The 57671-nt window shown below is 55.0% G+C and carries 51 protein-coding genes and 1 tRNA gene (2 of these 52 only partly in view); 29 read left to right on the top strand and 23 right to left on the bottom strand.

Annotation, left to right across the window (positions count from 1 at the left end):
- Nucleotides 1–8: the 5' end (the start) of a peptidylprolyl isomerase B gene (gene ppiB, locus FOY96_RS16470; RefSeq protein ID WP_023310635.1), read on the bottom strand. 487 nt of this gene lie to the left of the window's left edge; 8 of the gene's 495 nt are visible here — the first part of the coding sequence; the start codon lies at nucleotides 6–8; the stop codon falls past the left edge of the window.
- A gap of 174 nt (nucleotides 9–182) precedes the next feature.
- Here ppiB and cysS point away from each other — a divergent pair, with 174 nt between their 5' ends.
- Nucleotides 183–1568, top strand: a complete 1386-nt coding sequence (gene cysS, locus FOY96_RS16465; RefSeq protein ID WP_029741052.1) for a cysteine--tRNA ligase — start codon at nucleotides 183–185, stop codon at nucleotides 1566–1568.
- Nucleotides 1569–1657: 89 nt separating this feature from the next.
- Here the strand turns inward: cysS and FOY96_RS16460 are convergent, their stop codons facing one another.
- From FOY96_RS16460 to folD, 5 genes are all read right to left on the bottom strand, one after another.
- Nucleotides 1658–2185 carry a metal-dependent hydrolase gene (locus FOY96_RS16460; protein ID WP_039263988.1) on the bottom strand — a complete coding sequence of 176 codons (528 nt, stop codon included), beginning with the start codon at nucleotides 2183–2185 and terminating at the stop codon, nucleotides 1658–1660.
- Between the two features lie 74 nt (nucleotides 2186–2259).
- The gene (gene malI / locus FOY96_RS16455) at nucleotides 2260–3276 is read right to left on the bottom strand and encodes a Mal regulon transcriptional regulator MalI (protein WP_023310638.1); all 1017 of its coding nucleotides are present in this window, start codon (nucleotides 3274–3276) and stop codon (nucleotides 2260–2262) included.
- A gap of 86 nt (nucleotides 3277–3362) precedes the next feature.
- Nucleotides 3363–4862, bottom strand: a complete 1500-nt coding sequence (locus FOY96_RS16450; protein ID WP_029741054.1) for a PTS transporter subunit EIIC — start codon at nucleotides 4860–4862, stop codon at nucleotides 3363–3365.
- A 234-nt stretch (nucleotides 4863–5096) separates the two neighbouring features.
- On the bottom strand, nucleotides 5097–5309 hold the full coding sequence (gene ybcJ / locus FOY96_RS16445; protein WP_023334767.1) for a ribosome-associated protein YbcJ: 213 nt from the start codon (nucleotides 5307–5309) through the stop codon (nucleotides 5097–5099).
- Between the two features lies 1 nt (nucleotide 5310).
- Complete coding sequence (folD, locus tag FOY96_RS16440) at nucleotides 5311–6177, bottom strand: bifunctional methylenetetrahydrofolate dehydrogenase/methenyltetrahydrofolate cyclohydrolase FolD (protein ID WP_008499332.1); 867 nt, start codon at nucleotides 6175–6177, stop codon at nucleotides 5311–5313.
- A 310-nt stretch (nucleotides 6178–6487) separates the two neighbouring features.
- Here folD and fimA point away from each other — a divergent pair, with 310 nt between their 5' ends.
- From fimA to sfmF, 6 genes are all read left to right on the top strand, one after another.
- Entirely contained in the window at nucleotides 6488–7051 is a 564-nt protein-coding gene (fimA, locus tag FOY96_RS16435) for a type 1 fimbrial major subunit FimA (protein ID WP_023310641.1), read from the top strand.
- A gap of 68 nt (nucleotides 7052–7119) precedes the next feature.
- Nucleotides 7120–7665 (top strand): type 1 fimbrial protein subunit FimI, encoded by a 546-nt coding sequence (gene fimI / locus FOY96_RS16430; protein ID WP_023310642.1) that lies wholly within the window; start codon nucleotides 7120–7122, stop codon nucleotides 7663–7665.
- Nucleotides 7666–7699: 34 nt separating this feature from the next.
- Nucleotides 7700–8392, top strand: a complete 693-nt coding sequence (gene fimC, locus FOY96_RS16425; protein WP_032661434.1) for a type 1 fimbria chaperone FimC — start codon at nucleotides 7700–7702, stop codon at nucleotides 8390–8392.
- A 14-nt stretch (nucleotides 8393–8406) separates the two neighbouring features.
- Nucleotides 8407–10968, top strand: coding sequence for a fimbrial biogenesis usher protein (locus FOY96_RS16420; protein WP_143347446.1), 2562 nt, complete (start codon nucleotides 8407–8409; stop codon nucleotides 10966–10968).
- Nucleotides 10961–11968: a type 1 fimbria D-mannose specific adhesin FimH gene (gene fimH, locus FOY96_RS16415; protein WP_033144826.1), complete on the top strand. Its 1008-nt coding sequence runs from the start codon at nucleotides 10961–10963 to the stop codon at nucleotides 11966–11968. The genes FOY96_RS16420 and fimH overlap by 8 nt, the downstream gene beginning before the upstream one ends.
- A 9-nt stretch (nucleotides 11969–11977) precedes the next feature.
- Complete coding sequence (gene sfmF / locus FOY96_RS23150; protein ID WP_039263992.1) at nucleotides 11978–12499, top strand: fimbria assembly protein; 522 nt, start codon at nucleotides 11978–11980, stop codon at nucleotides 12497–12499.
- A 51-nt stretch (nucleotides 12500–12550) separates the two neighbouring features.
- Here the strand turns inward: sfmF and fimZ are convergent, their stop codons facing one another.
- The 3 genes from fimZ to FOY96_RS16390 all read right to left on the bottom strand — a co-directional run bounded on the left by fimZ (nucleotide 12551) and on the right by FOY96_RS16390 (nucleotide 15435).
- A complete protein-coding gene (gene fimZ, locus FOY96_RS16405) occupies nucleotides 12551–13183 on the bottom strand; it encodes a fimbria biosynthesis transcriptional regulator FimZ (protein WP_032661427.1) in 633 nt (210 codons plus the stop codon).
- Nucleotides 13184–13983: 800 nt separating this feature from the next.
- On the bottom strand, nucleotides 13984–14712 hold the full coding sequence (locus FOY96_RS16395) for a helix-turn-helix transcriptional regulator (RefSeq protein ID WP_048975481.1): 729 nt from the start codon (nucleotides 14710–14712) through the stop codon (nucleotides 13984–13986).
- Between the two features lie 24 nt (nucleotides 14713–14736).
- Nucleotides 14737–15435, bottom strand: coding sequence for an EAL domain-containing protein (locus FOY96_RS16390; RefSeq protein WP_069303766.1), 699 nt, complete (start codon nucleotides 15433–15435; stop codon nucleotides 14737–14739).
- 278 nt (nucleotides 15436–15713) lie between these two features.
- Between FOY96_RS16390 and FOY96_RS16385 the strand changes: the two genes are divergently transcribed.
- The 8 genes from FOY96_RS16385 to pheP all read left to right on the top strand — a co-directional run bounded on the left by FOY96_RS16385 (nucleotide 15714) and on the right by pheP (nucleotide 25013).
- A tRNA-Arg gene (locus FOY96_RS16385) sits at nucleotides 15714–15790 on the top strand.
- A 102-nt stretch (nucleotides 15791–15892) separates the two neighbouring features.
- The gene (locus FOY96_RS16380) at nucleotides 15893–16723 is read left to right on the top strand and encodes a CPBP family intramembrane glutamic endopeptidase (protein WP_143347445.1); all 831 of its coding nucleotides are present in this window, start codon (nucleotides 15893–15895) and stop codon (nucleotides 16721–16723) included.
- Nucleotides 16724–17078: 355 nt separating this feature from the next.
- The gene (locus FOY96_RS16375) at nucleotides 17079–18095 is read left to right on the top strand and encodes an iron ABC transporter substrate-binding protein (RefSeq protein ID WP_039263996.1); all 1017 of its coding nucleotides are present in this window, start codon (nucleotides 17079–17081) and stop codon (nucleotides 18093–18095) included.
- A 24-nt stretch (nucleotides 18096–18119) separates the two neighbouring features.
- Nucleotides 18120–19694, top strand: coding sequence for an ABC transporter permease (locus tag FOY96_RS16370; protein ID WP_048976680.1), 1575 nt, complete (start codon nucleotides 18120–18122; stop codon nucleotides 19692–19694).
- Nucleotide 19695: 1 nt separating this feature from the next.
- Nucleotides 19696–20727 (top strand): ABC transporter ATP-binding protein, encoded by a 1032-nt coding sequence (locus tag FOY96_RS16365; RefSeq protein ID WP_143347444.1) that lies wholly within the window; start codon nucleotides 19696–19698, stop codon nucleotides 20725–20727.
- Between the two features lie 149 nt (nucleotides 20728–20876).
- Nucleotides 20877–21152, top strand: coding sequence for a DUF1471 family periplasmic protein YahO (gene yahO, locus FOY96_RS16360; protein ID WP_033144835.1), 276 nt, complete (start codon nucleotides 20877–20879; stop codon nucleotides 21150–21152).
- A 185-nt stretch (nucleotides 21153–21337) separates the two neighbouring features.
- Complete coding sequence (locus FOY96_RS16355; protein WP_143347443.1) at nucleotides 21338–23521, top strand: TonB-dependent receptor; 2184 nt, start codon at nucleotides 21338–21340, stop codon at nucleotides 23519–23521.
- Nucleotides 23522–23624: 103 nt separating this feature from the next.
- Nucleotides 23625–25013: a phenylalanine transporter gene (gene pheP, locus FOY96_RS16350; protein ID WP_143347442.1), complete on the top strand. Its 1389-nt coding sequence runs from the start codon at nucleotides 23625–23627 to the stop codon at nucleotides 25011–25013.
- A 104-nt stretch (nucleotides 25014–25117) separates the two neighbouring features.
- On the opposite strand, the gene FOY96_RS16345 is transcribed toward pheP, so the two are convergent.
- Together FOY96_RS16345 and FOY96_RS16340 are read right to left on the bottom strand one after the other, a co-directional pair.
- On the bottom strand, nucleotides 25118–26362 hold the full coding sequence (locus tag FOY96_RS16345) for a mechanosensitive ion channel family protein (RefSeq protein WP_143347441.1): 1245 nt from the start codon (nucleotides 26360–26362) through the stop codon (nucleotides 25118–25120).
- A gap of 65 nt (nucleotides 26363–26427) precedes the next feature.
- Nucleotides 26428–27864: an MFS transporter gene (locus tag FOY96_RS16340; RefSeq protein ID WP_063440703.1), complete on the bottom strand. Its 1437-nt coding sequence runs from the start codon at nucleotides 27862–27864 to the stop codon at nucleotides 26428–26430.
- Nucleotides 27865–27971: 107 nt separating this feature from the next.
- Between FOY96_RS16340 and FOY96_RS16335 the strand changes: the two genes are divergently transcribed.
- Complete coding sequence (locus tag FOY96_RS16335; protein ID WP_143347440.1) at nucleotides 27972–28841, top strand: helix-turn-helix transcriptional regulator; 870 nt, start codon at nucleotides 27972–27974, stop codon at nucleotides 28839–28841.
- A gap of 15 nt (nucleotides 28842–28856) precedes the next feature.
- Here FOY96_RS16335 and FOY96_RS16330 read toward each other — a convergent pair whose 3' ends face one another.
- The 3 genes from FOY96_RS16330 to FOY96_RS16320 form a co-directional block, all read right to left on the bottom strand.
- Entirely contained in the window at nucleotides 28857–29465 is a 609-nt protein-coding gene (locus FOY96_RS16330) for a helix-turn-helix domain-containing protein (protein WP_165356692.1), read from the bottom strand.
- A 300-nt stretch (nucleotides 29466–29765) separates the two neighbouring features.
- On the bottom strand, nucleotides 29766–30323 hold the full coding sequence (locus FOY96_RS16325) for a fimbrial protein (protein ID WP_172620524.1): 558 nt from the start codon (nucleotides 30321–30323) through the stop codon (nucleotides 29766–29768).
- A 12-nt stretch (nucleotides 30324–30335) separates the two neighbouring features.
- Nucleotides 30336–31010 (bottom strand): fimbrial biogenesis chaperone, encoded by a 675-nt coding sequence (locus tag FOY96_RS16320; protein ID WP_370650850.1) that lies wholly within the window; start codon nucleotides 31008–31010, stop codon nucleotides 30336–30338.
- A 283-nt stretch (nucleotides 31011–31293) separates the two neighbouring features.
- Here FOY96_RS16320 and FOY96_RS16315 point away from each other — a divergent pair, with 283 nt between their 5' ends.
- The 7 genes from FOY96_RS16315 to FOY96_RS16285 all read left to right on the top strand — a co-directional run bounded on the left by FOY96_RS16315 (nucleotide 31294) and on the right by FOY96_RS16285 (nucleotide 38028).
- On the top strand, nucleotides 31294–31845 hold the full coding sequence (locus FOY96_RS16315; protein WP_143347438.1) for a fimbrial protein: 552 nt from the start codon (nucleotides 31294–31296) through the stop codon (nucleotides 31843–31845).
- 77 nt (nucleotides 31846–31922) lie between these two features.
- On the top strand, nucleotides 31923–32456 hold the full coding sequence (locus FOY96_RS16310) for a fimbrial protein (RefSeq protein WP_112778348.1): 534 nt from the start codon (nucleotides 31923–31925) through the stop codon (nucleotides 32454–32456).
- 6 nt (nucleotides 32457–32462) lie between these two features.
- Complete coding sequence (locus FOY96_RS16305; protein WP_269473754.1) at nucleotides 32463–33200, top strand: fimbria/pilus periplasmic chaperone; 738 nt, start codon at nucleotides 32463–32465, stop codon at nucleotides 33198–33200.
- A gap of 22 nt (nucleotides 33201–33222) precedes the next feature.
- On the top strand, nucleotides 33223–35853 hold the full coding sequence (locus FOY96_RS16300; RefSeq protein ID WP_143347437.1) for a fimbrial biogenesis usher protein: 2631 nt from the start codon (nucleotides 33223–33225) through the stop codon (nucleotides 35851–35853).
- A 14-nt stretch (nucleotides 35854–35867) separates the two neighbouring features.
- On the top strand, nucleotides 35868–36392 hold the full coding sequence (locus tag FOY96_RS16295; RefSeq protein ID WP_112778350.1) for a fimbrial protein: 525 nt from the start codon (nucleotides 35868–35870) through the stop codon (nucleotides 36390–36392).
- Complete coding sequence (locus FOY96_RS16290; protein WP_172620523.1) at nucleotides 36373–36930, top strand: fimbrial protein; 558 nt, start codon at nucleotides 36373–36375, stop codon at nucleotides 36928–36930. The genes FOY96_RS16295 and FOY96_RS16290 overlap by 20 nt, the downstream gene beginning before the upstream one ends.
- Nucleotides 36931–37050: 120 nt before the next feature.
- Nucleotides 37051–38028 carry a fimbrial protein gene (locus tag FOY96_RS16285; protein WP_143347435.1) on the top strand — a complete coding sequence of 326 codons (978 nt, stop codon included), beginning with the start codon at nucleotides 37051–37053 and terminating at the stop codon, nucleotides 38026–38028.
- Nucleotides 38029–38382: 354 nt separating this feature from the next.
- On the opposite strand, the gene FOY96_RS16280 is transcribed toward FOY96_RS16285, so the two are convergent.
- The 7 genes from FOY96_RS16280 to FOY96_RS16250 all read right to left on the bottom strand — a co-directional run bounded on the left by FOY96_RS16280 (nucleotide 38383) and on the right by FOY96_RS16250 (nucleotide 46672).
- Entirely contained in the window at nucleotides 38383–39393 is a 1011-nt protein-coding gene (locus FOY96_RS16280) for an O-antigen ligase family protein (RefSeq protein WP_143347434.1), read from the bottom strand.
- A 20-nt stretch (nucleotides 39394–39413) separates the two neighbouring features.
- A complete protein-coding gene (locus FOY96_RS16275) occupies nucleotides 39414–40097 on the bottom strand; it encodes a hypothetical protein (RefSeq protein WP_143347433.1) in 684 nt (227 codons plus the stop codon).
- An 86-nt stretch (nucleotides 40098–40183) separates the two neighbouring features.
- Nucleotides 40184–41842: a ShlB/FhaC/HecB family hemolysin secretion/activation protein gene (locus FOY96_RS16270; protein WP_143347432.1), complete on the bottom strand. Its 1659-nt coding sequence runs from the start codon at nucleotides 41840–41842 to the stop codon at nucleotides 40184–40186.
- 93 nt (nucleotides 41843–41935) lie between these two features.
- Nucleotides 41936–44545 (bottom strand): two-partner secretion domain-containing protein, encoded by a 2610-nt coding sequence (locus tag FOY96_RS22990; protein ID WP_172620522.1) that lies wholly within the window; start codon nucleotides 44543–44545, stop codon nucleotides 41936–41938.
- Nucleotides 44546–44949: 404 nt separating this feature from the next.
- On the bottom strand, nucleotides 44950–45603 hold the full coding sequence (nfsB, locus tag FOY96_RS16260) for an oxygen-insensitive NAD(P)H nitroreductase (RefSeq protein WP_033144849.1): 654 nt from the start codon (nucleotides 45601–45603) through the stop codon (nucleotides 44950–44952).
- Between the two features lie 120 nt (nucleotides 45604–45723).
- Nucleotides 45724–46092 carry an MmcQ/YjbR family DNA-binding protein gene (locus tag FOY96_RS16255; RefSeq protein ID WP_064673593.1) on the bottom strand — a complete coding sequence of 123 codons (369 nt, stop codon included), beginning with the start codon at nucleotides 46090–46092 and terminating at the stop codon, nucleotides 45724–45726.
- The gene (locus tag FOY96_RS16250; RefSeq protein ID WP_039264021.1) at nucleotides 46082–46672 is read right to left on the bottom strand and encodes a TetR/AcrR family transcriptional regulator; all 591 of its coding nucleotides are present in this window, start codon (nucleotides 46670–46672) and stop codon (nucleotides 46082–46084) included. Before FOY96_RS16250 ends, FOY96_RS16255 begins: the two co-directional genes overlap by 11 nt.
- 189 nt (nucleotides 46673–46861) lie before the next feature.
- On the opposite strand from FOY96_RS16250, the gene FOY96_RS16245 reads away from it, so the two are divergent.
- Complete coding sequence (locus tag FOY96_RS16245) at nucleotides 46862–47965, top strand: MBL fold metallo-hydrolase (RefSeq protein WP_143347431.1); 1104 nt, start codon at nucleotides 46862–46864, stop codon at nucleotides 47963–47965.
- A 32-nt stretch (nucleotides 47966–47997) separates the two neighbouring features.
- Complete coding sequence (locus FOY96_RS16240) at nucleotides 47998–48339, top strand: RamA family antibiotic efflux transcriptional regulator (RefSeq protein ID WP_029741711.1); 342 nt, start codon at nucleotides 47998–48000, stop codon at nucleotides 48337–48339.
- Nucleotides 48340–48421: 82 nt separating this feature from the next.
- Here FOY96_RS16240 and FOY96_RS16235 read toward each other — a convergent pair whose 3' ends face one another.
- Nucleotides 48422–48670 carry a DUF1158 domain-containing protein gene (locus tag FOY96_RS16235; protein ID WP_013097677.1) on the bottom strand — a complete coding sequence of 83 codons (249 nt, stop codon included), beginning with the start codon at nucleotides 48668–48670 and terminating at the stop codon, nucleotides 48422–48424.
- Between the two features lie 477 nt (nucleotides 48671–49147).
- Between FOY96_RS16235 and FOY96_RS16230 the strand changes: the two genes are divergently transcribed.
- From FOY96_RS16230 to FOY96_RS16220, 3 genes are all read left to right on the top strand, one after another.
- A complete protein-coding gene (locus tag FOY96_RS16230) occupies nucleotides 49148–51856 on the top strand; it encodes a cation-transporting P-type ATPase (RefSeq protein ID WP_143347430.1) in 2709 nt (902 codons plus the stop codon).
- Between the two features lie 158 nt (nucleotides 51857–52014).
- Entirely contained in the window at nucleotides 52015–53079 is a 1065-nt protein-coding gene (locus FOY96_RS16225) for an efflux RND transporter periplasmic adaptor subunit (RefSeq protein ID WP_069303775.1), read from the top strand.
- Nucleotides 53080–53088: 9 nt separating this feature from the next.
- Nucleotides 53089–56244: an efflux RND transporter permease subunit gene (locus FOY96_RS16220; RefSeq protein ID WP_143347429.1), complete on the top strand. Its 3156-nt coding sequence runs from the start codon at nucleotides 53089–53091 to the stop codon at nucleotides 56242–56244.
- On the opposite strand, the gene FOY96_RS16215 is transcribed toward FOY96_RS16220, so the two are convergent.
- Complete coding sequence (locus FOY96_RS16215) at nucleotides 56174–57295, bottom strand: YbdK family carboxylate-amine ligase (protein WP_029741715.1); 1122 nt, start codon at nucleotides 57293–57295, stop codon at nucleotides 56174–56176. The two genes, FOY96_RS16220 and FOY96_RS16215, sit on opposite strands and share 71 nt — an antisense overlap.
- Before the next feature lie 105 nt (nucleotides 57296–57400).
- Between FOY96_RS16215 and FOY96_RS16210 the strand changes: the two genes are divergently transcribed.
- A protein-coding gene (locus tag FOY96_RS16210; RefSeq protein ID WP_143347428.1) for an oxidoreductase crosses the window boundary here: on the top strand, nucleotides 57401–57671 show its 5' end (the start). The gene runs 620 nt beyond the window's last position; 271 of the gene's 891 nt are visible here — the first part of the coding sequence; it begins with the start codon at nucleotides 57401–57403; its stop codon lies beyond the right edge, outside the window.

The raw sequence follows: 57671 nt of genomic DNA, 5'->3' as shown, positions 1-57671 counted from the left end.
GTAACCATTTTTGCATCCTGTTCCGTTATTGTGGTACGTCGACCCGCGTTCGGGTCATCTATAGGGGCTTGTTATAGCATAACCACAGGATGCGATCACCTTGCATTGTGTGCTGCTTCGGGTTTGAATTACGGGTAGAATAGCCGGTTTTCAACCACACACGTGTTTACATGGAATCTTCGATGTTAAAAATCTTTAATACAATGACGCGCCAGAAAGAGGAATTTAAACCTATCCATGCCGGGGAAGTCGGCATGTACGTGTGTGGTATTACGGTTTACGATCTCTGTCACATTGGCCATGGCCGTACCTTTGTCGCTTTTGACGTGGTGTCACGCTACCTGCGTTTTCTGGGCTACACCCTGAAATACGTGCGTAATATCACCGACATCGACGACAAAATCATCAAGCGCGCTAATGAAAACGGCGAAAGCTTTGTTGCGCTGGTCGATCGCATGATCGTCGAAATGCACAAAGATTTCGACGCCCTGAATATTCAGCGCCCGGACAGCGAGCCGCGCGCGACCCACCATATTCACGAAATCATCGAGATCACCGAAAAGCTGATCGCTCGCGGTCATGCCTACGTTGCGGACAACGGTGACGTGATGTTCTCGGTGCCGACGGACCCAACCTACGGTTCGCTTTCCCGTCAGGATCTGGACCAGCTCCAGGCCGGCGCGCGCGTTGACGTGGTTGACGTGAAGCGTAACCCGATGGACTTCGTGCTGTGGAAAATGTCCAAAGAGGGCGAGCCAAGCTGGCCATCACCGTGGGGCGAAGGCCGTCCGGGCTGGCACATTGAATGTTCCGCGATGAACTGCAAGCAGCTGGGCAAGCACTTCGATATTCACGGCGGCGGTTCGGACCTGATGTTCCCGCACCATGAAAATGAAATCGCGCAGTCCACCTGCGCCCACGGCGGCGAGTACGTGAACTACTGGATGCACTCCGGGATGGTAATGGTTGACCGCGAGAAGATGTCTAAATCGCTGGGTAACTTCTTCACCGTGCGCGACGTGCTGAAGTATTACGATGCGGAAACCGTGCGCTACTTCCTGATGTCCGGCCACTATCGCAGCCAGCTGAACTACAGCGAAGAGAACCTGAAACAGGCGCGCTCGGCGCTGGAGCGTCTGTACACCGCGCTGCGCGGTACCGACAGGTCTGTTCCTGCTGCAGGCGGCGAAGCGTTTGAAGCCCGCTTTGTTGAGGTGATGAACGACGACTTCAACACCCCGGAAGCGTACTCCGTGCTGTTCGACATGGCGCGCGAAGTGAACCGCCTGAAGTCAGAAGATATGGCCGCGGCGAATGCGCTGGCATCCCATCTGCGTAAGCTCTCCTCCGTGCTCGGCCTGCTGGAGCAGGATCCGGACGCGTTCCTGCAGAGCGGTGCGCAGGCGGACGACGGTGAAGTGGCGGAAATTGAAGCGTTGATCAAAGCGCGTCTGGAAGCGCGTCAGGCAAAAGACTGGGCGGCGGCAGATGCGGCGCGCAACCGTCTGACCGAGATGGGCATCATTCTGGAAGATGGCCCGCAGGGCACCACCTGGCGCCGTAAGTAATTTTCCCCTCACCCTAACCCTCTCCCGCAGGGAGAGGGAATTGTTAGGTTTTCTCCCTCTCCCCGTGGGAGAGGGCCGGGGTGAGGGCATCAGCGCCCACGTTTCCTCCACCACAGCAACCCCATCAGCACGACTCCCGGCAGCCACACCCACAGCAGCTCCGACACGATCACCTGATGCCCGTACGGCGTGGTGTAGCGCGACAGCGCAAACGGCGCGACCTTAATCACCTGCCACGGCGCAAAGAAGCGTTCATCTGACCACGGCCACAGCCAGCCGACGCCTTTCCCGCCCGTGGTAATCGAATCCAGCAGGCTGTGCGACAGCAATGACACGGTTAAAAACAGCCAGCACCGCGTCAGGCTGGCCCGGAACCATCGTCGTCCAGTCAGCACGCAGAGTATCGGCACCACAAAGGCGAACAGCAGGGAGTGGGTAAAGCCGCGATGGCCGAAAACATTGCCGTACGCGACGCCGAACTTGAACGCCAGCACGTCGGCATCCGGCAGCATGGCGAGGACAATCCCGGCAAACAGCAGGCGGGGAGGAATCACTTTGGTTCCCAGGCCTAAGCCCAGACAAAGCGGAACAGCGGCGTGCGTAATAACGGTAGGCATTGCGATTATCCATGGCAAATCATGGAAATATAGCAGCAATCCCGCGCCGGCAGATCCGCGTCAAATTCTTATTTTTACGCCGACTCGCGCGCGATAAGCTGTCCGGAAAGCGTAATGCGCTGGGTTTGCAGCGTCGGCTCCTTCAGCGTGCGAATAATCAGCCCTGCAGCCTGACGCCCCGTCTCTTCGCTGGCTGACGAGACGTAGGTAAAGGACGGCGAGGTGAGGTTAACGTGGAGCATATCTTCGAAACCGACCAGCGCGACCTGCTGCGTCAAAAACACATCTTTACCCACCGTTCGTCCAACCTGATGAATACCGGAGATGGAGCCGATCATGGCATCCGGCGAGTGGCAGAGCAGGGCGGTGATGGTATTGTTTTTTTCCAGCAGCTGGCGGGTGGCGAAACCCGCTGCCAGGGTGTCATCGCTGCAGGCCGGAGAGTATTCATCGCGCCAGACCAGCCCGTTCTGCGTCATCGCGCTGCGAAAACCAAGAAGGCGCTGCTCGCGGATAAGGCAGCCTTCACGCCCGCCAATGTAGGCAATATTACGATGGCCGCGCTCGATAAGATAACGCACCGCCAGATTTGCCGCCTGGCGGTTATCGCGCATTACCAGATTGCATTTTTCATCCAGCAGCGACTGAGAGACCACCACCAGCGGCAGCGGGCAGCGGCGAATCTGCTCCGGCAGGGTGGAGGTGCGGGTATCCGAGGCCAGATAGATAACCCCGGCGACGCCCTGCTGCTTAAACGACAGCAGGCAGCGCTCAAGATGGTCATGGTCGTTCTGGGGCTGGCCGAGAAAAACCATATACCCCTGTTTTTCAAGATCCTGGACGATACTCGCCATCACCTTGATGGAGAAACTGTCGCTAAAGTCGCGGAGGATCAGGCCAATCAGATTGGACGTATTGGCGCGGAGGTTGGCAGCGGCGACGTTATGAACATAGCCCAGCGTATTGATGGCAGCGTTGACCTTCTCGATCGTTGCCTCTGAGATTTTCCCTTTCTGGCGCAAAACCAGCGAGACGGTTGAGACCGACACGCCCGCGTGCTTTGCGACATCAATAATGCTGACTTTCTTCAAAACCGCTCCCTGAAATTCACCGATTATCAGTCAGATACGACAATGCGTCTCCCAGACTACAGGAGACGCGTCGTTCAGGCATCTTATTATTTGCCGATCATGGTGGACATGGTCTGGGCGATAAACTGTGCTCTGGCACCGAATATCACCTGGATACCGTTGTCGCCGACGAAGACCACGCCGCGCGCGCCGAGTCCGTTCAGGCCGTCCTTATCGACCACCTCGCTTTTTGCCACTTCCAGGCGAAGGCGGGTGATACAGGCGCCGACGGAGTCGATGTTGTGCGCCCCGCCCAGCAGGGTGATGATCTCGGTCGCGAGTTCTGAATCAGACTTATCATCCGCGTTGGCGGTCACTTCAGTGCGGCCCGGCGTTTTCACGTCGAAACGACGGATCACAAAGCGGAACGTGAAGTAATAAATCAGACCCATTGGAATGCCGATGATAATCGCATTCAGGAAGTTGGTCTTGTAGCCGTTAAAGGACGGCAGGATCCCGAATGACAGATAGTCGATAAAGCCTGCGGAGAACGACTTGGCGATATGCGCATGCAGTAAATACATGGTCATGTAGGCCAGGCCCGCCATGATGGCGTTAAAGACGTACAGGATCGGCGCCACGAAGATAAAGGTAAACTCTACCGGTTCAGTGATCCCCGTCAGGAAGCAGGTCAGCGCCGCAGAGAACAGAATACCGGCCGCGATTTTCTTATTCTTCGTATGGGCTTCGTGATACATCGCCAGGCACGCGGCGGGCAGCGCGAACAGCATCAGCGGGAATTCGCCCTGCATGAATTTACCGGCATTCTGGTAGGTGTCGCTGCTGAAGGACTTCACTCCTTCTTCCAGCATCTTGAACCAGATCGTCTGGTCGCCGTGGATCACCTGTCCAGCCTGGGTGGTGTAATCCCCGAACGAATACCAGAAGGACGGATACCAGATGTGGTGCAGGCCGAGCGGGATCAGCGCGCGCTCTACCAGACCGAAGATAAAGGTCGACGCCGCCTGATTATCGCCGTTCACCACCACGGAGAGCGCGTCGATACCGGCCTGGATATGCTGCCACACGTACGGCAGCAGCAGCCCCATCAGGAACGACAGAAACGCCGTTGCAATGGCCACGAAGCGCTTGCCGGAGAAGAAGCCCAGAAACTCCGGCAGCTGCATGGTGTGGAAGCGGTTATAGCACCAGGCCGCGAGAATACCGCAGATCAGGCCGCCGAAGACGCCCATCTGCAGCGTCGGGATGCCGACCACCATGGCGTATTTCCCACCCTGGGAGGCCATTTCCGGCGTGATGCTCAGCACGGTGCTGATGGTGATATTCGTGACAAACACCGACACCGCCGCAGACAGCGCCGCGATGCCGGATTCTGACGCCAGACCCACGGCGGAGCCAATGGCAAACAGCATCGGCAGGTTATCAAAAATAACCCCGCCCGCGTTCATCATCAGCGGCAGATGGAACTTATCGCCGAAGGCCAGCAGCAGGCCCGCAGCGGGAAGCAGTGAAATTGGCAGCATTAAGGCGCGACCAATCATCGATAACTTAGACAGCGATTTAACAAACCCTGATATCAGACTCATGCTGATTTCCCCCGAGTAGCGCTTTCTTGGCGCTGTTATTGTAAGTAGAACGTTTTAGTAGAACGTTCTACTTATCGTGGGCAAAGAGTGAAAAACGCGCAACAGAATTTTCATGTTTCAACAGATGAAATAGTGATTATTTGAAGTTGATCGATAAATAACCGCGATGGGTGTGAGGGGATTTTATATCCCCTCTCCCTGTGGGAGAGGGTTAGGGTGAGGGCATAATACGGCTCAGGCCGTAACGGTTACGCTCTGTCCTTCAAAGCTCACGGTCTGACCCGCGACAATCTTGCAGCGCTTGCGCGTTTCTACCACGCCGTCAACTTTTACCAGCCCGTCGGCGATAACGATTTTCGCCTGCGCGCCGCTTTCGCTCCAGCCTTCCAGCTTCAGCAGGTCGCACAGCTCAACGTGCGGGTGTTTACCTAATGAAAAAGTCGCCATCTTACGCGTCCTCTACGTCGTGATATTCTTCGCACGCCTGCAGCGTATTCTGAATCAGCGTTGCTACGGTCATCGGGCCTACGCCGCCCGGTACGGGGGTAATGTAAGACGCGCGCGCGGCGGCATCTTCGTACACCACGTCGCCGACCACTTTGCCGTTTTCCAGACGGTTAATCCCGACGTCCACGACAATCGCGCCTTCTTTGATCCACTCGCCCGGAATAAAGCCCGGCTTGCCGACCGCGACGATCAGCAGATCGGCGTTCTCGACGTGGTGACGCAGGTTTTTGGTGAAGCGGTGGGTCACGGTGGTGGTGCAGCCCGCCAGCAGCAGCTCCATGCTCATCGGGCGGCCCACGATGTTGGACGCACCGATAACCACGGCGTTCAGACCGTAGGTGTCGATGTTATAGCGCTCCAGCAGCGTCACAATGCCGCGCGGCGTGCACGGGCGCAGACGCGGCGCGCGCTGGCACAGGCGGCCAACGTTGTACGGATGGAAACCGTCCACGTCTTTATCCGGCGCGATACGCTCCAGCACCTTCACGTTGTCGATACCCGCCGGCAGCGGCAGCTGAACCAGAATACCGTCGATCTCTTTGTCGGCATTCAGGGTGTCAATAAGTTCCAGCAGCTCTGCTTCGCTGGTGGTTTCCGGCAAATCGTAAGAGCGGGAGACGAAGCCCACCTCTTCACACGCTTTGCGCTTGCTGCCGACATAAATCTGCGATGCCGGGTTGCTGCCAACCAGCACAACGGCCAGCCCGGGGGCGCGTTTTCCGGCAGCTTTACGCGCCTTCACTTTTTCCGCGACCTCAGAGCGCACCTGCTGCGCAATCGTTTTACCGTCAATAATCTTTGCTGCCATCAGAGAGAAGATTCCGTCTGTAACGTTTGAAAGGGGGGATGGCGTGTATTTTGTCAGAAGCGAGCGTCGCTGTCAGTCACCCTTTACGCGTTTTTATCAGTGAGACGCAAAAACCCTTCTTAAGGGATGGTCAATTTCTTAGGCGGGATTAGGATGTGACCTGGCGAAATGGCAGCGTTTTGACATATTTAAAAAACGCGTCCTGAGCTACTTTGTCTCCTCCGAAATAAGCTTTCAATTAATCAATTGAACGTATTTCTTATTCCCGATTATTCGCGGGAAGGGTTATTTACATTTTAAAGGAATAGACATGAAACTCAGCAACATTGCTTCTACTGTTATTGCTACTTTGGCCCTGGTTGCAGGTGCCGCAAATGCAGCAGATCCTGCTGCGCCGGTTTCCGTAAATGGCGGTACCGTACATTTTAAAGGTGAGCTGGTTAATGCGGCTTGTTCAGTAAATACTGATTCTTCCGAGCAGACCGTTAATCTGGGTCAGTATCGCACCGCGAAATTTACCAAAGTGGGCGACACCACCTCTAATATTCCATTCAACATTGAACTGAATGATTGCGATCCGCTGGTTGCCAAAACTGCCGCTGTTGCGTTCACCGGTCAGATCGACCCAACCGACAAAACCCTGCTTGCCGTGACTTCCGGTAACAACGACAACACCGCAAAAGGCGTGGGTATCGAGATCCTCGACAGCAAATCCAGCGTTCTGACCCCAGACGGCGCGACCTTCTCTGCTGCGCAGACGCTGATCGAAGGGACCAACACCCTGAAGTTCACCGCACGTTACAAATCAACGGCTGCCACCACTGAGCCAGGCCAGGCAAACGCTGACGCCACCTTCGTAATGAAATACGAGTAATTCCTCCGCACAGGGATGTTCAGGCCTCACGGACGAGGCCCGTCATACGCTAATGCCAGGAACGAAGGATGACAAGGACTGGAACACTACTGCTGTTAACCCTTGCGATGGCTTGCCCGGCATCGGCGCATACCGTGGTGATCGAAGGTGGCAAGGTTCATCTCAGAGGTGAACTGGTGAACGGCGGCTGCGCCGTGGCGCCAGACAGCCAGAATATGCGCATCGACATGGGGCAGTACCGAACCAATTCATTTTCCGGTGTGGGCAGTTTTTCCACGGTTAACGTGCCTTTTACCGTGCGGCTGCTGGACTGCAGCGTTGATGTTTCGCGCACCGTGGGGATCCAGTTTCAGGGCGTGACGCCCGCAGAAGATCCGCAGGTCTTTCTGGCGACCTCGCGGCCGGGTGAAACGCCCGTCAGCAGCGGCGTGGGGCTGGCGCTTTTTGACGAACAGCAGCGTCAGATTATCCCAAACGCCACGGCCGTCAGCTGGCTGCCGATCGATACCCGCGAGCTCGCGTTCCATTTTAGCGCCCGCTATCGGGCTATTTCCGAACACCTCGAGCCAGGCAAAATTCAGTCGGATGTCTGGTTTACGTTGATTTATCCATAACACCTGCGAACACATTATTAAAGGTACGGTTGTGATGAATACCCTAATTAAACCAGGACTTTTTTTATCGTTTATTTTGATGATGGTTTCTGCCTGCGCAAATGCTTCCGGCGGTATTGCGCTGGGGGCCACGCGCGTTATTTATCCCGCAGAGGCGAAGCAAACGTCGCTGGCGATCACTAACAGCAACAAACAGGAACGCTATTTAATTAACGCGTGGATCGAAAATGCGAGCGGGCAAAAAGAAAAAACCTTTGCCGTCACTCCGCCCCTGTTTGTCAGCGAGCCGAACAGTGAAAACACGCTGCGTATTATTTACGCCGGGCCAGCGCTGCCTGCCGATCGCGAATCGCTCTTTTACATGAACGTGAAGGCGATCCCGTCGGTGAATAAAGCGAAAACGGAAAACAATAACGTGCTGCAGCTGGCGATCCTCTCACGCATCAAGCTGTTTGTGCGCCCGAACAACCTGGCGATGCAGCCGGAAGAGGCGCTTTCCCAGCTGCGGTTTGAGCGCGCGGGCAGCCATCTCAAAGTCAGCAACGCTTCCCCGTATTACATCACCCTCGTCAACCTGAAGCTGGGCGGGCAGCAGCTGGATAACCTGATGGTTGCGCCGAAAAGCTCGGCTCAGCAGGTGCTGCCAGCCGGTGCTGGCGGTACGCTTTCCTGGCAGAGCGTGAATGACTACGGTGCCATCACCCCGGCGCGTAGCGTCAACCTGTGAGCAGAGTCAGGTCGATGAAAAACCACCAGGGACGTTACTGCCCGGTTGCACTGGCGCTGATGGCTGCGCTCTGGCCGCAGGCTGGCTGGAGCGAAAGTTATTTCAACCCGGCCTTCTTGTCGGACGACACCGCCAGCGTGGCGGATTTGTCGCGTTTTGAACAAGGACACCAGCAGGCACCCGGCGTTTATCGCGTGGATATCTGGCGTAACGATGAGTTTATCGGTACCCAGGACGTGCGTTTCGAGCAGGCCGAGAACACGCCGCCGGTGGCGGGCGGTTTGTCGGCGTGCATTACGCGCGCGATGCTCGATCGCTTTGGCGTCAACGTCGCGGCGTTTCCCGAGCTGGCTAAGGTGCAGGGCGACACCTGCGTTCCGTTGACCACGGCCATACCCGGCAGCGAAACGGTATTCAATTTTGCCTCTCAGCGTCTGGACGTCAGCCTGCCGCAGGTGGCGTTGCAAAACAGCGCACGGGGCTACATTCCGCCTGAACAGTGGGATGAAGGCATTCCCGCTGCGCTGGTGAACTACAGCTTCACCGGTAACCGGGGAAGCGAAGACGACAGCTATTATCTGAACCTGCAGAGCGGGTTGAACTATGGCGCCTGGCGTTTACGTAACAACGGCGCATGGCGGTACACGCAGAATAACGGGCAGCGGCACAGCGAGTGGCAGAATATTGGCACCTGGGCGCAGCGCACCGTCATCCCGCTCAAAAGCGAACTGGTGCTGGGCGACAGCAATACCGGGAATGACGTCTTCGACAGCATGGGTTTTCGCGGCGGGCGGCTCTTCTCGTCTGACAGCATGTACCCGGACAGCCTGCAGGGCTACGCGCCGACCGTGCGCGGGATCGCCCGTACGCCAGCCAAAGTGGTGGTTCGCCAGAACGGCTACGTTATCTATCAAAGCTATGTCCAGCCGGGCGCATTTGCGATTACCGATCTTAACCCGACCTCCTCAAGCGGTGACCTGGAAGTCACGGTCGAAGAGAAAGACGGCACCCAGCAGCGCTATACCGTGCCGTACTCCACCGTGCCGCTCCTGCAGCGTGAAGGGCGCTGGAAGTATGACCTCGTTGCGGGGGATTACCGCAGCGGTAACAGCGATCAGGATACGCCGTTCTTCACTCAGGGCACCCTGATTACCGGTCTAGCCAACGGTTACACGCTCTACGGCGGGACGCAGCTGGCGTCACGCTATACCGCGGTGGCCGTCGGGGCCGGGAAAAACCTGGGCGACTGGGGCGCGGTCTCGCTCGATATCACCCACGCCCGCAGCCAGCTCGCGGACGACAGCAGGCACGAAGGGCAGTCTCTGCGCTTCCTCTACGCGAAATCCCTTAACGGCTTCGGCACTAACTTCCAGCTGCTGGGCTACCGCTACTCCACAAAAGGGTTTTACACCCTCGACGATGTCGCCTGGCGCTCAATGGAGGGCTATCAGTATGCCGATAGCCAGAACGATAACGATGTGCCGGACGTGCAGAGCTATCACAACCTGACGTGGAATAAAAAAGGCCGCTTCCAGCTCAACGTATCTCAGTCGCTGGGGGACTACGGCTCGGTCTATATCTCCGGTAGCGAGCAGACCTACTGGGGAACAGACGAGACGAACCTCTGGTACCAGCTGGGCTATGCGGGCGGCGTGAAGGGGATCAACTACTCCGTCTCGTGGTCGTGGAACAAATCCGTGGGGATAGACGGCACCGATCGGATCGCGTCGTTTAACGTCTCCGTGCCGTTCAGCCTCTTTACCCGTCAGGGCTATCGCCGGGACAGCGCGATTGACCGCGCCTACGCTACGGCATCCGCCAGTCGAAACAGCGACGGCGACACAAGCTGGCAAACCGGCGTCAGCGGAACGCTGCTGGAGGATCGCAACCTGAACTACAGCGTGACCCAGGGACACGCCAGCACCAACGGCGGAAGCGGAAGCGCCAGCGCCAACTGGCAGGCGACCTACGGCACGCTGGGCGTGGGCTACAACTATTCCCGCGACCAGCACGATCTCAACTGGCAGCTCTCCGGCGGGGTGGTCGGCCACGCCGACGGCGTGACCTTCAGCCAGCCGCTGGGCGACACCAACGTGCTGATCAAAGCGCCGGGAGCATCGGGCGTCAGTATTGAAAACCAGACCGGCGTGAAAACCGACTGGCGAGGCTACGCGGTGATGCCGTATGCCACCGTCTATCGCTACAACCGCGTGGCGCTGGATACCAACACCATGAGCAACAACACCGATATCGAAAACAACGTGAGCAGCGTGGTGCCGACCAAAGGCGCGCTGGTGCGCGCCAGCTTTGATACCCGCATTGGCGTGCGCGCCCTGCTGACGGTAACGCGCGGCAACCAGCCGGTGCCGTTCGGCGCGGTGGTGCGTGAGACCAAAAGCGGCGTCACCAGCATGGTGGGGGATGACGGACAAATTTACCTGAGTGGGCTGCCGCTGGAGGGCGAACTGCTGATCCAGTGGGGCGACGGGGCGCAGTCCCAGTGTCGCGCACCTTACAGCTTGTCTGAACAGAGCCTGCAACAGGCAATCACACTTAAGGGGATCGGCTGTGATTAAAACTCAACTCTTTGCCTTGTCGCTGCTGGCGTTACTGCCCGCGACAAACGCATTAGCGACCGTGTGCGTCAATGAAAAAGGCGTGCCGACGGAAGTGCATTACGACCTGACGGATAAATTCAACAGCTCGAATAACCAGATTGGGCAGGTCGTGACGCTCAGCGAGAAATCGCAGTGGGTAGGGGTGAATGCCGTCTGCCCGAAGGGCACGACCGGGAATACCACCAAGCGCAGCTATGTGACTGATTATCCGGTAACAGGAACGAGCGATGGCTATCAATATCTGAAGCTTAACGACTATCTGGACGGGGCGATGAAAATCACGGACAGCTATGCTGGCGTGTTTTACCCGCCAAAAAGCTATATCCAGATGGGGAGCCATCCTAACGTCTCCAAAAACAAACCGTTTGGCGTTCAGGACTCCAGCCTAGTCTTCCGTCTTAAGGTGACCCGGCGTTTTATCAACATGGTGGTGATCCCGCGTGCCACCATGTTCCGCGTTTACGTCACCACTACCTCTTCCGATCCGTTAACCACGCCGGTCTATACCATCAGCTACAGCGGAACCATTCAGGTGCCGCAAAGCTGCGCCATCAATGCCGGTAACGTGGTGGAGTTTGATTTCGGCGACATTGGCGCCTCCTTGTTCAGCAAGGCGGGCGTGGGTAACAAGCCGGAGGGGGTCTCATCGCAAAGCAAAACCATCGCCATCAAATGCACCAACGTGGAGGCGAACGCCATGCTGACGATGCGGGTCGAGGCGGAAAAAGTCTCTGATAATGTGCTGGTGTCGGATAACCCGGATGTGGGGTTCATCATCGCCAACGAGAGCGGGGCGCCGCTGACACCCAACAACCTGACGAGCAAAATTCCGTTCCGCCTCGACGACAGCGCGCAGGCGCAGGTCGGGATCCGGGTCTGGCCGGTGAGCGTGACGGGCAATAAGCCAGCGGAAGGGCGCTTCACCTCGCGCGGGTATTTGCGCGTGGATTACGACTAAGGAGCCGATATGCGAAACAGGATCCGTTTTCTCACCGTAGCGCTCTTTGCGCTTTGCACGCAGGCTCAGGCGGACACCGCGTTGGGCGAGATTAACATTCGGCTCTACGGCAATATCGTCGATTTTACCTGCGTTGCCGAGGGCAGCGACAGCGACAAGGCCGTCCCGCTGGGCACCTGGCCCACGAAACAGCTCAGCACCACCGGGAGCCGCACGCAGCCGATGCCGTTTACGCTGAAGCTGACCGGCTGCCCGCCGGGCGCGGCGTCCATTACGTTTTCGGGTAAAGCCGACGGAAGCAATAGCGGCCTGCTGGCGCTGAATGACGCCAGTACTGCAAGCCATGTCGCCGTTGAGATCAGGGATGCGGATAAAACGCGGCTGGCGCTTCAGCAGGCCAGCCAGCCGGTCTCGGTTGATGCGCAGGGAAATGCGATTCTGTCATTTTATGCCAATTATATTGCCACTGCCGATAACCCTCAGCCCGGACGGGCTGATGCGGATGCCACCTTCATGATTAATTATAATTAGCACTGACCGCACTCCCTGCAGCTCAGATAAGCTGCAGGGAGTGAATTCAGGTTATAGCAGCTCGTGGGCTTTAGCGTAATCAATTAATTCCACGATGCTTTGCACACCCAGCTTGGAATAAATATTGGATTTGTGCGCGCTAATGGTCTTGTTGCTTAATAGTAGCTGTTCAGCAATTTCCTTGTTGGATAATCCATTCGCCAGATACCGTAATACCGTGACCTCGCGATTCGATAATGGCATATCTACTGCCATCCCTTTCCCGGAACCCAAATGGTTTATAAAGTTCAACGTCTCTGACGGGAAAAAGGAATAGCCCATCAGAATCATTTCTACGGCGTTGTAGATCTCACCCAAATCTTTTCGTTTACTGACGAAGCCATTTGCCCCGGCGCGAATGGCGCGACCTGCGTAAAACAACTCTGATTTAGACGAGAGGAACAGAACCTTAATGTTTTTGTTTAAGTTCCTGATTCTCTTCAGTAAAGAGAAGGCATCCGTGCCCGTGAGTTCAATGTCAAGGATCACCAGATCGATAGGGTGATTGCGGATACAGTCAAGGACTTCATGGCTATCGCCAGACTTGAGCTTGACTGTGATATTCTTATTTTTCTGTAGCAGGACTTCTATCGACATTCTGACGATAGGATGTTCGTCCATAATGATAACGGATGCCGGTTTCATTTTTAATGCCTCAGATTGTTAAAAGCGTTATGCAGAGTTTGGTAAAACTCTCGAAATGCCGGAAGGATATAATGTGCAGATCCCTATACCGTAGTATTTCCCTGGAAAGAGCGAAAGCATCCTTGTTTACGTAATGAAAAGAACTATGCCTCAGCGCGGTCATCTCATTAGGCTGGTGTTGGCAAAAAGGTTTTTCTTATTCATATTTGATACGCATCTTATTATACAGGGTAAGTTTTTTCCGAAAACCCTGTAAATTAATGTGAGGGTATTGGTTTGTATTATCTTCTGGATCTTAATCGCTATTTTTTTAAATTTAGCGGAAATATCCTGTTATCTCATTTACCGCATATTTTCATCTTTATGTAATAACAAAAAATAACAGATATCTCTGTATGTTGATTAATTGTTAACAAAAATACGCCTCTTTGAAAGGGACGAACCCGCAAAAGTGAGGTTAAAAATTGCCCTCGCAGGCCGTCTGACCTTCATCTGAAAGTGCTTGCGCCGATCCGGATAACGGCGTCTGGTGCACAGGAGAACGTGCTGCCCGCTTTGCTTTTTACTCCTGGCAGTTGTCGCTAAGCTGCTTGTTTTTACATCATTATCATCTTGTTAACGCCTTCTGCATTCGCTTAACGGATGGAGGAAAGTGCTGCCGTTCCGCTAATCTGTGGCATTTCACAAGGTTCACGCCCATGAATTAGGAATAGTTATAAATTCGATTTTATTGTTAAAAATTAACATTTACGCAACGCAAGTGGTAAGTAAATTCTTAAACCGCTTTAGGAAATAAGGGGTTAGGAGGTGAGTGAAAACGTGCAGTCTGAGAGGTTATTAAGAAGATGCAGCAATTCCTGGCGATGGCTTAGCCCCAGCTTCAGCAGGATGCAGCTGAGACGATAGATAATGCGGCTATAGGGGCGATTCTGCATAAGGGCAATCTGACGCAATGTCTTGCCCCGGGATAGCTCCTGCAGAATGGGCCATTCGTTGCGCGAGAACCAGTCTTTCTCGGTTCCCGGCGGAGGGAGGGGATCCTGCAGGCTGTGCTGGAGCGCGGCGGCGTTCAGCTGACGTTCGAGCACATGAAAGGGACCTGCCGCTTTGCAGAAGAGGCGGGTGTCGTAATTATCGGCCCGGACCAACAGCCAGGGCGTCAGGAACGGAGGAAACAGGCTATGCCGTCTCAACTGATCCAGTTTCTCCAGAAGCCCCGTGGATCGGCTTTCAATATCCACGACCAGACGGGCTGAGGGCCACTGCGTCTGAGCGATAAGGGCGTCGTCCAGCGTGGCGTAGTCGCAGCAGCTGCTCAGGGGAAACTGCCCGTGGAGAAAACCGGTGCGCAGGTAGTGATCCTCCGTCACCAGAAGGATAAACGGGGCGTCGGTTTTGCGGGGCTGGCTGATGGACTGGCTCAAAAATTCGAGCCGGTCGAAAAAGGGGGGAGCAAAAGGTGAGCGCGTAAATCCCAGTGCATCACTTCCTGTACGCCGCCGCCGGTAACGGCGCACTGTCATTCGCATGGTCTCCCTCCTGGAAATGGCTTTTTAATCCTCCGGCCATGTCCAGGACGGCCAGTAATATCCCTGGCCGAGGTCTGCGCCTGCCTGCAGTGCCCAGGTACGATCGCGTTCAGTCTCAATACCTTCAATAAGCACTTTCCCGGCAAGCTGAAAGCAAAGGGAAACCAGTTGCCTCAGCGCAGGGGTGTCGCGTAAACGCCAGAATGCTTCCTTATCTATTTTGATGCCGCTTAACGGGAGTCGGCAGGATAAAAACGACTGCACTGTGACGTCATCCACGTCATCAAGCCAGATAGCGTGTCCCTGTTTGCAAAGTTGCCGCAAATTTTGAACGACATGCTGCTTCTCTACGAGGGAAAGCGCCAAAAAGGACGCGAGGTCGACAATCTCAATATTGAGCGGCATGCCTGGCAACCGGATAAGTCGCTGAAAAGACGCGGGCTCTGTCAGGACGGTTATCGGCAGATTAATAAAAAGATTATGACCGTGCGGCGTATTTTTTAACGCGGCAAGCTGCGCTTCAAGCAGCGTTATCGACCACTCTGCGGAGCGATCGCAAAAAAAGTTCTCGCTGTCCCGCGTGTCGGACAGAACGCTAAGGACCTCCACGCCAACCTGGCGCAAGGAGGAAAGGGCGACGATGGGCTCAAGCTTAATGCCGACGATGTCCTGAGAAATGTACTGTAACCGGGGGGGCGTATCGATCAGGTTTTGCGCTGTCACTCCATTGTCCTGTTGTCTGTCAGCCTCCAGGCGGCCGGGATACCTGACTCTAGTGTGACGAGCTGACGGTCAGGAAAACAGCAGGCGTTACTTAAATGCAACTAAGCCTTTTCGCAGCGCTAAATTTTACGGTGAAACAGGACGAAATGTTGAGAAAATAGCCGTATTTACAATCGGCTAGCGGTAATTGGCCCTGAAAACGGAAAAGGCATTGACTCACCTGCCATTGACCGTATAATTCTTCGCGTTTCACCACCGCGAAGTACACGCATATCAGTGCGCCCTTAGCTCAGTTGGATAGAGCAACGGCCTTCTAAGCCGTAGGTCGTAGGTTCGAATCCTACAGGGCGTGCCATTTCATTTCATAGAGTTACGCCTCTTTCACATCCTCCTGATTTCCGTTGTGGGACATATTTGGGACATCGCCCCTAAAATTTACCGGTCAAGAAGGACATTTATGTGGTATCTACTCGCAACTTCGCTTGCCGCACTCTCCCTTAATAAAAGCCTGGCTTACCTGATGCTGGGATTAACGGCATTTCTGGGCTGGAAACAGGGCATTCTTGACGCCCCGGCGCTGCTGGTTATTGCATCAATCGTTGTTGGCTGGTCTGTTGTTGAATGGCTACGTAATAAAAATAATAAATATACATATCTGGTCGAAGGCCTGTGCGTGGCCATCGCCGTTGCCCTGGTTTTGCATCTGATCCCGGGTTTTCATAACCCCAAAGTGCTGGATGCTGTCGTCGTAGGTCCGCAAAGCATACCGTTCAGTATGTACTTTAATATGGACAAGGCAGTGGTGCCGTTCTTTTTAATTACGTGCATGCCAACGTTATTCGTCGCAAAACCCCTCTATAAAGCGGGCAAGGTCGGCTGGGGAATATTGGTTCTTGCGATACCCGCGCTGTTACTTCTGGCTGTTGCGTTGGGCGGACTTAGAATTGAGCCGCATGCGCCAGAATGGTTCGCTCAATTTGCCCTTGCGAATATTTTTTTCGTCTCTTTGGCTGAGGAAGCCTTGTTCAGAGGCTACCTGCAGCAACGCTTGTCCCGGATTATTCATCCTGTTGTCGCGCTGTTGATTGCCTCAGTCATCTTTGGACTGATGCATTATAGCGGCGGTTTACTACTGATTATTTTTGCCAGCCTCTCCGGCATTATTTACGGCCTGGCGTGGATGTGGAGCGGCAGGCTCTGGGTTGCAACGTTATTCCATTTTGGGCTGAACTGCGTGCATTTATTGTTCTTCACCTATCCTATGTATGCCCCTCATGCGGTTATGTGATGCTTTTTAAATTAGTCGCCTTATAAATTTAGCGACCTCCGGATAAGCATAAAAAGCCCCGCAAGATCGGGGCTTTTATATCTGCCGGGCGCATGAATAACAGATTTACCTTCGCGTCATAATGAATAGAAGGCTAATGAATTTCACTGTAGGCAGGCTTAAGGTTTTCTTAATCTAAAAATTATCTCTCATTAAAATTTGGATTTTTATCATTCTAAAATCTGCTAAAAAGAAATTTTACACTTTTACGACTAAACTCGATTGATACTAATTATCATTAGCGTTGTTGTATGCTTTAATCCTGTCCCACAAAGCTATGAGTCGTTAATCCCGTTGGTCTATAAAGGATATGTTCATGAATTCTCGCCTGCTGTCCTGCTTCTCGCTTGCCTTGTTGTCTTCATCCCTTTTCCTTTCCACACAAGCGGTTGCCGCTGATAACAACGAAGGTATCGTTGTTTATAACGCGCAGCACGAAAACCTGGTGAAGTCGTGGGTTGACGGTTTTACCAAAGAAACCGGCATTAAAGTCACTCTGCGTAATGGCGATGACAGCGAGCTGGGTAACCAGCTGGTTCAGGAAGGCAGCGCGTCACCGGCAGACGTGTTCCTGACGGAGAACTCGCCTTCAATGGTGCTGGTGGATAACGCCAACCTGTTTGCGCCATTGGATGCAGACACCCTGAAGCAGGTACCGGCAGAATATCGTCCGGCGCACGGCCGCTGGATTGGCATCGCGGCGCGCAGCACGGTGTTTGTGTATAACCCGGAAAAGCTGAATGAAAAGCAGCTGCCTGAATCGCTGATGGATCTGGCAAAACCCGAGTGGAAAGGCCGCTGGGCGGCATCACCGTCAGGCGCGGATTTCCAGGCCATCGTGAGCGCGATGCTGGCGCTGAAAGGCGAAAAGGCCACGCTGGAATGGCTCAAGGCGATGAAAGCCAATTTCGTTGCCTATAAAGGCAACAGCACCGTGATGAAAGCGGTCAATGCCGGTCAGATTGATGGTGGCGTGATTTATCACTACTACCGTTTTGTCGATCAGTCCAAAACCGGTGAAAACAGCAAAAACACCCAGCTTTACTACTTCAAACACCAGGATCCGGGCGCGTTCGTGAGCCTCTCTGGCGGCGGCGTGCTGGCGTCCAGCAAACACAAAGCGCAGGCGCAGGCCTTCATCAAATACATTACCGGTAAAGAAGGCCAGGAAAGCCTGCGGACCAACAACGCCTTTGAATATGCCGTGGGCGTGAACGCGGCCTCAAACCCGAAACTGGTCCCGCTGAAAGATCTTGATGCGCCGAAAGTTGAACCTTCAACGCTCAACAGTAAAAAAGTTATCGAGCTGATGACGCAAGCCGGCCTGCTGTGATCCTGAGAGTGAAGTGAACGTCTTATGTCTGGTCTGAGTCTCGACATCGGAAAAAACAGAGTGCAGGAGCCTGCCCGCAGGCGTCCTGCACTGCCGATGGTTGCGTTAGCTGTGTTGTTTTCATTAATGGCGCTTCTGCCTTTGGGTTTTATCATTGCCATTGGCATTGAGACCGGCTGGGAAACCATTAAGGCGCTGGTGTTTCGCCCGCGTGTTGCTGAGCTGCTCAGCAACACGCTGTGGCTGACGGCTTTAGCGGTTCCGCTGTGTATCGTGACGGGCGTGGCAATCGCCTGGCTCACGGAGCGCACGCAGCTTGCCGGGCGAGGGATCTGGTCCGCACTGGCGGTCGCCCCGCTGGCGATCCCCGCGTTTGTGCAAAGCTACGCCTGGGTGAGCGCTGTCCCGTCCATGCACGGGCTCTCCGCGGGCGTGTTCCTCTCGGTTCTTGCCTACTATCCGTTTATCTATATGCCGGTTGCGGCGGTGCTGCGTCGCCTTGACCCGACGCTTGAAGATGTCGCCGCTTCGCTGGGTACGCCGCCGTGGCGGGTCTTTTTCCGCGTGGTGCTGCCCCAGCTTAAGCTCGCTATCTGCGGCGGCGCGCTGCTGGTGGCGCTGCACCTGCTGGCGGAATATGGCCTGTACGTGATGATCCGCTTTGATACCTTCACCACGGCAATTTATGACCAGTTCCAGTCTACCTTCAGCGGCCCGGCGGCGAACATGCTGGCGGGCGTGCTGGCCTTGTGCTGTCTGGCTATATTAATGCTGGAGGGCGTGACGCGCGGAAAAGCACGCTACGCGCGCATTGGCGCCGGGGCCGCGCGCGAGCAGAAACGCTGGCCGCTGAAGCCTGCGGCCGCCGCGCTGGGCCAGCTGTTTTTCATCGTGCTGATCGTGCTGGCGCTGGGCGTGCCGTTAATTGTCCTGTGTCGCTGGATTTGGCTCGGCGGCGTGCAAAACTGGATGAGTGCCGATCTCTGGCACTCCCTGCGCCAGACGCTGATGCTCGGCGTGGGCGGCGCGCTTCTGACGACGGCGTGCGTGATCCCCATCGCGTGGCTCGGTATCCGCTATCCGCACCGCATCTTCCGGATGCTGGAAGGGTGCATCTATATCACCAGCTCGCTGCCGGGCATCGTCACGGCGCTGGCGCTGGTCACCGTCACCATTCACTACGCCCGTCCCATTTACCAGACGGAAATTACCCTGTTCCTTGCCTACCTGCTGATGTTTATGCCCCGTGCGCTCATCAACCTGCGGGCGGGGATTGCGCAGGCGCCGGTCGAACTGGAGAACGTGGCGCGCAGCCTGGGCAGCACGCCCGCGAAGGCGCTCTGGAGCGTCACGATGCGGCTGGCCGCGCCGGGTGCGGCGGCGGGGGCCGCGCTGGTTTTCCTCGGCGTCAGCAACGAGTTGACCGCCACGCTGCTGCTCTCTCCGCTGGGCACGCGCACGCTCTCCACCGGATTCTGGGCGCTGACCAGTGAAATTGACTATGTGGCCGCCGCGCCTTACGCGATGCTGATGATCCTGATTTCACTCCCGCTGACCGCCATTCTCTATATGCAGTCGAAAAAAATTGCAGGGCTATGACATGCTTGAATTAACCGCCATTTCTAAATCGTTTTCTGATGTGCAGGTGCTCGACAGCTTAAACCTGAGCGTGGCGCCGGGGAGCAGGACGGCGATTGTCGGGCCGTCCGGGTCGGGGAAAACCACGCTGCTGCGTATTCTGGCCGGGTTCGAAACGCCTGACACCGGGCGCGTTGTCATGCAGGGGAGAACGCTGTTCGATGAAAACAGTTTTGTTCCCGCCCACCTGCGCCGGATCGGTTTTGTGCCTCAGGAGGGTGCGCTGTTCCCGCACCTCAATGTGGCAGACAACATCGCCTGGGGGCTGGACGGCACTCGCCACGAGAAGCGCCAGCGCGTTGAGGCGCTGATGGAGATGGTTTCTCTGGACAGGCAGCTCGCAACGCACTGGCCCCACGAGATTTCCGGCGGACAGCAGCAGCGCGTGGCGCTTGCCCGTGCGCTGGCCCAGCGACCTTCACTGATGCTGCTGGATGAACCGTTCTCGGCTCTGGATACCGGCCTTCGCGCGATGACGCGTAAGGCAACGGCCGATCTGCTGGCCGAAGCGGGCGTGGCCTCGATTCTGGTCACCCACGACCAGAACGAAGCGTTGTCCTTTGCTACCCAGGTCGCCGTCATGCGCTCCGGACGCTTCACGCAGGTCGGTACGCCTTATGACGTCTACACCCGTCCCGTTGACGAAGAGACGGCGCTGTTTCTTGGCGATGCCGTGATCCTCCCTGCTCAGCTCGCTGCCGGGTATGCCGTGTGCGCGCTGGGTGAAGTGCCGACGGACAACGCGCATGCAACAGGGCAGGGCAGGGTAATGATGCGCCCTGAACAATTACGCGTGACGGCATGTGCAGCGCATGAAAGCCCGATCTCGATTCTCGACGTGGACTTCACCGGCCAGCTGTCGACGCTCACCCTGGGATTAGCCGGGCAGCAGCAGCCCGTAATTCTGAAGACCGTAAGCCAGCCAGGATGGAACCCGGGCACGGCTGTACGCATTGATATTGCTGGCACCGCGCGGGTATTCGAATATTCTTAATATTCGTTAGTAATTTCATGCAACGGGTTGTTATAAAAGATTTTTCCCGAACGCATGGCAATTCCTGAGATTCTCTACCATGCTCATAAAACCTCACCACAATGCGTGAGGTTTTTCGTAGTTGCTGATTAATCTCAAGGAAAAAGGTTATGAAAAAGACGACTGCTATTTTGTTGGGAACGGCGTTACTGTTTACGACCAATGCTTTTGCTGCCCAGCTACTCACTAAAAGCGAGTTCAAGAAAGTTGCATCTCAATATAAAAAAATCGGTACGGTAAACACCTCGAATGAAGTATCGGTGGATGATGCGAAAAAAGAACTGATTGAGAAAGCCGATAAGCAAGGCGCGGATGTCCTGGTGCTCACTTCAGGGAACACCAACAATAAAATTCACGGTACGGCCAATATCTACAAGAAAAAATAATGTTATTGCAGCCATCCCCGAAACGGGGTGGCTGTTCCCCCTCTTTTCTCGCCAAATCTCCTTATGAACGCGGTTACACTTGCTAACGCATGGATAATGCGTATAGTTCTCATTTGCATTGCATTCAATACATTCTAAGGCCCGACAACGGGTCATTTTTGCGCGCACTTTAAAATGAGTTAACGATGAACAACACCATCATGCACAAAACGCTGCTGGCGCTCGCCGTTGGCGCGGCGACACATTCCGCCTTCGCGGCGGACAATCAAAAAGAGGACACCCTTGTTGTCCAGGCTGCTCCAGCCAGCGATTTCAAACCCGGCGGCGACCAGTTGGTACCGGCCTTCCTTGACGGACAGGTGGCGAACGGCGGGCGCATGGGTATGCTGGGCCAGCAGAACGCCATGGACGTGCCGTTCAACATCATCAGCTACACCTCGAAGCTGGTGGAAGATCAGCAGGCGAAAACCATTGCCGATGTCGTCGCGAACGACGCGGGCGTGCAGTTCGTTCAGGGGTACGGCAACAGCGCGGAGACCTACCGCATCCGTGGCCTGAAGTTCGACGGCGACGACATGACCTTTGGCGGCCTGTCCGGCGTGCTGCCGCGCCAGGTGGTGGATACCCAGATGGTCGACCGCATCGAGATCTTTAAAGGGGCCAACTCGCTGATGAACGGCGCGGCAAGCTCCGGCGTGGGCGGGATGATTAACCTTGAGACAAAACACGCGGGCGAACTCCCGCAGGCGAAAGTCGGCGTGGACTACACCTCGGATTCCCAGATTGGCACCACGCTGGATGCGGGCCGTCGCTACGGTGACAGCGACCAGTTCGGCGCGCGGGTGAACCTGGTTCATCGCGAAGGGGAAACCGGCATACCGAATGACCGCCGCCGCACCACGCTACTCTCTACCGGCCTTGATTACACCGGCGACCGCTTCCGCACCTCGCTGGATCTGGGCTATCAGAAGAAAACCTTCCACGGCAGCCCGACCAGCGTCAATATTTCCGCGGTGGATTTCGTTCCGGAGCCGCCGAAAAACGATCGCAACTTCTCGCAGAAGTGGGCCTACAGCAACATCGAAAACGAATTCGGGATGTGGCGCAGCGAGTACGACATCACCGACGGCTGGACCGCCTATACCGGTCTTGGCGCGCAGCACGCGCACGAGGAAGGCATCTACAGCGCGCCGAAGCTGGTGGATAAAAGCGGCAAGGCAACGGTCAGCCGTCTTGATACCAACCGCATAAGCGATTCCGTCAGCGGCATGGCGGGCGTTCGCGGTAATTTCAATACCGGCTTCGTCTCGCACAAGGTCAACGTTGGCTATTCGGCGATGACCAAAAATGAAAAAATCGCGTGGAAAATGTCGGCGACGAAAGATAACCCGACCACCAACATCTACCACAACACCGGCGTCGACATGCCGGATAGCACCAACTTCAACGGTTCCGGCGGAAAGTACAGCGATCCGCTGACCAGCGGGCGCACCCGTACCCAGGGCTGGCTGCTGAGCGATACGCTGGGCGTGCTGGATGACAAGCTGCTGTTCACCGCAGGCGCCCGCCATCAGAAGGTGGTCATTCGCGGGTATAACAAAGTCACCGGGGCGGAAAACGCGGCGGACGGTTTCGACGGCAGCCGCTGGATGCCCACCTACGGCGTGGTCTACAAGCCGTGGGAGGCGATCTCCCTTTATGCAAACCACACCGAAGCGCTGCAGCCGGGCAAAACCGCACCTAACACCGCCACCAACTACGGCCAGAGCACCGGTATCGTTCACTCTAAGCAGAACGAAGTGGGCGTGAAGGCGGACTTCGGCCGCGTGGGCGGATCGCTTGCGCTGTTCGAAATCAAAATGCCGTCGGCGATCCTCGACGACAGCGGCCACTACGGCCTGGACGCCGAGCAGCGAAACCGTGGCGTGGAGCTGAACGTCTTCGGCGAGCCCGCGCTGGGGATGCGTCTGAACGCCAGCGCTACCTGGCTGCAGGCCGAACTGACCAAAACCAAAAATGGCGTGAATCAGGGTAACGATGCGATCGGGATTCCGAACTTTTACGCCGTGCTGGGCGCTGAGTACGACATCAAGCCGATTGACGGCCTGACCGCCACCGCCCGCGTGAACCACTCCGGCGCGCAGTACGCTGACCTGGCAAACACCAAAAAGCTGGACAGCTACACCACGCTGGATCTGGGAATGCGTTATCGCTTCGCGGTGAACCACAATGAAAACCAGATGACGGTTCGCGCGGGCATCGACAACGTGACCAATGAAAACTACTGGGCCAGCGTGGATGATTCCGGTACCTATATTACGCAGGGCGAACCGCGCACCTTTAAGGTCTCGGTTGGCTACGCGTTTTAAGCGTTCCATCTCGTTATCCGGGGCAGGGATGCCCCAATCCCTTGCTACCTCCAGCATGAAGTGTTAAAACGTGCCCCTTCTAAAAAAGAGACAGGGGTAGGACGTGAAAGACGCGTCATCCGCTTCAGGCCATGGTAGCGCTGAAGCCTCGTCGGATCAGAATCCGACGCTGCAACGTGGTTTGCAAAATCGACATATTCAGTTAATTGCCCTTGGCGGCGCGATCGGTACCGGGCTGTTTCTCGGCATCGGCCCCGCTATTCAGATGGCTGGCCCGGCGGTGCTGCTGGGTTACGGTATCGCCGGGATTATCGCCTTCCTGATCATGCGCCAGCTTGGCGAAATGGTCGTTGAAGAGCCGGTTTCAGGCTCCTTCGCGCACTTTGCTTATAAATACTGGGGCCCGTTTGCAGGCTTCCTGTCCGGCTGGAACTACTGGGTGATGTTCGTGCTGGTGGGGATGGCGGAGCTGACCGCCGCGGGCATTTACATGCAGTACTGGCTGCCGGACGTCCCGACGTGGATCTGGGCTGCGGCCTTCTTCATCATTATTAACGCCGTTAACCTCGTCAACGTGCGCCTGTATGGCGAAACCGAGTTCTGGTTTGCGCTGATCAAGGTGCTGGCGATTATCGGGATGATCGGCTTTGGCCTGTGGCTGCTGTTCTCCGGCCACGGCGGCGAGCGCGCCACGATCGACAACCTGTGGCAGCACGGCGGCTTCCTGGCTACCGGCTGGAAAGGGCTGATCCTCTCCCTGGCAGTGATCATGTTCTCCTTCGGTGGACTAGAGCTGATCGGCATTACCGCCGCGGAAGCGCGCGACCCGCATAAAAGCATTCCCAAAGCGGTCAACCAGGTCGTGTACCGGATTCTGCTGTTCTACATCGGCTCGCTGGTGGTGCTGCTGGCGCTCTATCCGTGGGTGGAAGTGAAGTCCGACAGCAGCCCGTTCGTGATGATTTTCCACGATCTGAACAGCAACGTGGTGGCCTCGGCGCTGAACTTCGTCATTCTGGTGGCGTCTCTGTCGGTCTATAACAGCGGCGTTTACTCCAACAGCCGCATGCTGTTCGGCCTCTCCGTGCAGGGCAACGCGCCGAAGTTCCTCACCCGCGTCAGCCGTCGCGGCGTGCCGGTGAATTCCTTGTTCCTTTCTGGTGCTATCACCTCGTTGGTGGTGCTGATTAACTATCTGCTGCCGAAAGAGGCCTTTGGCCTGCTGATGGCGCTGGTTGTTGCCACGCTGCTGCTGAACTGGATCATGATCTGCCTTGCGCACCTGCGCTTTCGCGCCGCGATGCGCCGCAAGGGACGCGAGACGCAGTTCAAAGCGCTGCTTTACCCGGCGGGGAACTATATCTGTATCGCTTTCCTCGGGCTGATTCTGGTGCTGATGTGCACCATGGATGAGATGCGTCTTTCGGCGATGCTCCTGCCGGTGTGGGTTTCCTTCCTGTTTGTGGCGTTTAAGCTTTCCCGCAAAAAGTGATCCGCTTTTCTCCCTCTCCCTGTGGGAGAGGGCCGGGGTGAGGGCACCAGACTGCACCAGCCTTCACGCCCGGTGGCGCTTCGCTTACCGGGCCTACAAACGGATTATCTGGCGATAACGCCCGCCAGGGATCGAATATCGTTCCCGGTCGGGGACTGATGAATACGCAGCCCAAATTCATCCACCACCGCGAATATATGGTCGAAGATGTCGGCCTGAATCTCCTCATATTCTGCCCAGACCACCGTGTTGGTGAAGGCATATATTTCAATCGGTAAACCATTCGCGTCAGGCGCTAGCTGGCGCACCATCAGCGTCATATCTTTGCGAATACGCGGATGGTTGCGCAGATATTCATTCAGGTAGGCGCGGAAGGTTCCAATATTGGTCATCTTACGCAGGTTTAATACCGACTCCCCTTCACCGTTTTTTTGATTCCACAGGCTAATTTCCTCATGTCGCGCGGCCAGATAGGGCTTCAGCAGCTTCGCCTGAATGAGTTTCTGCTGCTCCTGCTCGTCGAGAAAATGAATGCTGGTGGTATCAATATTCAGGCTGCGCTTAATGCGTCGCCCGCCGGAGGCCGACATGCCGCTCCAGTTGATAAAGGCGTCGGAGACCAGCGCCCACGTCGGAATGGTGGTGATGGTGTTATCAAAATTGCGCACTTTAACGGTGGTGAGACCGATGTCCGTTACCGTGCCGTTGGCACCGTATTTGGGCATCTCCAGCCAGTCGCCGAGCTTGAGCATGTCGTTGGCGGAAAGCTGGATCCCGGCCACAAGTCCGAGTATCGGGTCCTTAAACACCAGCATCAGAACGGCGGCCATGGCGCCCAGACCGCTGATCAGAATCGCCGGGGACTGGCCGATCAGCAGGGAGATAATCAATATCCCCACCAGGATGGCGCTCACCAGCTTGATGCCCTGGAAGATCCCCTTCAGCGGCAGCTGTGATGCGGTGGCCATTTTCTGCGACAGATTAAAAATCACGTCCAGCAGCGAGAAGAAGGAGAGCAGGGCATACACCATGACCCACAGCTTTGCGCAGGTAGTGACAATTTCCGCCGCTTCGCTGCCCTTTTGCAGCCACAGTACCGCCTGAACGTTGACGATTATCCCCTGAAGGGTGAAGGCCAGACGGTGAAATAATTTATTCTGGGTAATGATCTGCAGCCATAAATGGCTGCTGGCCTGCGCGCGTTTTTCGAAAGCGCGAAGCACCACTTTGTGCAGAATAAAATGAACGATGATGGCGGTAAGAAAAATAATACCAAAGATAATCACTAAAGAGGTGGTGTGATTAATTTCAATGCCTAACTCTTCAACCTGAGCAATTAATTCCTGCATAACGTCTCCTGTATTGATGCAGCCCCATAATGGCGGCTGCGGATCTATTATGCAAATTCCCGGGCTTATTTGGTGGCCTGGCAGACCTTCACCACCGGCAGGCACAGGCGATGGCGGATGCGCAGCGTCGCCAGGGCAAGCACCACCATCATCGCCGTTTCCACCATCAGGAAGACGTTCACCGCCTGGGTGTAATCCCCGTGATGGTTTTGCAGCGCGTGCAGCAAAATCGCGCCAAAAATGGCCGGGCCAAGCCCCAGCGCGGCCTGCTGCAGCGTGCTGAGAATGGCGCTCGCAGCCCCCGCGTCGTCAGGCTGAATATCGCGCATCCCGATGCGGTAGAAGCTGTTCACGATCAGCGCCTGCCCGTAGCCGACCAGCCCGGTCGCGGGCGCCAGCGTCAGGGCGGTATTCTCCATTCCCCAGACGCGGAACGTGGCGATCAGCGCCAGCAGGCCGGCAATCTGGATCGCCAGACCCGTCAGCAGAATGGTACTGGTGCTGTAGCGAGCAATCAGCCTCGGCGCGAACCACGCCGAAATAAAGTAAGTTACGCCCAGCGCGATAAAACTGTTTCCGGACTGCCACGGTGCCATCCCCAGACCGGTTTGCATGGTCAGCGCCATACAGAACATAAACCCGGACCAGACGCTGAAAAAGAGCATCGCAATCAGAATGCCAAAGCGAACGCTGCGAAGCTGCAGCAGGCGCGGCGGGATCAGCGGATGGGCGTTCTCACGCTCCTTTTTGCGCGCATTCAGCGCCGTCAGCCAGCCCAGCGGAATAATGGCGAGAAGCATAACCTTCAGCGGCCACGACCAGTGCCACTGTGGGCCGAGCGCCATCGGGAACAGCAGGCAGCAAAGAATGATCGCCAGCAGCACGGTTCCGGTCCAGTCGATGCGTGACGGCGTCTCGCGACGGGTTTCGGGTACGAAATGGCGACTCAGTGCCAGCACCACCAGACAAATCGGCACGTTGATGAAGAAGGCGTTACGCCAGCCCAGCCCGGCGATATCCGCCGACACCAGCCAGCCGCCGCCCATCTGGCCGACGATAAACGCAATCCCACCGATGCCGCCAAACAGGCTGATGGCTTTAGCGTGCGCCGTACCTTTCAGCGTCACGTGCAGGGTAGCAAGAATTTGCGGCACGATCAGCGCGGCCCCCGCCCCCTGAACGATGCGCGCGGCCAGCAGCTGTTCAATGTTCCCCGCCATCCCGCACAGCAGCGAGGCCAGGCCAAAGCTCGCGACGCCCCACATGAACAGACGCCGACGGCCAAAGTTATCCCCCAGCTTGCTGCCGAGCGCGAGGCAGACGGCGAAGGCCACGCCGTAGAGGGCGACTATCAGCTCCAGCTCGGTGGCGGTGGCGTTCAGCGAGTGGGTGATGGCGTCCAGCGCGACGTTGGTGATTGAGGTATCAATCATCGGCAGCATCTGGCCGGTTAGCAGCAATATCAGGCCAGCGCGGCCCGGTGAAACAACTGACGTATTCATGGTAACTCCATTGCGTCATTCAACAGATGGTCGTAGCATCAACCATCTGATAAACGGGTACCAGTTCTTGCTTATACTGGTACTGGCACTACCATGCAGGGGGATTTATGGCCTTGATGTCTGAACCCGTCGTCTCACTTCAGGATGACACCCGAAAACAGCTGGGGGCATTTTTACGCGCGCGACGCGAAAGCCTCGATCCGCAGCGTCTCGGCCTGCCGCGCAGCGGTCGTCGCCGCACGCCGGGTCTGCGCCGGGAAGAGGTGGCGATGCTCGCGGACGTGGGCGTGACCTGGTATACCTGGCTTGAGCAGGGCAGGGACGTCAATCCGTCCAGCGCGGTGATGGCCGCTGTGGCAAAAGCGCTGCAATGCACCCCGACCGAGGCCCGACACCTGTTTGTGTTAGCCGGGCTGCCGCCGGGTGAAGCGCCGCAGGCGGTTTGCTGCGAGGGTATCAGCGAGGGCACGCGCCGCCTGCTGGATACGCTGATGCCTAAACCCGCCAGCATTCAGAAACCGAATTTCGACATCGTGGCGTGGAACGACAGCTTCGGGCACCTGATGGGCGTCGATTTCAATGAAATCCCGCCGGAAGACCGCAACTGTATTTACCTGTTCCTCACCAACCCGGCGTGGCGCGCGCGTCTCGGCAGGCGTGACGATGTGCTGCCCATATTTGTTTCCTATTTCCGGGCGGCGATGGCCGAGCACCGGGGCGATCCGCTGTGGGAGGTCAAACTGGCGCGCTTCTTTGCGGTGTCGGAAGAGTTTAAAACCCTGTGGCACCAGCGCAACGACGTGCGCGGTGTGGAGAACCAGCTCAAGCTGTTTACCCATCCCGAGCTGGGGGATTTTACGCTGCAGCAGATGTACTGGTACTCAGCGCCGCGAAACGGGTCGCGGCTGCTGGTGTATTTACCGGTGGATGAGGCGGGAGAAAGGGCAATGGCATGGTTGGCGAAGCAGAACAAATAAACCTGGTTACCCGGGTCAGTAGTGATCCGGAAGCCTGTGTATTGCCATTAAGAGCCCACGTTCAATTTTAATATAGTTGCCTGTTTTCAAATCGCTCAGGATCTTCATAATTCGACTGCGCGAAAGATGGGTTTTTTCCTGTATGTAATCACAGGCATTAACTGACAGACGAACGTCTTCTTTTTCGGTCATTAGTGACACAAGGTTTAAACGAATCAACTCGTATGTAGACAACCCAACCGAAGTTTCGTGAGCTTGTAGTAAACGTTTTATGGCATACATATACGAATAGGCGGCTTCCTGCCAAAGATTGCGATTGTTAATAGTTTCAAGTGTGGATTTTCGTGGTTTGATTTCATATCTAATTTCACCGCAGGCCTGCATATAAAAACCCGCATTGGTATCAATAAGATCATTCATACCAACGATCATCGGGGCTTCGATAAACTTCAGTAGAAGCCGGTCTCTCGTTCGGTAGACGGCGACGATGCCGGAATGCAGTATGAATGTCATCGGTTCTTCAAGCTGATCCAATGAAATGATTTGCCGTTGGCGTCCTACCCTTACGCGCGCCGGTTCAGAGAGTTCATGTATAAGTTTTATAATATAATTTTCAGGTTTCATAGCGTACAACATTCCCAGAGAAATATCACTACGAGTATATCAGAGGTTGATAAAAGTGGTGGTCGTGAGGACAAGGTTATAAATGACACCATGGGCTACGCGCAACAAACAACACGTTATCTTAATAGAGGCTGAAAGGTGAAGGATGTTTAACGTAAAGGCGATGGGGAGAACGCGTTGAATGCAGCCAGCAAAGACGCAAAGCGAGAGAAAATCATGATACCCCTTTCAGCACCCTATAATCAAAAAATGACCGAAAACGGCCATCCTTGAGCCGTATCCGGGAGAAAAACCCGTTTGTTAGTTATACGTGAATGACATCGTGATAACGGAGCTGATTTTTCCCGGTGTCGCGCCACCGTCTTTACTGAAAGCGCGAGTATGCATCTTAAAGGTGGGGGTCGTGCCTGCGGAGGCAATATCAATAGTCGCCGTTTTGCCGTTGCCGTAAGCTTCATTAGCCAAACCTTCAAGCTGAACAGCGATGTTTTTGGCCGCTTTGTTTTCACCCGCATCTACTGCCGTGTTGCTGTACAGTGTATTCGGGTCCCCAGCATCGGCTGTGCCGTGAAATGTCGCGGTAATGGTTGAAGTACCCGCCGGACAGCTTTTGAAAACGACGTTAATTGGTACCCATGCAGAACCGCTTCCTGCTGCATTGAGATCGGCGCTTTGCAACTGGTCTCCCAGAGAAATATTTAATGACTCGCTTCCCGTATCGATTACACAAGGTGAGGCGACAATATTGCCCGTTACGGTAATTTGTACTGGGTCTACGGCAAAAGCCGAGTGGACAATACCCGCAGCAAGGAAAATACAGGCTGTTGATGATAAAAAGAATTTATTTACGTTAAACATAATCATAACCATTTAAGCAGATTTTGAGTGCATCTTACCCACAGCGCCGAAGTCGCTGATGACGCTAAATTGAATATTTCCTGAATTAACACCCGCAGGTAGCGTAAAAGATGTTGTTTTTCCTGGAGACGCATAGGAGACATTCGTGAGTTTTTTTCCGGCAACACTGATTTCATTGAAATTAATGTAGCAGGGCGTCGGATTGTTGATATCCAGTTGGTTGCCAGAGATATGCCAGCTGAGTTTGTCGCTCTCTTTCTCTACATCCAGGTTTTTCAGCGAGTCCGGGCGGTAAATCAGTTTGATGCTGGTTGATACCGCAATCTGTAGCGTATTTTTTTCACGTGGCGCAGATGGGATTGCCTTAACACGTAGCCAGAACATGGACTCTTTATCTTGTGGAAGATTTCCTGACTGGATAACGCGCATCAGGTTTTCTTTCCCTCCATCAAGGCGATAAAGCGGAGGGGTGATGATAAAGGGCGGTTTTTGCGGACTACTATCAAGATTATCGATAACCGTCTGGATAAGATAAGGACTACTGTCCGGATTACGAACGCTGAGCGACACTTCTTTTTTTGCACCTGCATAGACGAGGCGTGTTCCGCCAATATTGACCGTTGCATGAGCCATCTGGCAGGTGGCAGCGATAGTGCAGCCAAGCAGTAAAATAGAAATAATTTTCACGGTAAAACTCCAAGAGATAATATATGACTCCTTAACGGGAAAAGACAGTTTTCCATGCTGATGCTGTAATTCTAAGTACCGCTAAGGGTATTGTCCTTCTAAACATTGTCCCATTTAGGAGCCAGGAGAGGATCGCATTTCATTTGAACTGGAAATTTAATATTGTAAAAATTCCCATGTCAGTAAAACATTGTTGCAACATGCTGAGTATTTTTTCGCTGAAAAATAATGTTTTATTTGAGAAAACAGGATTTTTCTTTCTTATAGGTATCTGGAGTTTTAAATGAAGAAGCATATGTTCGCTGTAGTTATGGCATCTATTATGGCAAGCGCCACCTGTGCACAGGCGGCAAGCACCACTACGACCGTTAACGGTGGTAATATTAAGTTTATGGGTTCTGTGGTTGACGCACCGTGCGCTGTTGCCCTGGAATCTGAAGACCAGGTTGTCCATATTGATCAAATTACGTTGAAAAGCCTCGGCGCTAAAGATGCCGTTTCTGGCCAGTCTAAGCCGTTCTACGTGACCCTGACTAACTGCGATGTCAGCACTTATACGAATGCCGCTATCAGTTTCAGCGGTCAGTCTGACGCTGTAACTGCAGGTGCTTTGGCTAACACCGCAGGTTCTGGCGGAGCAACTGGCGTGGCTTTGCGCCTGTTTGGGCCAGATGGTAAGGCGATGAATGTTAACTCTGGAACCGCATCTGACACCATTCCGCTGTCAAAAGGCGACAACACCATTCCTATGAGTGTTGATTATCTGACAACTGGGGATGAACCAACAGCGGGTGCTGTTGAAGCTGTTGCAACATTCCAGATCATCTATTCCTGATTGCTTTATTTATCCCCCTCTGGAATTCCGGGGGGGATATTTCTGGCGCTTCATCATTATTTTTTATTGAGATAAACATGTTTCGTCTGATAGCACTGATAATTTTCGTTCAACTGCTATTTATTCAGCCAGGTATTAGCAGCGATATATCAACCGTGGGAAAAGTGCATTTCTATGGTGCTGTGGTTAATAGCTCATGTTCAATTGATACGCAGAGTTTTGACCAGAGTGTCATGATGGGTCAAGTCCGTACCGGTTCATTTTTAGGGCCAGGAAGTTGGGCGGAACCGGTCACCTTCTGGATTAAGCTTGAAAATTGTGCCACTTCAACCAGCGAGTCGGCAGGCGTCACCTTCAACGGACTGGCTGATCTTAAGGATCCACAGGTCTTTCAGGCAGGTTTTGGCTCTGGTGCTGCAAAGGGCGTCGGAATTGGTATTTTTGATATGAGAGGCAACCAGGTAATTCCTGATAGCCAACCTCTCGCAAAAATGCCGCTGATTGCCGGAGAGAACACATTACTGTTTACCGCACGATATCGCTCTGTATCGATGCCCGTTACGGCGGGGGATGCCAGTGCGGCCGTCACTTTCTCGGTGATTTATCAGTAAGTAAAAATGGATAAGTGCTCACCAGGATGCTTTTTTATTTTTTTTTTGGATTTTTTAAAAATGAAAACCCTTATTTCAATGTTACTCTTGCCAATGCTCTGTCTGGGAAATAGTCATTTTGTTTATGCAGAAGGGATCGCACTGGGGGCCACCCGAATCATTTATCCGTTGGGTGAAAAACAAACCAGCATCAATGTTGTTAACACCAATAACAAAGAGACGTTTTTGGTACAATCTTGGGTGTCCGATCTCCAGGGTAATAAATCCACACAGTTTACCGTGACGCCGCCATTGTTTGTGATGAAGCCTCAAAAAGCGAACGTTCTGCGCATCATGTATGTAGGCCCAAAACTTCCGGAAGATCGCGAGTCAGTATTTTACTTCAATAACAAAGCAATACCTTCACTCGATAAAAAACAACTTCAGGGTAATACCTTACAGATCGCTACGCAAAGTGTGATCAAATTATTTGTTCGCCCTGCGCATTTAAAAATGAAATCAATGGATGCACCTGCAACGCTGCGTTGCCAGCGTAGTGGAAAAAGCATCACCATTACAAACCCTTCTCCCTATTTTGTTTCGCTGGTGAAATTCAGCGTTGGAGGGAAAGCATTGCCGAACAACATGGTTCCCCCAATGGGTAACCTTCAGGTAACGGCGCCAGATAATGCCCAGGGCAGTATCTCTTTCCAGACCATGAATGACTATGGCGCAGTAACCCCAGCACTAACATGCAATGCGTAATGCAGACAGGTCATAAGATGTTATGAAACTTCGAAAACAAGCTCGAATGATTAATGCAGTCTGCTGGCGGTTATCTCCATTAGCTTTAGTTATTGGAACGGGTTTATTTCCCGGTGTTTTGCATGCAGAGAACTATTTTAATCCGGCTTTTTTAGCGGATGGCAAAAATCAGGTTGCCGATCTATCCCGCTTTGAAAACGACGGCAGCCAGGCCCCTGGGATATATCGCGTAGACATCTATCTCAATAATGATTTTATCATCAGTCATGATGTCGAGTTTCAGGCCCGGCAAACGCAGAATTCCAGTGCCCCGTCATCCTCCGATGATACAGGTTTGACGGCCTGTTTATCTGAGAAGGTGTTGGGCGGCCTGGGGCTCGATCTGAGTATTCCGCAAGACCGAAAACAGTCTGTAGACGGACAGTGTATCGACATCGCGACTTTGATTGAGGGGGCTAAAGCCAGTTTTGATTTTAGCAAGCAGCGCCTGGATCTCAGTGTGCCACAGGTTGCGCTTAAAAATAGCGCACGGGGCTACATTCCTCCGGAAAAATGGGATCAGGGGATTAACGCCCTGCTTCTGAACTACAACCTGAATGGCTCCAGACGAAAAGACAGCAGCGGCGAAGGTAGCAGCAATTTTCTGGGGCTAAACGGCGGCGTAAACCTGGGAGCATGGCGTTATCGTGACTATTCTACATTTAACCGTAGCACCAGTAGTAATGGAGAGACAACCAGCCAGTGGCAACACATTAGTGGTTTTCTGGAACGCACGATCATCTCGCTGAAAAGTGAACTGACGGTGGGTGACAGTTATACCAGTGGTGACGTGTTTGACAGCGTTAGCTTCCGTGGTGTTCAGCTGGCCTCAGACGACAATATGTTGCCGGACAGCCTAAAAGGCTTCGCCCCCACGGTGCGCGGTATTGCAAAAAGCAACGCTCAGGTGACGATCAAACAAAACGGATACGTTATTTATCAGACTTACGTAGCGCCTGGCGCCTTTGCAATAGACGATCTCTTTCCGACATCCTCAAGCGGGGATTTGACGGTAGAAGTAAAAGAGCAGGATGGTGCTATTACCTCCTATTCTGTCCCTTATTCCGCCGTCCCGTTACTACAGCGCGAAGGTCGTCTGAAATATTCTGCCACAGCCGCGAAGTACCGCACCAGCAACGAACAGCAAGATCAAGTCTCTTTCACACAAGGAACATTAAGCTGGGGCTTGCCGCATGGTTTTACGTTGTATGGCGGCGCACAGCTGTCTGACAACTACAAGGCAATGGCGATCGGGACGGGGGTCAATATGGGCCACTGGGGCGCGCTGTCTGCGGATGTCACTCACGCCCAAAGTACGCTTATTGATGAGACCGAGCATAGCGGTCAGTCATTGCGTTTGCTTTATGCAAAATCGTTAAACGAAATAGGAACTAACTTCCAGTTATTGGGCTATCGCTATTCAACGTCAGGCTATTACACCTTTACGGATACTACGTACAAGCACATGGATGGCTACAACAGCAATCCGCTGAACGAGGATGATGATGATAACAACGATGTGCCGCACTGGTTCGACTACTACAACCTCTATTACACCAAGCGCGGAAAGTTGCAGGTCAATATTTCTCAACAACTGGGTGGTTTTGGCTCCATTTATCTCAGCGGAAGCCAGCAAAGTTACTGGCATAACGATGATAAAGATACGCTGGTGCAGTTTGGTTATAACACCACCTGGAAGGATATTAATATCGGTTTGAGCTACAACTACAGCCAGATGTCCGGCCAACCCGTAGCCGACAAAATGATTGCATTCAACCTGTCGTTACCGATCGGTAAATGGCTCTCAGCGCAGGGAGCCTCGTCGTCAAATAACGCATTTGCGACGTACAGCATGAACCACGATAACCACGGTAGCGTCACCCAGAACGCCGGGATCAGCGGTACTCTGCTGGAAGGCAATAACCTGAGCTACAGCGTTCAGCAGGGCTACGGTAATCAGGGTACAGGTAATAGCGGTAATGCCAGCCTTGCTTATCAGGGTGGATATGGTAATGCCAACGTAGGTTACAGCTACGACAGCAGTAATTCTCAGCAGGTGACCTACGGCGTTGCGGGCGGCATCGTGGCGCATCGACACGGCATTACTCTGAGCCAGCCGCTAGGGGAAACGAATGTCCTGGTTGAAGCGCCGGGTGCGGATAACGTTAAAGTTGAAAACTCCACCGGCGTGAAAACGGACTGGCGTGGATATGCTGTTGTGCCTTTCGCAACGACCTACCGTAAAAACCGTATAGGCCTGGACACCACAACACTGGGTGACAAAGTTGATCTTGAGGACACGGTAGCAGATGTTGTTCCTACAAAAGGTGCTCTGGTTCGCGTCTCCTTCAAGGCCCATGTAGGTAGCCGTGCACTGATAACGTTGCTGCATAATAACCAGCCTGTTCCGTTTGGGGCGACCGTCACGCGTGACGATGGTACTGGCAGCATTGTTGGAGAGGATGGACAGGTTTATCTATCCGGCCTGGCGCAAAAGGGCACATTCACGGTGCAGTGGGGAGAGGGCAGCAACATGACCTGTAACGCAAGCTATCAACTTCCTGTTGAAGCAGAAAATACAGCGATTACGCAGATCAAATTGATTTGTCGCTAATAGGGAAGGAAACCATGAAAAATAATGTGTTATGTTTTTTCTTGCTTATTTTTTCTGTGGCAGGGATATTCCCGGCTAAGGCGAGCGAAAGTACCCTGACCATCTCTGGCGATGTGGTGGCAAGCGTCTGTGAGGTTGCTTTCACAAAAAAAATCACTATAGGCTCATTTTCAGGTAAGGATTTTCCCTCTGTCGGCAGTAATTCTGCATTCAAAGCGATGAATATTAATCTCTCAAATTGTTACAGTAAATTGGCTTCAGTTTCGGTTAAGTTTTCGGGTACGCCCGATGCTGACAATCCAGTATTACTCGCTCTGAGCGAAACTGAAACAGGAACGACACTCGCTACAGGTATTGGTATTGAATTGCTGGATAACGGGGGCAAAACCATACCTTTTAATAAGTCCGAATCGAAGACATTTCCATTGGATGAGGGAGAAAATACGCTCTCCTTTCTGTTGCGTTACAAATCAACAAAATACCCTGTGACGCCTGGTGATGCGACAGCAGTGTTATTTTTTGATTTATCATATCAATGAGTTACTGGTCATGATTCAATGTAATAAGATACAGTTTATTTCCTGGTTAGTGATGATTTTTTGTGGCCTGTCACAGGCCCATGACGGAACGGTGAATATTGCAGGTGTTATTCAGGATAACACTTGCGAAATTGCTTCTGATTCACAAAATTTCGTTGTGGATATGGGGGTGATGGCACAAAAACAATTCAGGAAAGTAGGAGACAGTTCACCCGATAAGTCATTCTCCATTAATTTGGAACATTGCGGACCGGCGGCAAGTGAAGCCACCGTTACCTTTTCGGGCGTTGCGGATTCACTAAACTCTGATTTATTCGCTATTGACGTCAGTTCAGATTCAGTCAATGGTCTGGCACTGGGAATCTATGACGGTAACGGTAAGCCTGTCCCACCGGGGAAAACCAGCACGGGTGTAGCACTGAAACCGGAGCAGGCTGAGGCGGTATTGGATTTCTCGGCGCGTTATACGGCTGTAAAAGACAGCGTTACGGCGGGAAGCACGAATGTGACGGTGACGTTTGTCATAAATTATGAGTGAAACGGCCAATGACAGATTTATGGCTTTTCTGTTTCATATTTAATACAAGTTCATTGTATTTTCTTTTTCAGTAACTAAAGAAGGATTGATCTGACTTTAGGTTTTTATGAGATATGTGTTATGAATCGAAATATCTTTTTTTTCCTTATTGCCTTTTTGTTTTGTGGGTATAGCTATGCTAGTTGTACTCCAGGTGGTCAAGGCCAGGTAGCAGATTTTACCTTTAACGATCTTAATATACAAAGAGATGTGCCGGTAGGCACCGTGTTATTGCAGAAGGAGGTTTCCGTCCCGGCGACGGTAGGTATCTCTGCATACGCCGGTGCATGCACGCAAGAGATGAAGATGAATTATGCCGGTGCAACTAAAACATCACTCGCCTCCGTTTATAATACAAACATCCCGGGCGTCGGCATTAAGGTGTTTACTTATACCCATTCAGGTGCCGGAGCTTACGATTATTTTGAAAATCCAGGGAAGAATAATTCTTTCAGTAGCCCGACTGGTATGAGTTCGTATACGTATTGGACAGCAAGTAATGTTGCAACCGTTTATTTAGTAAAGACGGGAGATATTACTTCGGGCCGACTGGCGGCAGGCGAAATAGGCCGTGTGACCAATTTAGAAACAAGCACTGTTCTCTTTAACATAAATACATCGGGAGGGAATATTAACTCTTTGGCATGTTCAATTGAATCAGGCAATGGCTTGTCCTTTCCGATCGGAGACGTACTCACAACTGAATTTAAAGGGGTGAATTCTACTCCTGATAAGACGAGCACGGTGGATCTTAAGCTGGACTGCAATGCCGACGCAAATATCAATATTAAGCTTAATGGCGTACAGAACCCTGATTCCACCGAAAAGAGTATTCTGGCACTCAGTGGCAATCAGGGCCAGAACGGCGTTGCAGATGGTGTAGGCGTACAGCTTCTTTATAATGGCACGCCGCTTGAAATCAACAAACTCATTACTTTGAAAAAATCTTCCGGCGGGAAAGAAAGTTTTCCTATTACCGCTCGCTATATTCAAACTAAAGAAGCAATTCGTCCTGGCGCAGCAAATGCCACGGCAGTTCTGGAACTCATCTACCAGTAACGTCCGCAATGACCGACCGGGCAGGACGCCCGGCCTCATTGTTTCTGCCTCGTTCTATTCCCAATTCTTGCCCTGAACGGGTTTGATTCTGGCGATCTACGCAGAGTTAGCGTCTATACTAATCTTCTTCCCGCTTCAACTATATCTTCAATGGCGTATCGCCAAAACCTGTTGTCTCTAGCCGCAATGCCAGAAGGTTTTTTTGCTGGGACGTACCTCGCTATAGGCTATTTTAAACTGCAGGAGTGATGACATTCTGAGGAGAGGGAGGAATACGTGGATCTGCCTTCAGGACGTAATTCCACATATAAAAAAGCCGCGTTAATAAACGCGGCTGAAAGCGTTTTGGATCCCTTATGGCTTAAAACGATCGTCCCATGGCATTAACCGGTGGGCCTGGAGTTTTAATTTCTCAGCTTCGCTCTGGTGCTGTAAAAAGGACATAATATTGACCTGATCGTTCCAGGCATCCTCGACCATATGCAATGTAATCCACTCCCTGTTTTCAACGGCATACTTTTCCAGCTCATCGATATCGCCCGACCGGTTGAAATGCAACAAATGGAGCTGGCTAAGGTCACGCTGATAGCGCATCTGCATGAGTCCCGGCACGTGTAAACCGGTAATGCTCTCAGGGAAAGCAAGTCTGCCCGTCTCAAAATTTCCCAGCACAATGCTGGCAAAAAAAAGCTGTGCAGAAAGCACTAAGCCATACAGTGCGATGAACACCAGCGGCCAACGTAACCGCGAACTGCGAACCTGAAATGTGCGGAGTTCTCCGTCTGCTGAGGCCATTAAAATCAGAATGGCAAAATAGTGCGCCACGGAATAATAGAGTGGAAACTCCACCTGAGTGTGCAGCAGAATCGGCAAGGTGGTGAGCAGTGCCGCCCACTGCCACAGGCTTTTTCGCCTCAGGAAAAGAACTATCCAGCCCCACAGGAGACACAGCCCGCCCGCCAGCGCAATCACGCCGCCCTCCGCCCAGATAAACAGCGTCTCATTGTGCGGGTGTTGCATCATTTCCCGGCTTGGATTATCGAACGGCAGCGCGGCCATAAAATTCTGGAAGGCGGGTTCAAACATTCCTAACCCCCAGCCCCGCCAAGGATGAACGCCGATCATACGTAGCGTGTATTCCAGGGTTAACATCCGCTGATTGCTGGAGCTTTCGTGCGCGAGGGATGCGTCCAGAGGCTGATTCAGCATCAGCATGCCTAAAAGCCCACCCGCGAACGGCAAAAGGACCACCAGCAGGCGGCGGCGACTTGTCGTTCGAACGCGAAAACGCGGGTGGCTGAACATCACCGATACGCACAGAATGCCGATTAACCCGCCGAGCCAGCCGGTGCGTGAGTGAAACACAACCAGCGTGGCCGATATCACTATGATGCTGACACAAATAAACAGCAGGCGATACGATTCTGCGCGAACCCGGTAACAGACGCATCGAGCATCGGCAAGAACAAACAGCAGGGCGACCAGCCCCGTCGCCAGAAATGAGCGGTGACATTCAGTTGCTGAAATATACCCGGTGCGTAGCCAGAATAATTTTCAGCCAGGTTATTGAGCGGGAAGGGGAGATACGCCGGGCAGTAAAGCCCCGCCAGCGAAATCAGACATTCCACAACGGCAGCGATAGCCAGCAGATAAAAAATCCCTGTGGTTTCTTTCTCCTGAAGAGGAACCTGAAGCAGAGTCACGTAACACAACACTCCGCCCCAGATCCCGACCAGCCGGGGTAGGGCAGTCGGTAAGCCTTCAGAAGGAGACCAGAGGATCGGCAGCGTAAACAGAACCGCGCTCGCCAGCATGAGTATGCTGGTGCGTGTAATACGCACGGTTGCCGTACGCAAAAAAAGCCATACCAGCAGCGACAGCATGGACATCACGCCCCAGCACAGCAGGTTCATCGGCAGGTTCATGCCGTAATCGCCGTTGTTAGGCCAGGGGATATGGAGTAGCACCAGCCAGTAAAGGCTGAAAGTGGACAGTATCAGCACGCGTATCGTGCGGGCGTTTAGCAATATATTTGCCAGCGTAATCAAAGAGGATGTCAGCGTGTTCATTAGAGCCTGAAGAGGGTAAATCATGATTGTATTTACCCCCTCCGACAGGGGCTAACGCTCCTGCGTCCATTCTGAGACTTTCTCCGTCAGTACTGCCATTGCACCGAAAACCCAAGCGTGACGGGACTGGTATGCATCTCATCCGGTTTTGCCAGTGGTACACCCGCAAAAAGGTCATACCCCAGATGGCCTTTTACCCCGCGCACGCCAGCGACCGCACCTGCAATGTGCGCCCCGCTCCAGTAATCATTTTCTGAGCCGCTGACTTCGCCATAGTCTGCGCCAATATACGGCTGCATTCCCCATACCGGCAGATTCAGGTTGATATCGTTGCGCAGATACCAGCCTTTGTCGGCATACAATGAGGACTCTCCGTCAAAGCCTCGCACCGTCCAGCGGTTGCCGATGGTGAACTTATCGGGCTGGGTCAGCCTGTCCGGAGAGGTCTGTTGCTTGAAGTGCGGTTCATAGCTGAGGGCAAACTTGCCCAGTTTGAACGGGAAAGTACCGTCTGCACTCAGCGTAATGATGCGCGCCTGCGCGTCGGCACTGCCCACCATCTCTTCAGCATCGGGTTCTTCACCAAACCACGGTGCGGCATGTTGATAACCGAGGCTTGCCGTAAGCTGACCGAAGGGAAGATAGGCTAAATGTTCCAGGCTGAGCTGCCAGCTGCTGGTGTCCCGGTGCTGAACCTCCACTTCCACGTCATTAAGATCGTAGCGGGAATCCCGCTTGATCCCTTTAAAGTCCAGCGTGGTTTTCTGGCTCGCGCTGCGGTAAACCACGCGGTTAAGCGCGGCGGTCATTAACTTTTCATCGCTACTGTACCGGTAGTTAAAATCACCGCTATGGAGAGTCTGCGTCGTTCTGTACTGGCTGGCATAAAGTTCCAGCGCCCAGTATCCCCAGGGAACGGAGTAAAACGCCGAGGTATTATCGTTACGCTTGCCGTTTTCATTTTTGAAGCCACCGCCATACGCTGCATAAAACATATCGTTGAGCGAGGTGGGGTTATCCAGATACAGCGCCAGGCCCCCCTGGTACCGTCCGGTGTATTTACTACCGGAATCATCAAACCAGCTGCCCAGTCGCCAGGCTTTACGCTGGTCGCGCTTGATCTCAATGCGGGTATCGCCAGGATTTTCCCCCGGCACCAGACGAATACTGGCCTGCGAACCGGGAATACGCTGCAGGTTTTCCAGCCCCTGTTCCAGACCGCGTAAATCGAGGAGATCGTCCGGCCCTTGTGGGACGTTATTCCAGCTATGAACGGGGAGGCCGCTTTCATCCTGAATAATGACATCACTGACGCGTCCAGGCAGAATTCGCAGGGTTAACGTTCCCTTGTGCAAATTTTGCTCCGGTATTAATACGCGGGTAGTAATAAATCCGTGGGATATTAATCGATTCTGCACGGCCGTATGTATGGCTTTAATTCCCTTCACGCCGATACAGTTATTCTCAGCCTGACGAATGATATCGCGAAAAGTGAGCCAGTGAGGAAGCGACTGCGTATTGTCGATGTTCAGATGCTGAATGTCGTAGCACACTGTCTCATGTGGCAGTGCAAGCGCATCAGTTGCGAGCATGCCTTCTGATGAAAGGACTGACTTCCCAGGCGGTGCAAGCTGTTCGTGCCTCGCCTGATCCTGCTGCTGAGTGGTGGCCGGTTCAGCATGTACAGTATCGGGAAGTGACGCGAGCAGTGATAGCAGAACGAGGCCAGATCGATAATTAGTCATGTAAATAACTTTATGGACCGCGAAGGATCCTGAATATAACGAAAAAATAGATAGCCCCATTCCAGGAATGGGGCTTTGGTTTATTTCAAACGATTAAGCGGTATAAATGGAGTAGCCGCCTGGGTAATAAACGATATCCTGAATGGGATACCCGTAATACAGATCGCCCGGATAATAGACAACGCCGTTTTCCCAAACGCCATTACCTTCAGGTGTACCGTTTGGCTTAACGGTGGTATTTCCACTATTATTCGCCGTGGTATCTGAATCTGGGTTGGTATTATTGTTATCAGCAGTGTTACTACCGTTGTCTTGATTTGCTGTACCGGTCTCGTTAATCACACCCATGTTATTGACGTAACCCATGGTGTACACGCGATCGCCGGTAATATTACCGCTGGCTTCGTTGTTAATGCCGTTAGTCGTGTTCAGCGTAATACCGCTTGCACTGGTGATGTTACCGCTGTTGGTCAGGTAGTTGCTGACCAGGGTAATACCGTTATCAGCAGACAGCGTACCGCCGTTGATGAGGGTTACGCGGTCCATCTGTGCGTTCAGGGTATTACCCGCCACAATCGTGCCGTAGTTATACGCGGTGCTTTGAGACCAGCCGTAGCTGCCCATTACGTCGAGATTAATGTCATGCGCCGCGCGGATGTCACCGCTGTTGTCCAGATTGTTCATGACAAACAGCATGGCATCAGAACCCGCGTTGATCTGGCTGCCTGCATCGGTCATCAGATAAGAGGCGGTAATGTTGATGTTATGGTCTGCGACGAGCGTACCGTTGCCCCGGTTTTCCAGGCTAGTGGTGTTCAGGTTGATATCATTCTTGCTGACGATCGAGCCGCTGTTGGACAGGTCTGCCAGCTGAAGATCCATCTGATTAGCGGTAATGTCGCCGCTGTTGTCGAACTGACTGCTGTTCATCTGCAGCGCCAGGCGACCGCCAGCCGCGATGGAACCGCTGTTCTGCACCGGGCCGCCATAGTTATTCCAGCCATTAGAACCGATGGTTAACATCATATCCTGACCCGCTTTAAGGGTTCCGGCGTTCTGGAACGTACCGGTCACGGTCATGTCGATATTGCCGCCTGCTTCCATCTTACTGGCAAGGTCAGAATAGTAGGACGTGCCGTACATAAAGAGGTCTTTTTCGGCTGCGATGGTGCCGGACATATTATCCAGCGCGCCATTGATTGAAACAGAGCCGTCGCTGTGGATTGATCCATTGCGGTTAGAGAGCATGTTGTTGCCGCTCACCTGAAGCTGGCTGTCAGATCCCAGAGACTGAATCACACCGTTATCGTTATTCAGCATGGAGGCGCTAATCATGTTCCAGCCGTTCCCGGCGGAAATGAGACCGTTGTCGTTCGTCAGCGTGTCGACATTGACGCTCATCGCACCGTTGGTTTCTACGCGGCCAGCGGAGTTGTTCAGGCTGGCAGCGTCAACGCTGAGGGCACCCTTAGCAACAATGCGGCCATGGGTGTTATTCACGCCCTGCGCATTGTAATTCCAGGAGGCGCGGCCGATCGTCAAATCGCCATTGCTGAGAATTTCACCGTCGCTGTTGTCCAGCGAGTCAGCGGTAATAAAGGTATTCTGGCTGCCCTGAATGGAACCATGGCTGTTAACGGTATTTTTGCCGGAAACATTCACCATCGCAGCTTTAATGACGCCGTTAGTGTTGTCCAGCGTGTTGTCTGCGGCAACGGACACCATCCCCTCAGAGGTAATCTGACCGTTATGGTTCAGGACATCACTTCCCATCACGGTAGCTGAATTTTTACCGCTGATACGTCCGCCGTTGTTTTCGACCACACCCTCAACGTTGATTGACAGCGTGTCGGATGCCGTCAGGTCAGCACCATCGATATGCACGCCAACGCCGGCGTCAGTGCCTTCCATATAGATTTTATTCGCGTACATGGAGCCCAGCGCAGACACATCCAGCGCTACGTCCGGGGCATTGCTGCTGTCATACTTCTTCTGCACGCGGCCATATTTATCAATGTGGTTATTACCCGTGACGATATTCAGTTCGTTAGCCTGAAGTTTCGCATTGACCTTCACTGAACGGGCAATAATGTCGGTGTACTGCGTAGAGCGGGTATCCATCCCTTTACCGGTGATGGTCACCTGACCTTTGCTCACATCCAGACCGCTAACATTACCCTTGTTATCGTAGGTGGCAGTACCGGTGGTCAGCGTAGCGTGGTTGGTATTGATAAAGCCGCAGCCGTCACAGGTAATGCCTGATGGGTTGGCGATAATCACCTGCGCGGACTGGCCCGCCACTTCGACCATGCCGTTCAGCTGGCTCGGATCGGATGAACGCACTTCGTTCAGGATCACTTTAGCGCTGCCGCCGGCCATATTCGCGTTGCCATTGATCTGGCCTGCTAATTGGGTGTTGGTTGCTGTGCCGCTGTTATTCAGGATCACGCCGTTGCTGTCGACGTTAAATTCGGAATAAACGTTATGGGAAACCCCACCCGCGCTCGCCTTGTTGATATCAACGATGGTTGCGCCACTTGCATCCGTATGAATGGCCGGTTTATCGGTATTACCTGCCACGATGGCAGCCTGAGCTGGCATAATCATGCCCAGCGCAAGCATGGTCGCAAAGCAGGTCGGCGCCAGTTTGGCGTGCAATACCTTTGAATTAGCCTTTGTGCTCACTGCACTTTTATTTTTCATATATCTATCCTTGTAATTCCTTGAAAAAGTGTTCCCATTTCTCTTCATGCGAAATGGACGCACATAAAAACATGCAGAACTTCGATTCCAAAAATAGACATGTAACAATTCATACAAAATGTGCATTAATTAATGCGGTACCAGAAGGGAATAATTAACGTGAACGTAACAAAAAATAAATGGATATATTTTTGATAGTTATTGATTAGGGTGATGAGAGGCTATAACTGGTTGATATCACATAGAAGAACGTAATTATTAATTATAAAATTGTATGCGAAATTTCCGATATAGGTATTTCTGTACTGTTACAAATAATTTGACTGCTAACGGATGTATTTATACACAACGGGAGTATGCGGTATTGAAAACAGGCACGCCGGATCCCAGCGCGCCAGAGGAGATCAGCACTCAGTTACAATCGTGCTCAGCGGCAGGCGAGACTTCGGCAGCGTGGCGTTGAAATCTTCCACGCTGTGGTGCCCAACCGGTACCACCACTAGGCTGGTAAAGCCCTTTTCTTTCAGGCCAAACTCTTCGTCGAGAATAGCGGCGTCGAAACCTTCAATCGGTACCGCGTCCAGACCCATCGCGCCTACGCCCAGCAGGAAGTTGCCGACGTTCAGGTAAACCTGCTTCGCCATCCACTGGTCGTCATCTTTCAGATCCACGCGGTGCATGTCGGCGAAGAAGGTGCGGCCCTTATGGTTTGCGGCTTTGGCTTCCGGCGTGTTGAAACGGCCATCGGCCTCTTCCTGATCCACGACGCGCTCCAGCCATGCGTCATCCAGCGCGGTTTTCGCGCAGAACACCACCACGTGAGAAGCATCCAGCATTTTGCGTTCGTTGAACACATAGGTGCCCGCGGCGGATTTCGCCACGCGCGCTTTTCCTTCCTCGGTGCTGGCCACAATGAAGTGCCACGGCTGGGAGTTGGTGCTGGACGGGCTGTACTGCAGCAGGGTTTTGATTTTTTCCGCTTCTTCCGCGGTCAGTTTTTTGCTTGGGTCGAACGCCTTGGTCGAGTGGCGTTTCAGGGCGACAGAAATGATATCCATAACAACTCCTGGTGATGAAATTCGCCCGCTCGCGGGCGCGAAAGGAAAGCAGATTACAGCGGGACGCGGAAAAAGATAAGTGCAATTCGAGCGCTTAATCTGTTCGTCTCAGACGAACAATCAGACCGGACGGATCCACTTCTGGTCTTTTTTCGGCAGCTTATCCACCACCAGATTCCAGGAATCACGGATGAGGTCAGTAACCAGTTCCGGCGTCACGTCGTCGGTGCCGTAAAGGGAAATCCAGTGCTTTTTACTCAGATGGTAGCCCGGCTCTATCCCGCGATAGATCTGCTGATTTAAGAGCGATTTCTCCGGGTCTGACTTCAGGCTGACGTGCGGTCGCCCGTGCGCGACCGCGGCGATCATGAAAATCTTTCCGCCCACTTTAAACACGTCAAACTCCGGCCCAAACGGCCAGCAGTGCTCGGTGAAGGGCAACTCAAGGGCCACGCGCATTGCGTGCTCCTGCAAGGATTTACTGTCCATCGCTCTCTTCCTGGGCCAGCCCGCGCCACATCACTTCAAAACCGAGCGCTTTAAAATCAACGGCGCGGGAAGGGTCGCGAGTGGCAAATTCCATCGTGGATTCGGCCAGCGATAAGAAAAGCGCATCGCCAAACGTTTTAAATTCATCTGACATAAACACCTGACGCACCGAGCGGCGGCACAGCTCATGGAGTTCCGGGAACATCTCTTTCACCGCCTGTTCGGTTTCGGCGCTCAGCTTTTCACTGACGCCAATCTGGCGGATAGCCGCATGAGAAACGGGGTTACGAATACCCCAGTCCACGTAGCTGTTCCAGATATTGCGGGTATGTTCTTTGGGCAGCGTGATGGTGCGATCGAGGTTTGCCAGCATGGCCTGGCAGAGATCCTGCTTCAGATGCAGATAGAGGGCATTCAGCAGATCGTCTTTAGTGGGAAAGTAGCGAAACAGGGTCCCTTCGGCGACGCCCGCGTTACGGGCGATTAACGACGTTGAGGCGGCAATACCTGACTGTGCAAACGCCACCGTTGCGGCTTCCAGTAAGGCCTGTTTTTTATCTTCACTCTTCGGACGTGCCACTAAATTTTTCCCCCTGTCAATTATAAAAACCCGATTGAAACACGTGCTTTGACACGCTGCAACGCGGAATGTCAAAGATCGAAAACGTCTTGACGACTTTATCATCATATCTATAATGAGTGCTTACTCACTCATAATCAAGTTTACCCCGCGCAATCTATCGGATGGGGCGCGTTTTCGGGTCTGGATATGAAAAAACCTCTCTTCATCTGCGTGGTGTTAATCATGATTATTGCTTCAGCTGCGAGTTTACCGTTTGTACTGAATGCCGGATTCGGCCAGCCGCCGCAGGGTGAGCAGCTCACTGAAGTGGAGGCCTCTCCCCAGTATCGCGACGGGAAATTCCACAATACGCTGCCGACGCCGGGCTATAACGGCGACAAAAACATGCTGGTCGCGACGTGGGATTTTCTGACCAAAAAAACCGAAAACGCGCGCCCGGCCCAGCCGCTGCCGCTGGTGAAAACCGATCTTGCGAGCCTGCCGCTGGAGCAGGACACCCTGGTGTGGCTCGGCCACTCCTCGTGGTACCTGCAGCTCGCAGGCAAACGCATCCTGATTGACCCGGTGCTCGGCAACTACGCCGCGCCGTTCTCGTTCCTGAATAAAGCCTTTGCCGGGGAATATCCGTGGCGCGCTGAAAGCATGCCGGAAATCGACCTGCTGATTATCTCGCACGATCACTACGATCATCTGGATTACGCCACCATCCGGGCGCTACTGCCGAAGGTGAAGCGCGTGGTGACGCCGCTGGGCGTGGGATCCCACCTGCGCTACTGGGGGATGAAGCCTGAGATTATTGACGAACGCGACTGGAACCAGTCGGTACGCATCAGCGATGAACTGACGGTGCATGTTCTGCCGGCGCGTCACTTCTCCGGGCGCGGCATCAAGCGCGATCGAACCCTGTGGGGCAGCTTTATGTTCGTCACGCCAGATCGGAAGGTTTATTACAGCGGGGATTCCGGCTACGGCCCGCACTTTAAGGCCATCGGCGAGCAGTTTGATGGCGTGGATATCGCCATCATGGAAAACGGCCAGTACGACCAGGACTGGAAGTACATCCACATGCTGCCGGAGGAAACGGCGCAGGCCTCGGTGGATCTGAACGCGAAAGCCGTGGTGCCCGGGCATAACGGGCGCTTCGTGCTGGCGAAACATACGTGGAACGATCCGCTGATCCAGCTGGCTAAAGCCAGCAAGGATAAAAACTATCGGCTACTGACACCGGCGCTGGGCGAGCCCGTCCGGGTGAATGACGCCACGCAAACCTTTCGCGCGTGGTGGGAATAATGTTTAAGCGAGAAGCAGAGGGGGACAGCAGCATGACCATTTCCGCTCAAGTCATCGACACTATCGTCGAATGGATCGACGACAATCTGCACCAGCCATTACGTATAGAAGAGATTGCCCGCCACGCGGGCTACTCGAAGTGGCACCTGCAGCGGTTGTTTATGCAGTACAAAGGGGAGAGCCTGGGGCGTTATATCCGTGAGCGCAAGCTGCTGCTGGCGGCGCGCGATCTGCGTGAATCCGACGCTCGGGTGTACGACATCTGCCTGCGTTACGGGTTTGACTCGCAGCAGACGTTTACCCGTATCTTCACCCGCACGTTCAACCAGCCGCCTGGGGCGTACCGCAAGGAGAACCACAGTCAGGCGCACTGAGCTGTTTTCCGCCCTGGCGGGTCACAAAAATTGCCATCACAGGCCGGGTAAGGCGAAGTCGCCACCCGGCTTTTTTATTGGCTTACGACGCCAGTGAAAACCAGCGGCGCCAGACGAAACGCAGCACGAAGAATTCGATGGCACCCAGCAGTAAAAACCACACGCAGAACAAAATGGTGTAAAGCTGGTTCAGATCGACCATGTGAAAGGTCTGAACCAGCTTCTGCGCCAGCACCAGACCCAGCGACGGCGCGGGCAATAGCAGACAGGAGAGCAGGGCCAGCAATAAAATGCCGCCTGCCGTAAGCAGCGATTCTAACGGGTGTTTCATCGTAATGTTAATCGTCAGTTAAAAATGTCATTGTCCGGCATCCTGTAACGTAAAGCAATATCAGCGACTAAGACGTTATTGAATAAAACGAAGATATTATTTGGGGAATAAATAACAAAATACGACCCGGCATTTATATTAATATCGCGTTATGTAAATAAATGTCTTTGTCAGGAAAATAATTTTACAAATGTATAGGTGCTATAACCAATTAACGTGGCAATAACAATGGCCGCGATAACGTATAACACCAGTCGGCGTCCGCGATAAATACCCCACATGGTTCCCCCTCGTTTAGTGTTGGTTTAGAAATATTTTGTAAAAATCAGGCCATCGAAATAGTTTTAATCAGTTTTGAATAACCGAGAAGTCATTATATTGCGGTAGATCAATTTTACCCGCAAGACTTAAAAATGAATTTATTTAGCCAGAAAGGAATTCAGGCTTCTGTTCACCGGATATTGAAGGAAAAATACGATGACCGAAAAAAAAGTGTCCCCAAACGTGCCGCCTTCCGGCGGGCTGGCATACCAGCAGACCGTAGAGCAGGTGCTCACCCACACGCAGAGCCAGGCCAGCGGTCTGGATCGTGCAGAGGCGCAGGCGCGTCTGCAAAAAACAGGGCCGAACGCGCTGCCGGAGAAAAAAGGCAAACCCGCCTGGCTGCGTTTCCTGGCCCATTTTAATGATGTGCTGATTTATGTCCTGCTGGCCGCTGCCGTATTAACGGCAGTAATGGGCCACTGGGTTGATACGCTGGTAATTCTGGGCGTGGCGGTAATCAATGCTTTAATTGGCCATATTCAGGAAAGCAACGCGGAAAAATCCCTGAAGAGTATTCGCAATATGCTCTCCAGCGAGGCGCGCGTTATTCGTAACGGCAATCACGAAACTCTACCCACAACTGAAATAGTCCCGGGCGATATTATTGTATTACGCGCGGGAGATCGTATTCCGGCGGATATGCGTTTAATCGAAGCGCATAATTTACGCGTGGAAGAGGCGATTCTGACCGGTGAATCCACCGTGGTGGATAAACATATTAATCCGCTGAGCGGCGAACTGCCGCTGGGCGATCGCACCAATATGGTCTTCTCCGGGACGACCGTAAGCGCGGGCGGCGGCGTCGGCGTGGTCACCGCGACCGGTAAGGATACGGAACTCGGCCACATCAACCAGATGATGGCGGGTATCGAAAAGCACCGCACGCCGCTGCTGGTTCAGATGGACAAGCTGGGTAAAGCGATCTTCGCCATTATTCTGGCGATGATGGCCGCGCTGTTTGTCTTCAGCCTGGTGTTCCGCGAGATCCCGATGGGCGAGCTGCTGCTCTCCCTGATTAGCCTGGCGGTGGCCTCCGTGCCGGAAGGTCTGCCGGCGATTATCTCCATCATCCTCTCGCTGGGCGTGCAGGCGATGGCGCGCAAGCGGGCGATTATCCGCAAGCTGCCGACGGTGGAAACGCTCGGCGCGATGACCGTGGTCTGTTCGGATAAAACCGGCACCCTGACCATGAACGAGATGACGGTTAAAGCCATTATCACCGCTGACGCCTGCTACCACGTGGACGGCAACAGCTACGAGCCGGTGGGCAACATCTACCTGGAAGGCAGCGATGAGCCGGTCCACATCCAGCCGGGCACCGTGCTGGAGCACTACCTGCGCACCATCGACCTGTGCAACGACAGCCAGCTGATCCAGGACGAGCGCGGCCTGTGGGGCATCACCGGTGGCCCAACCGAGGGCGCGCTGAAGGTGCTGGCGGCGAAGGCCAGCCTTGAGCCGGTCATGACCACGCTGGTTAACAAGATCCCGTTCGACTCGCAGTACAAGTACATGAGCACCCACTACCAGATTGGCGGTGAGGAGCAGATCCTGATCACCGGCGCGCCGGACGTCATTTTCGCCCTGTGCGCGCAGCAGCAGACCCGCAACGGTGCGGAAGCCTTCAACCGCGCGTACTGGGAAGCCGAGCTGGAGCGCTATGCGCGTCAGGGGCTGCGCATGGTGGCCGCGGCGTTCAAGCCGGCAAACGGCGAGCAGGAACTGACGCACGATGACCTGAGCCACGGCCTGATCTTCCTCGGCATCGCCGGGATGATGGATCCGCCGCGTCCGGAAGCCATTGATGCGATTAACGCCTGCCAGCAGGCGGGGATCCGCGTGAAGATGATCACCGGGGATCACCCGCAGACGGCGATGAGCATTGGCCAGATGCTGGGGATCGCCAACAGCGAGCAGGCGGTCACCGGCTACGAGCTGGAGAAGATGGACGACGCCGCGCTGGCGGAAGCGGCGGTGAAGTATGACATCTTCGCCCGTACCAGCCCGGAGCATAAGCTGCGCCTGGTGAAAGCGCTGCAGGACAAAGGCGAAATAGTCGGCATGACCGGCGACGGCGTGAACGACGCCCCGGCGCTGCGTCAGGCTGACGTCGGCATCGCGATGGGCATCAAGGGCACGGAAGTGACCAAAGAGGCGGCGGACATGGTCCTGACGGACGATAACTTCGCCACCATCGCCAGCGCGGTGAAAGAGGGGCGTCGCGTTTACGACAACCTGAAGAAGACGATTCTGTTCATCATGCCGACCAACCTCGCGCAGGGGCTGCTGATTGTGATTGCGCTGCTGGCGGGGAACATCATTCCGCTGACGCCGGTGCTGATTCTGTGGATGAACATGGCCACCTCCGCCACGCTCTCCTTCGGCCTGGCCTTCGAAGCCGCCGAGCGCAACATCATGCGTCGTCCGCCGCGTCAGACCGGGCAGCACGTGATGGATGCCTACGCCGTCTGGCGCGTGGCCTTCGTCGGCACCATGATTGCCATCGCCGCCTTTGCGCTGGAAGCCTGGCTGGCCCCGCGCGGCCACAGCGCGGAGTTCATCCGCACCGTGCTGCTGCAGATGCTGGTCTGCGCCCAGTGGGTGTACATGATTAACTGCCGCAACACCGAAGGGTTCTCCCTGAACCGCGGCCTGCTGGCGAACAAAGGGATCTGGCTGGTGACGGGAGTGCTGTTCCTGCTCCAGGCGGCGATTATCTACCTGCCGTTGATGCAGATGCTGTTCGGCACCGAAGCCCTGCCGCTGCGCTACTGGTTTGTGACCCTGGCGGTAGCGGGCGTGATGTTCTTCGTCGTCGAAATCGAGAAGCGACTGACCCGCAGGTTCCGTAAGGCTGCATAACCAAAACCTTACCCCTCACCCTATCCCTCTCCCCTAAGGGGAGAGGGGACCGCCCGGTTTTCTCCCTCTGCTCTGAGGTGAAGGGGCTGCTCGGTTTTCTCCCTCGCCCCTTTGGGGAGAGGGCCGGGGTGAGGGGAACACATCTGAGGTACCTCTGAATGAAACTCCCACTCCTGTTCGCACTTCTCGCCTGCACCCTGCAACCCGCATTCGCTGCCGCCATCCCCGTTCGCGTCGCCACCGTGGAACAGACCGCCCACGCCGCCGAGCGCCAGATCCCTGGCCGCATCGAAGCCATCCACACCGTTGAGCTGCGCGCGCGCACCGAAGGCGCGATCGCCAAAATCCACTTCCGCGACGGGCAGTACGTGAAAAAAGGCGACCTGCTGTTTGAGCTGGACGACGCCGAGCCGCGCGCCGCCCTGCGCCTGGCGCAGGCCGAGGTAAGAAGCGCCGAAGCCACGCTGCGCCAGGCGCAGCAGCAGCTTTCCCGCTTTGAAAGCCTGGGCAGCAGCAACGCCATCAGCCGTCACGACGTGGACAACGCCCGCATGCAGCGCGACGTGGCGAGCGCGGCGCTGGAGCAGGCTAAAGCCCGTCTCGAAACCCGTAATGTCACCCTGAACTACACCCGCATCACCTCGCCGATTGACGGTCGCGTGGGGCACAGCCGGTTCCACGTCGGCAGCCTGGTCAACCCTGCCAGCGGCGTGCTGGTGGAGGTGGTGCAGCTCGATCCCATCCGCATCGCCTTTGCGCTGGAAGAGGGCGCGTTTGCCACCAAAGCCGGACAGCATGCGGATATCAGCGCCATGAAGCAGGCCTGGCAGACGTTCATTGACAGCAACGGCCAGCGCGTCAGCGGCGAGCTGACGTCCGTGGACAACCGCATCGATCCGCGCACCGCCAGCGTGATGCTGCGCGCCGAGTTTGCCAACCCGCGCCATCAGCTGCTGCCCGGCGGCAGCGTGAACGTGACGCTGCGCCCGGCCAGCGAGCAGCCGGCTCTGACCCTGCCCGCCGCGGCGGTCCAGCAGAACGGCGACGGGTTCTTTGCCTGGGTGGTTAACGCCGACGGCAAAGCCGAAATGCGCCCGCTGAAGGTCGCCGGACAGATCGGCCAGCAGTTCCGGATTACCTCCGGCGTGAAGCCCGGTGAGCGAGCGATTACTGACGGCGCGCAGCGCGTGCAGCGCGGCGCGGCCGTCCAGATACTGAATTAAGGAGCCATCATGCTGACGTTTTTCATCAAACGCCCGCGCTTCGCGATGGTGATTGCGCTTGTCATCACCCTGCTGGGGGCCATTGCGCTGAGGATTATCCCGGTGGAGCAGTACCCGCAGATCGCGCCGCCGGTGGTGAATGTGTCTGCCAGCTGGCCGGGCGCCAGCTCGGCTGACGTGGCGGAGGCTATCGCCACGCCGCTGGAGACGCAGCTGAACGGCGTGGATCACATGCTCTACATGGAGTCCACCAGCTCGGACGAAGGCACGTATAGCCTGAACATCACCTTCGCGGCGGGCACCGATCCGGACCTCGCCGCCATCGACGTGCAAAACCGCGTCTCGCAGGCCGTGGCGCAGCTCCCGACCGAAGCGCAGCAAAACGGCGTGCAGGTGCGCAAGCGCGCCACCAACCTGATGATGGGGGTAAGTCTTTACTCACCGGACAACACCCACACGGCGCTGTTTGTGAGTAACTACGCCAGCACCCAGGTGCGCGAGGCGCTGTCGCGTCTGCCGGGCGTCGGGCAGGTGCAGATGTTTGGCGCGCGCGACTACAGCATGCGCATCTGGCTGCGTCCGGACCGCATGAACGCCCTGAACGTCACCACCGACGACGTGGCGCAGGCGCTGCGCGAGCAGAACGTGCAGGGTGCGGCAGGCCAGGTCGGCACGCCGCCGGTGTTTAACGGCCAGCAGCAGACCCTGACCATCAACGGCCTGGGGCGCTTAAGCCAGGCCGAAGACTTTGCCGACATTATCATCCGCGCGGGCGAGATGGGCCAGCTGGTGCGCCTGAAGGACGTCGCCACCATCGAGCTCGGCTCGCGCAGCTACAGCTCCGGCGCGCAGCTGAACGGGCACGATTCCGCCTATCTCGGCATCTACCCGACGCCGTCCGCCAACGCCCTGCGCGTGGCCGACGCGGTGCGCGCGGAGCTGGATCGCCTCTCGACGCGCTTCCCGGACGACCTGGTCTACGAGGTGAAATTCGACACCACCTCCTTTGTGGCCGCCACGATTAAAGAGATCGGCGTTTCGCTGGCGCTGACGATGCTGGCGGTGGTGGTCGTGGTGTCCCTGTTCCTGCAAAGCTGGCGCGCGACGCTGATTGTCGCGCTCGCCATTCCGGTATCGCTGGTGGGCACCTTCGCGGTGCTCTACGCGCTCGGCTACTCCGCCAACACGCTCAGCCTGTTCGCCATTATTCTGGCGCTGACCATGGTGGTGGATGACGCCATCGTGGTGGTGGAGAGCGTCGAAACGCTGATGGCGGAAGGGCAGAGCCGCACGGCGGCGACCGCGCTGGCGCTGCGCCAGATCGCCGGGCCGGTCATCGCCACGACGCTGGTGCTGCTGGCGGTGTTTGTGCCGGTGGCGCTCCTGCCGGGGATTGTCGGCGAGCTGTACCGCCAGTTTGCGGTGACGCTCTCGACGGCCGTCACGCTCTCAAGCCTCGTGGCGCTGACCCTGACGCCCGCCCTGTGCGCGATGCTGCTGCGTCCGCGCCCGGTGCAGCCCGCGGCGATTTTCCGTGGGTTCAACCGGGGGCTGGAGGCCACGCGTGGCGTCTACACCCGCATCGTGACTGTCTTCAACCTTCGCCCGTGGCTGGCACTGCTGGCCACCGCAGGCGCGGCGGCCGTGGTGGCGTTCAGCTTTACGTCGATGCCTAAAGGCTTCCTGCCGCAGGAGGATCAGGGCTACTTCTTTGCCAGCGTCCAGCTGCCGGAGGCGGCCTCGCTGGAGCGCACCGAAGCGGTGATGACCACGGCGCGCGAACTCATCGCTAAAAATCCGGCGGTGGAGGACGTGATTCAGGTCTCCGGATTTAACATTCTCAACGGCACCAGCGCCTCCAACGGCGGGTTTATCTCCATCATGCTCAAGGACTGGAGCGAGCGTCCGCCGCTGGACGAGGTGATGGGTACCCTGCAGCGCCAGCTGCTGGCCCTGCCGGAAGCGACCATCATGACCTTCGCCCCGCCGACGCTGCCGGGGCTGGGCAACGCCTCCGGCTTCGACCTGCGCATCCAGGCGCAGGCGGGGCAGAGCCCGGCGGAGCTGGAGCGCGTGACGCGTGAGGTGCTGGCGAAAGCTAACCAGCATCCTCAGCTGAGCCGCGTGTTCACCACCTGGAGCAGCAACGTGCCGCAGCTGACGCTGACCGTTGACCGCGAGCGCGCGGCCCGACTCGACGTGCCGGTGTCGCGCATCTTCAGCAGCCTGCAAACCGCCTTTGGCGGCACGCGCGCCGGGGATTTCAGCGTCAACAACCGCGTCTACCACGTGGTGATGCAGAACGAGATGCAGTGGCGCGAGCGCGCCGAGCAGATTAGCGAGCTGTTCGTGCGCAGCAACAGCGGCGAGCGGGTGCGCCTGAGCAACCTCGTCACCATTACGCCGACCGTCGGCGCGCCGTTCCTGCAGCAGTACAACCAGTTCCCGTCCGTGTCGGTGAGCGGCTCGGCGGCCGCTGGGGTGAGCAGCAGCACCGCGATGGCGGCGATGGGCGAGCTTCTGGCGCAGAATCTGCCTGCCGGGTACGACTACGCCTGGAGCGGCATGTCGTATCAGGAGCAGCAGGCCGGTAACCAGGCGATGTGGATCGTGCTGGCGGCGGTGGTGATGGCGTGGCTGTTTCTCGTCGCCCAGTACGAGAGCTGGACGCTCCCGGCGAGCGTGATGCTCTCGGTGCTGTTCGCCATCGGCGGGGCGCTGGTCTGGCTGTGGCTGGCGGGCTACGCCAACGACGTGTACGTGCAGATTGGTCTGGTGCTATTGATAGCCCTCGCCGCCAAGAACGCAATTCTTATCGTGGAGTTCGCCCGCGCGCGGCGCATGGACGGAATGGCGATTGTCGATGCCGCGCGGGAAGGGGCCTCGCGCCGCTTCCGCGCGGTGATGATGACCGCCGTGTCGTTCATTATCGGCGTCCTGCCGATGATGCTGGCGACCGGGGCGGGGGCCCAGAGCCGCCGCATCATCGGCACCACGGTGTTCAGCGGCATGCTGGTAGCGACCGTGGTGGGGATTGTGTTTATCCCCGCGCTGTTCGTGCTGTTCCAGCGCCTGCGCGAGTGGGGCCACGGTCTTACGGACTCGTCGCCCACAGCTCGCAGTGCTTCTGAACCAGAGAAATCAGCGAGCCGCCGTCGGCGATAAACTCCCGCATGCGCTGCGCCTCGCTCTTGCCCTGCTTCAACAGCAGGGCAATTTCATTGATTGCGCTCGTCGCGCCGAGCTTCTCGGCCGACGGCGCAACCTGCTCCAGCAGCCACGCAATGTCTTCCGCCACGGTTTTGTGCTCGCCGGTGTGCACGTCCGTCAGGATCCCTTCCAGCCCGTAGCGACAGGCCTGAAAACGGTTAAAGCGGTACAGCAGAAAATCTTTTTCCTGATGCTTATAGGGCCGCGCGGTCAGCAGCCAGTGCGACGTCGCCTGAATAAGCCCGGCGATGTTAATCGCGTGGCCGAGCGTCAGCGGCGTATCCATCACCCGCACCTCAACGGTGCCGAAATGCGGGCTGGGGCGGATGTCCCAGTGCAGATCCTTAATGCTGTCGATCATGCTGGTGGAGCTCAGGCGGCGGAACAGCCCCTCGAACTCCTGCCAGCTGTTGACCCACGGCATCTGGCCGTTATCCGGGAACCCCGAGAAGATGTTGAGCCGCGACGAGGAGAACTTCGTGTCCGTGCCCTGCATGTACGGCGAGGCGGCCGCCAGGGCGATAAAGTGCGGTACGAATCGCGACAGGCCGTGCAGCAGGTAAATCGCGTCGTCCCCGGTCCGGCAGCCGACGTGCACGTGCTGGCCGAACACCGTCGCCTGCAAAATCAGGTAGCCAAAGCGCTCCAGCGTGACGTTATAGCGCTCGTCGTCGCACACCTCCTGCCGCTGCCACTTCTGGAACGGGTGCGTCCCGCCGCCGCAGATCTGGATATGCTGCTCCGCCGCCGCGCGCAGGATGCTCTGCTGCATCACCGAGAACTGCGCCGCCGCCTGGTCGATGTTCTGGCATACGCCGGTGGCGATTTCGAGCATGCTTTCGGTGATATCGTGTTTGACCTCGCCGCCTTTGATGTCGTCTTTGACGGCGGCGATGAGCGCGGAGGAGTCCTGGCTCAGATCGTAGCCCGGCGGGTTAACCACCTGCAGTTCGAGTTCGATGCCGAGGGTGAAAGGTTCAGAGGACTTAAAATCGGGTAAAGGCATGGCGCACTCCGTTGTCTGTAGTGTGTTGAGTATAGACAACGACGTGGCGCTCACTTTTCAGGGTGGTATAACTGTTAGCAGGCTTAGCGAAAAGGGGAGTTAACCATGTCTGACAATCCAGTGATTGCGCTGATTGGGCCTGGCGCAATTGGTACCACCATCGCCGCGGTGCTGCATGACGTTGGCCGCACGCCGCTGCTGTGCGGACGCACCGCGCACCCGGAATTACGCCTGCGCCACGACGAGGGTGAAACCGTGGTACCCGGTCCGGTATTAACCGATCCGGCCGTCATCAGGCAGCCAGTGGCTCTGGTTTTCATCGCAGTGAAAACTACCCAGAACGCCGACAGCGCCGGGTGGCTGCGCGCGCTGTGCG

The organism is Enterobacter asburiae (assembly GCF_007035645.1).
Lineage (GTDB): Bacteria > Pseudomonadota > Gammaproteobacteria > Enterobacterales > Enterobacteriaceae > Enterobacter > Enterobacter asburiae_B.
Note: the sequence above shows the minus strand (reverse complement) of the source record. Positions and strands in the feature narration are given on the sequence as shown.

What these genes read in the sequence shown, in the direction of transcription:
- FOY96_RS16450 (WP_029741054.1), bottom strand. Translation starts at nt 4,862, where the DNA reads ATGAGTCTGATATCAGGGTTTGTTAAATCGCTGTCTAAGTTATCGATG.
- FOY96_RS16325 (WP_172620524.1), bottom strand. Translation starts at nt 30,323, where the DNA reads ATGTTTAACGTAAATAAATTCTTTTTATCATCAACAGCCTGTATTTTC.
- FOY96_RS16215 (WP_029741715.1), bottom strand. Translation starts at nt 57,295, where the DNA reads ATGCCTTTACCCGATTTTAAGTCCTCTGAACCTTTCACCCTCGGCATC.
- FOY96_RS16460 (WP_039263988.1), bottom strand. Translation starts at nt 2,185, where the DNA reads ATGCCTACCGTTATTACGCACGCCGCTGTTCCGCTTTGTCTGGGCTTA.
- FOY96_RS16370 (WP_048976680.1), top strand. Translation starts at nt 18,120, where the DNA reads ATGTCTGGTCTGAGTCTCGACATCGGAAAAAACAGAGTGCAGGAGCCT.
- FOY96_RS16310 (WP_112778348.1), top strand. Translation starts at nt 31,923, where the DNA reads ATGTTTCGTCTGATAGCACTGATAATTTTCGTTCAACTGCTATTTATT.
- yahO (WP_033144835.1), top strand. Translation starts at nt 20,877, where the DNA reads ATGAAAAAGACGACTGCTATTTTGTTGGGAACGGCGTTACTGTTTACG.
- FOY96_RS16420 (WP_143347446.1), top strand. Translation starts at nt 8,407, where the DNA reads ATGAAAAACCACCAGGGACGTTACTGCCCGGTTGCACTGGCGCTGATG.
- FOY96_RS16345 (WP_143347441.1), bottom strand. Translation starts at nt 26,362, where the DNA reads ATGCAGGAATTAATTGCTCAGGTTGAAGAGTTAGGCATTGAAATTAAT.
- FOY96_RS16395 (WP_048975481.1), bottom strand. Translation starts at nt 14,712, where the DNA reads ATGCGAATGACAGTGCGCCGTTACCGGCGGCGGCGTACAGGAAGTGAT.
- FOY96_RS16235 (WP_013097677.1), bottom strand. Translation starts at nt 48,670, where the DNA reads ATGAAACACCCGTTAGAATCGCTGCTTACGGCAGGCGGCATTTTATTG.
- cysS (WP_029741052.1), top strand. Translation starts at nt 183, where the DNA reads ATGTTAAAAATCTTTAATACAATGACGCGCCAGAAAGAGGAATTTAAA.
- FOY96_RS16295 (WP_112778350.1), top strand. Translation starts at nt 35,868, where the DNA reads ATGAAAAATAATGTGTTATGTTTTTTCTTGCTTATTTTTTCTGTGGCA.
- FOY96_RS16365 (WP_143347444.1), top strand. Translation starts at nt 19,696, where the DNA reads ATGCTTGAATTAACCGCCATTTCTAAATCGTTTTCTGATGTGCAGGTG.
- nfsB (WP_033144849.1), bottom strand. Translation starts at nt 45,603, where the DNA reads ATGGATATCATTTCTGTCGCCCTGAAACGCCACTCGACCAAGGCGTTC.
- FOY96_RS16375 (WP_039263996.1), top strand. Translation starts at nt 17,079, where the DNA reads ATGAATTCTCGCCTGCTGTCCTGCTTCTCGCTTGCCTTGTTGTCTTCA.
- fimC (WP_032661434.1), top strand. Translation starts at nt 7,700, where the DNA reads ATGAATACCCTAATTAAACCAGGACTTTTTTTATCGTTTATTTTGATG.
- FOY96_RS22990 (WP_172620522.1), bottom strand. Translation starts at nt 44,545, where the DNA reads ATGAAAAATAAAAGTGCAGTGAGCACAAAGGCTAATTCAAAGGTATTG.
- FOY96_RS16315 (WP_143347438.1), top strand. Translation starts at nt 31,294, where the DNA reads ATGAAGAAGCATATGTTCGCTGTAGTTATGGCATCTATTATGGCAAGC.
- FOY96_RS16245 (WP_143347431.1), top strand. Translation starts at nt 46,862, where the DNA reads ATGAAAAAACCTCTCTTCATCTGCGTGGTGTTAATCATGATTATTGCT.
- FOY96_RS16285 (WP_143347435.1), top strand. Translation starts at nt 37,051, where the DNA reads ATGAATCGAAATATCTTTTTTTTCCTTATTGCCTTTTTGTTTTGTGGG.
- FOY96_RS16330 (WP_165356692.1), bottom strand. Translation starts at nt 29,465, where the DNA reads ATGAAACCTGAAAATTATATTATAAAACTTATACATGAACTCTCTGAA.
- fimA (WP_023310641.1), top strand. Translation starts at nt 6,488, where the DNA reads ATGAAACTCAGCAACATTGCTTCTACTGTTATTGCTACTTTGGCCCTG.
- FOY96_RS16230 (WP_143347430.1), top strand. Translation starts at nt 49,148, where the DNA reads ATGACCGAAAAAAAAGTGTCCCCAAACGTGCCGCCTTCCGGCGGGCTG.
- FOY96_RS16270 (WP_143347432.1), bottom strand. Translation starts at nt 41,842, where the DNA reads ATGACTAATTATCGATCTGGCCTCGTTCTGCTATCACTGCTCGCGTCA.
- FOY96_RS16355 (WP_143347443.1), top strand. Translation starts at nt 21,338, where the DNA reads ATGAACAACACCATCATGCACAAAACGCTGCTGGCGCTCGCCGTTGGC.
- sfmF (WP_039263992.1), top strand. Translation starts at nt 11,978, where the DNA reads ATGCGAAACAGGATCCGTTTTCTCACCGTAGCGCTCTTTGCGCTTTGC.
- fimI (WP_023310642.1), top strand. Translation starts at nt 7,120, where the DNA reads ATGACAAGGACTGGAACACTACTGCTGTTAACCCTTGCGATGGCTTGC.
- fimZ (WP_032661427.1), bottom strand. Translation starts at nt 13,183, where the DNA reads ATGAAACCGGCATCCGTTATCATTATGGACGAACATCCTATCGTCAGA.
- folD (WP_008499332.1), bottom strand. Translation starts at nt 6,177, where the DNA reads ATGGCAGCAAAGATTATTGACGGTAAAACGATTGCGCAGCAGGTGCGC.
- FOY96_RS16220 (WP_143347429.1), top strand. Translation starts at nt 53,089, where the DNA reads ATGCTGACGTTTTTCATCAAACGCCCGCGCTTCGCGATGGTGATTGCG.
- FOY96_RS16340 (WP_063440703.1), bottom strand. Translation starts at nt 27,864, where the DNA reads ATGAATACGTCAGTTGTTTCACCGGGCCGCGCTGGCCTGATATTGCTG.
- FOY96_RS16300 (WP_143347437.1), top strand. Translation starts at nt 33,223, where the DNA reads ATGAAACTTCGAAAACAAGCTCGAATGATTAATGCAGTCTGCTGGCGG.
- FOY96_RS16335 (WP_143347440.1), top strand. Translation starts at nt 27,972, where the DNA reads ATGGCCTTGATGTCTGAACCCGTCGTCTCACTTCAGGATGACACCCGA.
- ybcJ (WP_023334767.1), bottom strand. Translation starts at nt 5,309, where the DNA reads ATGGCGACTTTTTCATTAGGTAAACACCCGCACGTTGAGCTGTGCGAC.
- FOY96_RS16255 (WP_064673593.1), bottom strand. Translation starts at nt 46,092, where the DNA reads ATGGACAGTAAATCCTTGCAGGAGCACGCAATGCGCGTGGCCCTTGAG.
- FOY96_RS16305 (WP_269473754.1), top strand. Translation starts at nt 32,463, where the DNA reads ATGGATAAGTGCTCACCAGGATGCTTTTTTATTTTTTTTTTGGATTTT.
- FOY96_RS16380 (WP_143347445.1), top strand. Translation starts at nt 15,893, where the DNA reads ATGTGGTATCTACTCGCAACTTCGCTTGCCGCACTCTCCCTTAATAAA.
- FOY96_RS16225 (WP_069303775.1), top strand. Translation starts at nt 52,015, where the DNA reads ATGAAACTCCCACTCCTGTTCGCACTTCTCGCCTGCACCCTGCAACCC.
- FOY96_RS16240 (WP_029741711.1), top strand. Translation starts at nt 47,998, where the DNA reads ATGACCATTTCCGCTCAAGTCATCGACACTATCGTCGAATGGATCGAC.
- FOY96_RS16275 (WP_143347433.1), bottom strand. Translation starts at nt 40,097, where the DNA reads ATGAACACGCTGACATCCTCTTTGATTACGCTGGCAAATATATTGCTA.